The organism is Rhodoferax sp. GW822-FHT02D07 (assembly GCF_058802405.1).
In genome coordinates, this window is the sequence record NZ_JBXAOD010000002.1 from 454,081 (window position 1) to 510,032 (window position 55,952).

The following is a 55,952-nucleotide window of genomic DNA, read 5'->3' on the forward strand; positions in this document are numbered from 1 at the left end:
CATGATCTGCGTGGTGATCAGCACATCGGCCACGGGCTTGCCGCCAGGCGCCACCACCTCGGTATTGGCCTTGTTGTCCATGACCGGGCTGTAGAACGCCAGCGGCACCGCACCGGCCGCCTCAATGCGGGTGATGAGGTCGTCAATCATGCCGGTCTGCTCGGCTGCAATCGCCTGCTGATGGAAAGCCACCGCAATCACCGGCTTGCCCTTGGGCGCACCCTTCCAGCGCAGGTAGGACGCCGTATCGGCAAACACCAGTGAAGGGGCCTTGGGGTGGTAGATGGCGGTGGCCGGGAACACCTGGGGCGCAGCGATGTCTTTCCAGGGCTTCTTGGCAAAGTGCGCGGCAACGGTGGCAAAGAAACCTGCGCTGTTGGTGCGTCCACCGTTCACGTAATAGGCGTGCAGGCGCTTGGCCAGATCGTCGGCCAGATTCGTCCAGCGCGGGTTGCTGGTATGCAGCCACAGCACCGGTGTCTTGACTTGCGCCAGCGCGGGCAACGCGTCATTCACTTTGGCAGCGATAGCCTCTTGGATGTGGTCACGCGGCGCGTCGAACAACACCATGTCATAGCCCGCCCACAGGCGCGCATCGACCACGCCCATCTTCTCGATGAACTTGGCCTCGACCTTCACCCCATAGGGGGCAGCTGCATCGGAGAGCACCTTGAACTTACCTGGCGTGATGGGGCTGCCGGTGACAAACAAGAGCGAAGTCGCCAAGGCAGTCGACGGCAGCAGCAGGGTCGCTAGGCACAGCAGCGCACCAGAACACAGCAGGCGCCAGCGCCGCCAATAGGTCGCATCCATCATTCCATCACCTCAATAAAAAACCGGGAACACCGCGAGGCGTCCCCGGGAAACGGTGCCCTCACCGTTAAAAGCTGTGGGTTACGCTGATCTTGAAGTTGCGACCGGGTTGGGTGTAGGCATCAACGGTGTTGCTGGTTGCCGCCAGGTCACGCACATCCGCCCACTCCACATACTTCTTGTCAAACACGTTGTAAAGGCCTGCCGTCAAGCGGGTGGCCTTGCTGAAGCTGTACCAGCCGGACACATCCATCACGCCGTAGCCGCCAGGCGTCACCTTGGTGGCATCGGGGTTGCGGTCCTTGCGATCCACCAAAGTCCACTGCGTTGCCAGGCCCCATTGGGCGCCGCGGTCGTAGCTCATGCCCAGAATGAGTTTGTCCGGGTCAATGGTGGCCAGCGGCGTGGTCACACCACTGCTTTCCGAATCACCTTCTGCGTGGGCATAAGCAGCTGACACTTGCCAACCCTTCGCAAATTCCCAGTTGGTGCGTGCCTCAAACCCTTTGATCACGACCTTGCTCAAATTGATGGACTGGTACACGTCAAGCGTAGGAGCCGGGTTGTCCTGTACCTTCACATTGCTTGCAATAAAGTCCTTGTAGTTGCCCTGGAACACAGCAACGCTGTAAGTGTTCCTGGTATCGGCGATACGGCCGCGCAAGCCCAGCTCGATGGTGTCGCTGCTTTCAGATTTCAGGTTGGGGTTCCCGATGGAGGTGTACGGGTCGGCCGCCGTCGTATTGGTCACGCCACCATTGACTTGACTGGGCTTGGGCGCACGGAAGCCATGGGCATAGTTTGCAAACACCTGCGCCATGGGCGCCAGCTTCCAGATCACGCCCAGACGGGGGGACACAGCAGAGTCACTTAGCTCGGAAGGCACTGCCGTGTTGTTCACACGGTAGAGCGCGTCAGGCTTGGGCGTGAGCTTGAAACTGTCGTAACGGACGCCCGGGGTGACGCTGAAAGCACCCAGCGTGATTTCATCCTGCAGATAGGCACCGGTCACACGGTAGTCCGTGTCGGGGAAGCTCTTGTTCGGTACAAAAGCAGTCCCGGAACTGTTGTAGCCCTCTTTCAGCGAGGTCACGTCGGTCAGCGACGTGTCCAGGCCATACACAAGACGGTGCGCGACCCGTTTGCCCAGATTGCTTTCCATTTGCAGGTTGGCGCCCAATGTGTTCTCACCATAGCCGGTGTCGCGGGTGCGCACCAGCGGGGCTGTCGAGCGCGCCTCATAGCCGTATTGCTGGTTCTGCGATTTCTGGGCATAAACGCCGACGTTCAACAGGTCAAACCACAGCCCTGACGGGGCATAGCGGTAATCCAGTTTGGCCATGTCACGGGCGATGTTCTCCTTGACATTGACAGCGGTCAGCGTCGCCACCGTAAAAGGGTCGCCAAAGAAACTCTTGACATCCGTATCGTTCTTGCGGCGCAGCGATTCGGCAGTCAGCTTGATCTGGTGCGCTGCACTGGGGCTCAGCACCAACTTGGCCAAGACGTAGTCGGCCTGGTTGTCAGAGGGGTTGGGCGTTGTGCGATTCAGATTGGCCACGTCGTTGGTGCCCATATTGCTGGTCTGATGGCCGCGACGCAGACTGGCCAAGACCAAACCTTGAACGCCATCACCCTTGAAGGCAAAACTGGGCGACAACTGGAAGGAGTTGTCCACCGAGGCATACGCCGTCTTGAGGTTGAACTGCTGGGCTTTGCCCAAGGACAGCAAGTCTTCAGGTTCCTTGGTCACAAAACTGACCGCGCCCGCCAAACCGTCTGAACCGTACTGGCTGCTGGCGCCTCCGCGCAGCAATTCCACCCGCTTGTAGCCTTCAGGTTCAATCGTGTCGCCTCGTCCTGCGGCATACGGGCCGCTGGCGTAGGTGGAAGGGAGGCTCACGCCATCCACCTGCAAGCGCACCTGATCTCCTTCAAGGCCGCGGATGTTCACGCCTTCATTGCCAGCGCGACCGGTCGCATAAAACACGCCCGATGACCGATTCGGCTGGGAGCGGACGGACACACCCACTTCGCTGCGCAGCAGGTCTTCAAGGTCGGTCGGATTTTCCAGCGCAATGGTGTCCGCACTGATCACGGTCATCGTTGCAGGAACATCATCGAGTTCCTGCTCCACGCGGCTGGCGCTGACAACCACTTCCTTGAGCGTGGCAACGGGGATTGTGGCTGCCGGGGGCACTGCAGGTGCGGTTTGCGCGACAGCAGCCACACTGCCAAAAGCCAAGCCCAGACACAAGGAGAGCCGCGTTAATGAAAAGTGATCATGGGCCGGTACGTGCGCCATACAAAACCTTTTGAGAAAAATTTGTTTTCACATTGGCTGGCTTGGCACGTGCAAAGGGCGTCCAGTCGGACGCCCCCTCGTTGGCTTGGCTTGCTACTCGAAGCAATTATTCTACATAAGAATTATTCGCATTTACAGTTCGTAACAGTAGTTTTTTTGGAGTTTTCACATCAACGCTGCATCTCTGCTGCCCCAGCCTCCACAGTTGGCTTGGGCAAGGCAATCTGCGCCAGCCCGCGCTCCAGGGATGACGCACTGGGGTTCTCCACGAATACGCAGCGTTTGCCGGTGCGCTTGCAAAAATCTTTTACGCGCCAATAAGCGTTATGGCTGATGCAGCCGGTCTGGCAAATCACCAAGTCGGCAGCCGCCAGGTTGGCATCCAGCACCGAGGCGTTGTCCTCCACCCCACCATCGTGGTGTGCGAACTTGCCACCAACCCGCTCCACCACATCGCGGTAGTTGGCAATGTTGCCGCTGCGTCCACCCACGCATAGCACCACCTTTTGGTGCAGTTGCATGACCACTGGCGCAACATCCATCGCGCCCTCGCCCTCCGCCATCACAACAGGACGCTCGGTGCCAGCGCGCTCTGCAGCCGCACGTTCGGCAACGGCCAGGCGGCGACGCAGATCGGCATTCTGGGCTTCCAGTTCCTGCTGGCGCTGGCCCATCTGGTCCACGCGCTTTTGCAGACGCTGGCGTTCTTCCAGCTGCGGAATGGAGGCCTGCAAGGATTCAATGTCCTGCGCCATGAAGGCGATACGGCTGTCCTTGGCAATCGCATCCGCGCGCGCTTGCACCAGCTCGCCCTGTAGGCGTTCGATGTCGGCCGTCTTCTGCGCCATCACACGCGTGATGCGCTCCTGCACCTTGCCCAACTCGCGCCCCAGTACCGCGTTCTCTTCGGCCAGCGCATTGAAGCGCGCAATCTCCAGCCGCACGCCGGCGCCAGCCTGGTGCTGGAACATGTGCAGGTCCTTGCACATGGCTTCCTGCAAAGGGGCATCGCAACGTGGGTGCGACAGGGCGGCCCAGAAGGCACCCGCTACATCGCCTGCTTTGAGGTACTTGATCCACAACTCGGCCACGGCCAACGCACTCTTGGCCCCGCGGAAGGTCTGGATCTCCCGCACATAGCGCGTGTCCAGCTCGGCTTGCATGAGCTCGGAAAGCTTGCAGCGGCGCGCTGCCTCGGACACGGCGCCGGCGTGCACTTCGTAGTCATTGGCTACGGCGCTGCCGCCCAGCGCCTTATTCACCAGACGACGCAAGGTGTCGATAGGCAGGCTGACGCCTACCAGGGGGCAATGGCAGTGCGGCGCTAGGTCCCACAACCGGCGACGGCGTGAGCCGGTGGCGGCAGGTACAGCATGTTCACGATGGCACTGAATCTCGGGAGCGGGTGAATTTCCAGGCATGGTCTGGCCTCCAAATGCTATCTTTTCAATAGCTGCTTGCGCAGTATCCGTAGGGGCTATGGGCACTTTTTATCCTCAAACCAAAATGTCATCCTGGCCAGTGGCCAGGGTTTGCTGGGCTTCCAGGCGGGTACGCCAGGCCAACGCAGGCTTGGCGCGACTGCGGCGTTGCGGCTTGCCCTCGGTGGCCGTCACTTCAGGTTCGCAACACGCGCACCAGGCGCGATAGCGGCTGCCGCCTGCGTGGCGGGGGCTTCCGTCCTTGGCATCAACCAGCGCCTGCACCGAAGAACTCATTGCACCGCCTCAGGGCTGGCATGCCAGAGACTGCGCTCGGTCGAAGGCAGTTGCGCAAGCGCAGCGCCCTGCCCCTGGTTCTGCCACCGCTGGCGCAAGGCCCACAGCAGGTTCTTGAAGCCGGGCGACAGCATGGGGTCTTAGGCCAGCGCGGTCAGGTTGGAAACGATCTTGCCAGCCATGGCATCGCGATGCGCGCCGCAACAGGCCTGCACATGGCCAGTCATGAGCGCCATCGTGCCGGCCAGCAAGGCCTCAGCACAAGGCATGGTGTACTCCTCGTTGGGGTGGACTAGCGGGCTGCTTTGCATGAACTCTCCTTGGACTGATCCGTGCACTGACTTCATTTCGAATGACTTCAGTATATGCGAATCATTCTCATTTGCAATTTTTTTATGGTTCCTATTTGGGGGTTATTGATTCGTTCGAATCGAAGCACGTGGGGATAATCGTTCCGTTCATTCATACAAATACACGGAGTTCCCCATGAAAGGCGACGCACAAGTCATTGGCCACCTACAGGCCCAACTCAAGAACGAACTCACCGCGATCAACCAGTACTTTCTGCACTACCGCATGTACAAGCACTGGGGCCTGGAGAAGCTGGCCAAGAAGGAGTACTCCGAGTCGATCGGCGAGATGAAGCACGCTGACATGCTGATGGACCGCATCTTCATGCTCGACGGTCTGCCCAACCTGCAAGACATGGCCAAGATCCTCGTGGGTGAAAACGTGCCCGAAGCGCTGGAATGCGACCTCAAGGCCGAAGTGGGTGCCCAGGCCACCATCAAGGCTGGCATCGCCCACTGCGAGTCCGTGCGCGACTACGTCTCGCGCGACCTGCTGCAAAAAATCCTGGATGACACCGAAGAGCACATTGACTTCCTGGAGACCCAGATCGACCTGATCGACAAAGTAGGTCTGCAAAACTACCTGCAGAGTCAGATGGGTGAAATCTCCTGAGCGATCAGGCAGCGCCAATATCTGCGCCAAGTCAACTTGGCGCTTTTTTTGCCCATTAAATGCGAACGATTTGCATTAAGATGTTGAGTGACGCGCCTTTTCTCTTTTCACTCTTCGCCCAACGAAAGACATCCATGCAAAAACGCCAATTTCTCCAGTCCACCCTGGCCGCAGCCATGGCCCTCAGCGGCTTCGCGGCGCACGCCCAGGCGGTGGATGCCAAGGCTGTGGTGCTGAACTACGCCAACCTCGTGCACGCCAACTACAGCGATGTGCTGGCCACGGCACAGACACTGCAAAAGGCGATCACCGCCTTTACCGCAGCACCGTCCGCCCAAGGCCTGGAAGATACGAAGAAGGCTTGGCTGGCCGCACGCGAGTTCTATGGCCAAACCGAAGTCTTCCGCTTCTACAGCGGCCCCATCGACGACGACAAGGGCCCCGAAGGCCGCCTCAACGCCTGGCCACTGGACGAGTCCTATATCGACAGCGTGGTGGGCAAGCCCAATGCCGGCATCGTCAACAACCTCAAGGTCAAGATCAACAAGGCCAATCTGGCCAAGCTCAACGAGCGCGGTGGCGAAGAAAACATCGCTGCTGGCTGGCACGCGATCGAATTCCTGCTGTGGGGCCAGGACCTGAGCGAAACCCTGCCCGGCCAGCGACCGTTTGAAGACTATGTGGATGGCAAGGCGCCCAACGCCGACCGCCGCCGCGCCTACCTGATCACCGTGACCGAGCTGCTGATCGACGACCTCAGCTTCCTGGTCAAGGCCTGGACGCCCTCTGCCAAAAACTACCGCGCCAAGTTCGAGCAAGGCGGCATCCAGTCCGTGCGCAAGATCATCGTGGGCATGGGCTCGCTCTCGCGCGGTGAACTGGCCGGCGAGCGCCTGGAAGTGGCGATGAACACCCAGGACAAGGAAGATGAGCACTCCTGCTTTTCCGACAACACGCACCGCGATGTGGTCGCCAATGCCCAGGGCATCGAAAACGTCTGGCTGGGCAGCTACAAGCGCCTGGACGGCAGCACGCTGCAAGGCGCATCCCTCAAGGACCTGGTGGCCGCCAAGAACGCCGCACTGTCCGACAAGGTGAGCAAGCAGATCGCCCAGAGCGTGGCCGCAGCCAACGCCATCCAGGCCCCGTTTGACCGCGAAATCGTGGGCGACAAGAACGCTCCCGGCCGCATCCGCGTGCAGAAGACGATCGACAGCCTGGTGCAGCAATCCAAGGACATCACCGAAGCGGCGGCCGCTTTGGGCATCACCAAGCTGGCCCAGGCCAAGTGATGCTGCGCCCCCGTCAAAAAATCGGCCTGATGCTGACGGCGGCGGGAGCATTGGCAGCCTTGCTGTGGCCCCTGTGGGGCCACAGCAGCTCGGACCTGACCGGCGCGGTACAGGGCGAGCTCACTGCGGGCGAGGCCACGGCCTTCGCCACTGGCCGCAATGCCTTCTCCATGCCCCTGCCCACGCTCAGCGACGACGAGCAAGCCCGCTTCGCCGTAGGCAATTCCTTCTTCCGCCGCAACTGGGTGGAAGCCCCCGCCTCCACCACGGCCCGCGATGGTCTGGGCCCGCACTTTATTGCCCGCTCTTGCGGTGGCTGCCATGTGCAGGACGGCCGCGGTGCCCCGCCCGATTTCCGCAAGGGCCTGAGCGAGCCACCCGTGGCCCTGCTCATGCGCCTTTCCATCCCCGGCGTCGGCGCCCACGGCGGTGTGGTGCCCGACCCGGTCTATGGCGACCAGCTCAACAACGCAGCCATCCAGGGCGTGACGCCCGAAGGCCAAGTGCGCATCCGCTATGAGACCCTGCGCGGCAGCTTCGCCGATGGCACCCGCTACACCCTGCGCAAGCCGGTCTACAGCCTGACCCAGCTGGCCTACGGCCCGCTCGCTCCCGGCATCATGATGAGCCCGCGCATTGCACCCCAGATGGCCGGCGTGGGCCTGCTCGAAGCGATTCCCGAATCCGAGATCCTGGCCAATGCCGCCGTGCAGTCAGCCAACGCCGGCCCCATCAAGGGCCAGCCTAACCATGTCTGGGACGACTTTGCCCAGGCCATGCGCGTAGGCCGCTTTGGCTGGAAGGCCAACCAGGCCAGCTTGGCCAGCCAGACGGCCGGCGCCTTCCTCGGCGACATCGGCATCACCTCCACCCAGCACCCCGACGAAGCCTGCACCCCCACGCAGAAAGACTGCCTGGCCGCCCCCCGCGGTGCGCAGGGCAAGGCGCCCGAGATCGACGACCGCACACTGTCTGACGTGATCTTCTACCAGGCCACACTGGCACCGGCAGCGCGGCGCAATGTGGGCGACGCCCAAGTGTTGCGTGGCCAAGCCCTGTTCGCCCAGGCCCAGTGCAGCGCCTGCCACCGCCCCAGCTACACCACGGGCGAAGCGCCCTTCCCCCGTCTGTCCAGCACCAAGGTGCAGGGCCTGAAGATCTGGCCCTACACCGACCTGCTGCTGCATGACATGGGCCCGGACCTGGCCGATGGCCGCCCAGACTTTGCCGCCAATGGCCGGCAGTGGAAGACCCCGCCGCTGTGGGGCGTGGGCCTGATCCACGACGTCAACGGCCACCGCCGGCTGCTGCATGACGGGCGGGCCAACGGCGTGCTCGAAGCCATCCTCTGGCATGGCGGCGAAGCGCAGGGCGCCAAACAGCACGTGCTGCAACTGAATGCCCGCGACCGCCAGGCACTGGTGGCCTTTGTGGAGTCCCTGTGAAACGACGCGCCCTTCTCGCCTGCATGCCGTTTGGCACGCTAGCCCTCGTGGATATTGCGCAAGCAGCTCCTAAAAAAGTAGCATCTGCACCGACGTTTGACAGCTTTGCCGGCACCTCCGCCAGCACCGGCCCCTTTCTCTCGGCGCGGCAGCGGGTGCTGGCGCTGCTACAGGATCACTACATTCTGGTGGCTGAGGCGCTACAGCAAAGTGCCACAGCCTTGCGCGCTTCGCTCGCCAATCCGCTGGCGAACTGGCAAGCCCAGCAGCCGCTGTGGGTGCAGACCATGTTGCACTGGGAGCGTCTGGCCGCCGTGGCGGTTGGCCCGCTGCTCGAACGCCGCGCCGCGCGCTCCATTGACTTCTGGCCCACGCGCCCGGCGCAGATCCAGCGCCAACTCGATGCCAATGCGGCCACACCCCTGACGCCGGAGCAGATCGAATCCGTGGGCAGCGCCGCCCGCGGCCTGCCTGCGCTGGAATGGATGTTCTGGCGCCTGCCGGCCACACCGGCCCACCAGCACTACGCCCGCCTGCTCGCGCAGCAGGTGCTGAACGAATGCACGGTCCTGCTAGACGGTTACCGTGCTATGGCCGCAGCCCCGCGCAGCGAGGAAGAAGCCAGCACCCTCTATGGCGAGTGGTATGGCCAGGCCGTGGGCGGGCTGGACCAGTTGCGCATCAAGAAAATGGTGCCCGATACGCGGGGCAAGGAAGTCTCCCTGTGGGTACGCGGCGTCAGCGGGCAAACCACCGCCGCCTGGCAGGCCCAGCTCCAGGGCGCACAGGCTTTTCTGGTCGGATCAGCCGCCGCGCAGGCCGCCCGCCCTGACTGGCCGGTGGCCGGCAGCCTGCAAGGCCTGCTGCTGGGCAACGACACGCCCCAGCCCAGCCGCCAACTGCAGCGCCTGACTTTGGCCACCCTGCGCAGCGGCGCACGCGCGCGGCCCGACAACGCGGCATCGCTCAATACAGCGCGGCAGGCGCTGGGCCAGCTCTCGCAATTCCTGGGCGGACTGGCCGACACCGTGCTGCACATCAGCATGGGCTTTACCGACGCCGACGGTGACTGAATCCCGCATCACGCGACGCAGCCTGCTGGCCCAGGCCGCCCTGCTGGGCCTGGGCGCTGGGGTTTTGGACAGCCATGCCGCACCAGTCGCCCAGCCCCGTGTGCTGACTGCCTGGATGCGCGGGGAACAATCCTGGGCCGGCGTGTGGACACCGGGCCAGGCGCCGCGCGGCATCGCCCTGCCCGCACGTGCGCACCAGCTACTGCTGGTCCCCGGCAGCAAGGTGGCTCCGCAACAGGCGCTGGTGTTGGCGCGCCGCCCCGGCGAATATTTGATGCGCATGGATGTACAACGCGGCAAAGCGCTGCAATGGCACACCATGGAAGAAGACCGCTATCTGGGTGGCCACGCCGCACTGTCCGCGAGCGGCAAGACCTTCTTCACCACCGAAACCGATGGCGGGACCGGCCAGGGCCTGATCGCCGAACGCGATCTGCAGAGCCTGGAAAAGCTGCGCGAATTCGCCAGTGGTGGCATCGGCCCACACGCCTTGTTGCTGGAACCCGGAGGCACGCTGCTGGTCGCCAATGGCGGCATTCTGAACCTACCCGAGACCGGCCGGCGGAAGCTCAACATTGGCCGCATGGACTCCAATCTGGCAAGGATCGATACCGCCACAGGGGCGGTGCTGGCGCAGTTTCGCCTGGAAGACAGCTACCTCAGCCTGCGCCACCTAGCCTTGGCCCCCGATGGCACCCTGGGCATCGCCCTACAGGCGGAACACCCCCAAATGCCGGAACGCCAGCGCGCACCTGCGCTGGCCATCTTGCAAGGCGATCAGCTGCGCACGGTGGACTGGGCCGCAGGCCAAGTGCCAACTGATTGGGATGGCTATGCCGGCGACATTTGCTGGAGTGGCCAGCGCTTCTGTGCCAGCGCCCCACACGCGGGCTGGCTGGCCTCCTGGTCCACCCAAGGCGACGCCCAGCAGACCCAGGCCTTGCCCGGTGCTGGCGCCCTGGCCGCAGCGGGCGAGCGCTGGCTGGTGGGGGGCGAGACCGACGCCCTGCTCTACGGCAACCCAGCCGCCCCGCCGCAGCGCTTCCGCCTACCACGGGGCTGGGACAACCACGCCAGCCTGCTATCGTTTGCATAGCTGCTTGCGCAATTTTTGCGAGGGCTAGAGCCTTATTTTCCCATCAACGCAAGGGCAGTGGTGGAGGCGGAGAAGGTGGTTTCTGGACAGGAAACAGCTTGTACTCCTGCAAGGTCTCCCGCCGTATCTGCTCCAGCACGCCCTCTGCCTTCATGCGCTTGAGGGTCGCGTCGATATGGGGCACCAGCGCTGCGTGCTTGCGCTGCAGGTAGAAATACAGCGGAATCGGCTCGCCCAGATTGAATAGCCGTGTCAGCGGTGGCAGGCCGGGCAGTTCCGGGCTACTCGCATCGGACAGCACGGCCATATCAATGCCGCAATGCAAGTCATTGCGACCCAGTTGCAACAGGTTCAGGGCATTGATGGTGGTGGTGACGTCCGATATCCGTTGCGCTGGAATCCACGGTTGCAGCATGCGCTCGCACTCCACCACTCCCCGCGGAAAATTCACCGTGAGCCCGGACTCGGCAAGTTGCTCCACGCGCTGCAGGCCAGGCCGTGGCTGCAACGACCAGATCGCAAACGTGATCTGCATGATGGGCTCTTCCACCCGCACCAAGCCAGGCTGGCTGTCCCCAAAGGCCAGAGGACGCCCCACATCCCCGTCAATGCGCTCGGAACTCAGCTCCACAGCCAGCCGGGCTGACGGAATCAGCTTCAGTTCCACCGTGCTTCCCATGCGCCGGAACAGCTCCTGGTAGGTACGCCGCAAAAGATGCCCCGCATAGCTGCCATCCGGGCGTGATGTTCCCAGCACGAGCGCCGTGCTCGCCGGGGATTGGGCGTGAACCGGGCAAACCAGCGCACAGGCGCCCAGCAGCAGCGCCATGCCCAGCCAGCCACCGATTCCGCAGCTCCATGGTTGGGGGGCGGTCTGGGGCATTTTGTTCTCAACGACTGTGCGCAGTATCGCCTTTTGGTTGCACGGGTTTTACCCACTTGGAAAAAAACGACATATTTCTTTACCAGAGAATACAAATAAGAGGAGTTCTCATTTAGAATCAAACTCAGCAAAATTAGTTGGAATTAACTCGCCATGATTGTTTGCGTATGCCGCCGCGTGTCTGAGAAAGACATCACCCAGCACGCCCTGGAAGGTAAAGGGTTTGACGACATCCAGTTCGAACTGGGTGTAGCCATGCAATGCGGCAGTTGCGAAGAGTGCGCGCGCGAGGTCATCGACCAATGCCACGCCCAGTCCGCCATGGCACGCCAGGGATGGACCCCCATCACCGTATCCCTGACCCGTTAAGCACCCTGCTTTTTTTGTGCGCGAACAAGAACGCTTCTTGTTCACTATTTAACCCTGACCGCAGCAAGCCACATCAGATTCCGCCTGGGCGGAGCCATGACATAGCCAGCCAGCAACAACCCAAGCCTCCGCTATGCCACAACGCTCCCCCGCCTCCCCCCAAGTCCCGTTGGCCGCCCCCCTGCTCCCCCTGCTCCCCCTGGGCGCCATGCTGCTCGCCGGCTCCTTCAGCGCACAGGCCCAACAGGCCAACGACGCCGAAGTGAAGACCCTCAAACCCGTCACCATCACTGAAAAAGCCGAAGAAGCCGAAGGCAAGGACTCCGTCCGCGCCACCAGCACACGCATTGGCAAAGGGAATCAGGAACTTCGTGATATCCCCCAATCCATCACCGTAGTCACTGAAAAGCTGATTGACGACCGCAATCTGGACACCCTGAAGGAAGTTCTGCACAACACCGCTGGTGTGACTTTCTTGGCTGCAGAAGGTGGCGAAGAAGACATCCGACTACGCGGTTTTTCTTTGGCCCAGACTGGCGACATCTTCGTCGACGGTATGCGTGACCCGGCCTTCTACGATCGTGATACGTTCAACAGCGACCGTATAGAGCTGTTGCGTGGCTCCGCGTCCATGTTGTTTGGCCGTGGCTCCACCGGTGGTGCTGTCAATCAGACGAGCAAGCAAGCGCGTGCCATTGACGACAACGAAGTCAGCACAACCCTGGGTAGCTACAACTACCGTCGCGTAACGGGTGATTTCAACATCAAGACAGGTGAAGACGCAGGCCTGCGCATCAATGCCATGGCCACCAAGGCTGATAATAATGGCGGAGGCACCAAAATCGACAAACGCGGCTTGGCCGCAAACTACCGTTTTGGTATCGGTACAGCCGACGAGTTCTCGCTGTCGGCTTACACACTGAAGAACGACAACGGCATCAACTACGGTGTTCGCTGGATCAAACCGACCTCTACAGCAGCCACATCCACTAGTGGTCTGAACGAGGCCATTGCGCCGCAAAACTACTACGGCATGGCTAGCGATTACAACAAGGGTACTGCTGAGTATATTACCGCCAGTCACACCCATCGCTTCCAAGACGACAGTGAACTCAAAACCTCCGTACGACGTGGTTTGTACACCCGCGACCAACGCGCCACGCTTTGGAACTACGCGACAGGAACTGGCATCAACAACTTCTCTGACTCGACGGTTCTTACTCGAGCCGCGCAGAACAAGATCCAGAATCTGGATAGCGTGTATCTCCAAAGTGACTACGCCAAGAAGTTCTCGGCATTGGGTGTGAAGCATGAAGTTTTTGCCGGCGTGGATTTCGGCCAGGAGAACAAGAATGTGTTTTCTGCAGTAGGTGGCCCCACCCGGCCATCAACGACCGTTGGAAATCCGAACGATGGCGCTTGGATCGATGAAGGCGCACGCGCTGTCAGGCGCTCTAGCGGGTTCCAAGCAGACAATCTGGGACTCTATGGCATGGACTTGGTTCAGGTGGCAGAACATTGGAAGGTTTTGGGTGGTCTACGCTTTGACCGCATGCGCGGTACGTACGCCACATATAACACCAGTAGCGGGCGTATGACGAACGCCTTCGATCAACTGATTGCCAACTGGAGCCAACGCGTGGGCGCGTTGTACCAGCCCAGTGAACTAAGTTCCTTCCACTTCTCTTGGGGCACTTCGTTTAACACCTCCGGCGACACATACTCGTATACGGCAACCAGCAGTCAAGTCGCTCCTGAACAGAGCCGCAACGTGGAGTTCGGTGCCAAACTGGACTCTGCGGACAAGCGCTATACGACCCGCTTTGCGATCTTCCAATCGACCAAGTTCAACGAACGAAACACGGATCCCGACAATGCCAACGCAGTCCCCGTGCTGTCTGGCAAGCGTCACTCCACAGGCCTTGAAGTCGATGCATCCGGAATGCTGACCTCAAAATGGGAAATCTATGGCTCCTACATGTGGATGCCTGATGCCATGATTGACGACGCAGCGCCCTGCCCAGCTACCGGAACTTGCACACAAAATGCTGCGGGTGACCGAGTTGGCGAGCGTCCGTCCCTGACACCCATTCACAGTGGCACCGTGTGGACGACCTACCAGTTCTCTCCCGAACTGCGTTTGGGCACCGGTATCAACTTCCGTGGCGAACAAACACCCAACCGCAACCCCGGTTTCTATGCCCCTGGCTACGCGACCCTGGATTTGATGGGGGAGTACAAGTTCAACGAAAAGGCAATTCTGAAGGTCAATGTCACCAATGCATTGAACAAGCTCTATGCCGATGGCCTCTACACCGCCTTCTACACGCCCGGCCCTGGCCGCAACATCCAAGCAACCCTGAACGTCAAGTTCTAACCCCAGCCCGCCACCATGCTCCTCCAACTCCCCCACTTCCTGACCCCCGAAGAGGTGTCCCACGCACAGACCTTGCTGGCTGATGCACCGTGGACGGACGGGCGCAAGGGCACGGGGGAGCTGGCGCGGCAGGTGAAGAACAACGAACAGTTGGACCATGATTGCGACGCAGCGCGCGCCATCCGCGCGATCGTGCTGCGGGCGCTGGATCGCAACACCACCCTCTTCTCGGCGGCCTTGCCCAAGAAGGTGTTTCCGCCGCGCCTGAACCGCTACGGTGGTGACAGCAATTTCTATGGCGACCATATTGATGGCGCCGTGCGCTACATGCCCGGCACTGGTGAGCGCCTGCGTACCGACGTGTCCTGCACCGTCTTTCTCGCCAACCCGGAAGACTATGACGGCGGGGAACTCTGCATTGCCGACACCTATGGCGAGCAGAGCGTCAAGCTGCCCGCAGGCCATGCTGTGCTCTACCCGGGTACCAGCCTGCACCAGGTCAAACCCGTCACGCGCGGCTACCGCGTCGCCTGCTTCTTCTGGGTCGAAAGTCTGGTGCGCAGCGACGAGCAGCGACGCATGCTGTACGAACTGGACATGAACCTGCTGGCACTGCGCCAGCAGCATGGTGACAACGCCCACACCACCGCCCTGACCGGGGTGTACCACAACATGTTGCGCATGTGGGCCGACACCTGATTCAGTATGCTGATTTGCCTTGTTCAAGAACTATGTCAAGCCCTGCCCTATCCCGCCCCAGCCCCCTGCCGACCATGAACCGAAACACCACCATTGTGATCAGCGTGATTGCATTCCACGTGGCCGTTCTCTGGGCCATGCAAATGGGGCTCTTGCGTCGCGTGGTTGAAGCCGTGGTTCCTGCGGAAATACTGGTCGAAATCATGGCGCCACCGGCCCCACCTAAACCGGAGCCCAAACCTCAACCACAGCCAAAGGTGCAAATCAAAACACCAACGCCCCAGCCGACGCCGCCAGCTCCAACACCGGTAGCAGCCCCCCAACCTGCGCCCACGCCTCTGGCTTTGGCGCCCTCTGCAGTAGCACCGCCACCGACCTCGGCAGCCCCTACCGCGAGCACACAAAACAGCGAAACCTCAACATCGACAAAAAACACAAGTGAGAAAGTCGCGAGTTCCACTCCGGCCACCAAGGTGGTAGATCGTTCTTGCCTTGAAGCCAACTACGTATACAACCCCAAACCGCCCTACCCGAAGCTGAGCAACAAACTGCGGGAAACCGGCACGGTGACATTGCGGGTTTCCGTTGGGGTCGATGGCCTACCTCAAAAGATCGATTTGCAACAAAGCAGTGGATTTGACCGTTTGGATACTGCTGCGCTTGAGGGCGTGAGAAGTTGGCGCTTTACCCCATGCCATATCGACGGAAAGCCGACTCCAAGCGCCTTCCTTATCCCCTTACCCTTTACTTTGAACTGAAACAATTTTCTGGAGCATCAAATGGAATCGCAACTCGGACTCATCACCCTCTGGACCCAAGGCGATTGGGTCACCAAAGCTGTGGCAATCTTGCTGCTGGGCATGTCCCTCGCCTCCTGGATCGTGATCCTCATCAAGGCCTTGGACATCTTCAAATACAAGTCCCTCGCACAACGCACCGAAACCTTCTGGCACAGCGAAGACTTCAGCGCCGGCATGAAGGCGCTGGGTGCCCAGGCCGGCAACCCCTTCGTCGAGCTGGCCCAGGCCGGCCAGGAAGCCACCGCCCACCACCGCAACACCCAAACCCAGCTGCACGACGCCCTGGACATCAGCGACTGGATCAGCCGCTCCCTGCGCAACAGCATTGACGACAGTACCGCCCGCTTCCAAAGCGGTCTGGCCATCCTGGCGTCTGTTGGCTCCACCGCTCCCTTTGTCGGCCTGTTCGGCACCGTCTGGGGCATCTACCACGCGCTGATGGGCATTGGTGCTGCGGGCTCCGCCACCATCGACAAGGTGGCCGGCCCCATCGGCGAAGCGCTGATCATGACCGCGCTGGGTCTGGCCGTGGCCATCCCCGCCGTGCTGGGCTACAACGCCCTGGTGCGCGGCAACAAGTCCATCCTGACCAAGCTCAACCGCTTTGCGCATGACCTGCACGCCTACTTCGTGACCGGTGCCCGCGTGGGCAACCGTCAGGCAGACGGCAAGGTCGTTGCCATGAAGAAGGCTTAAGGAAATCCTATGGCATTCGGCATGCAAGACGGAGCCTCGGACGATTCCGAGGTGATGAACGAAATCAACATGACGCCCCTGGTGGACGTGATGCTGGTGCTGCTCATCATTTTCATCATCACCGTGCCGGTGATGAAGCACGCAGTGAACGTGGAGTTGCCCACGGCCACCGCCCAGCCGCAAAACACCAAGCCGGAAACCATCCAGCTCAGCGTGGATGCCCAAGGCGCCTACTTCCTGAACCAGAACCCTGTGGCCGCTGAAGCGCTGCCCGGCGTGCTGCAGGCAGAAGCAGCCAAGGAACCCCAGCCCGAGCTGCACATCCGCGGTGACAAGGCCGCGCGCTACGAGTTCGTGGCCCAGGCCATGGGCGCCGCGCAAGTGGCGGGCCTGCGCAAAATTGGTTTCATCACTGAACCCAACAAACCCTGAGGAGCACCGTGATGCTGCTGACCCTGACAACCCGCTTCGCCTGCTCCGCAGAGCGCTGCTTTGACGAGGTACAGACACCACGACTGCTCATGCACATTGCCAAGCCCATGGTGTATTTCACGCCCATCAATCCGCCCCATCTGCCACAGCGCTGGGAGGAGCGTGACTACCAGGTCGCCATGCACCTGCTGGGATTCTTCCCGCTAGGCCGGCAAATGGTGCGTATCTCGGGCCAGGACCACTCGGCACGGGACGGCCGCTTCTCCGTGGAGCTGCGCGACAACGGCTCGGGAACGATGATGTCCCGCTGGGACCATCGCATCTTCATCCGTAGCGCGGAACACGGTTGCGACTACACCGACCAGGTCGACATCCGTGCCGGCCTGCTCACGCCCTTTGTGTGGCTGTTTGCGCTGGGCTTTTATGCACACCGCCAACGCCGCTGGCGGCAACTGGTGCAAAGGAACTTCTCCTATGCCTAGTTCGCAAGCTCTTGGCAACCAGGGATCCCCGCCGCCTCCACCGAGCCCCACCCCGCGGGCACCCGTGTTGGCGGCAGAGCAGGAAGTTCTGCAATCCAGCACCCTGTTGGGCCCGCGCCAGGCCATCGAGATCGAGCACAACGGGCAGCGCTACCGACTGCAAAGCACCAAGTCTGGCAAGCTCATTCTTACCAAATAGACATAAAAATAGCCACCAGCCCACATCAACAGAGCGCTGGCAGCTATTATTTTGAGAGCAAATTACAGGCCGATGGCGGCAATCCCGGCCTTGGCAATCTGTGCGTCTTCGCTGGATTTGACGCCGCTCACACCGACGGCACCGAGACATTGGCCATCTTTGATGATCGGTACGCCACCTTCGAGCATGCCCTGCAGATCCGGCGCGCTCAGGAAGGACACGCGACCGCCATTGATCATGTCCTCATACAGCTTGCTCTCGCGGCGGCCCAGGGCGGCCGTGCGTGCCTTGGCGGGCGCGATATGGGCGGAGATGGGCGCAGCACCATCCAGACGCTGGTAGGACAGCAGATGACCGCCATCGTCCACGATGGCGATGCTCACCGCCCAGTTGTTTTTGAGGGCTTCGGCCTCTGCGGCAGCGGCAATGGCTTTCACATCGGCGAATTCAAGTACGGATTTGGTCTTCATAAGGGGCCTTGCAGTTCAAAAAAAAGGAGGGAAACAGGGAATAAGGACAAACCCCAAGCATACCGTTTGCCGGTGCCGCATTGGGCGCCCGTTGCGCAGAACAGCCCTGCCCAAAACCCGGCCAATCGCAGGGCAAAACGCAGTGCGACGCTTGTTTTTCCCTAGAATGACCACACCTGCACTCCATGCAGAGAGAAGGAGCATGACTATGAACGACAACGTAACCACCATGGGCCACGCGCTGGGCTATGGCGCATCTGCCGCACAGCGAAACAAAGTGCTGCGCAACACCTACTGGCTGCTCTCACTGAGCCTGATTCCCACTGTGCTGGGCGCTTGGGTTGGTGTGGCTACCGGTATCACCCAATCCTTTGGTGTGATCGGATCACTGCTGTCTCTTGCTATTCTCATCGGCTTCATCTTCGCCATCGAGAAAACCAAGAACTCCGCTGCCGGCGTGCCCGTGCTGCTGGGCTTCACCTTCGTCATGGGCCTCGTGCTATCGCGCCTGATCGGCCATGTGCTGGGCTACAGCAACGGTGCCCAACTGGTGTTTACCGCCTTTGCCGGCACCGCGGGCGTGTTCCTGGCCATGGCCAGCCTCGCCACCGTCATCAAGCGTGACCTGTCCGGCATGGGCAAGTGGCTGTTTGTGGGTGTCATCGTGCTGTTTGTGGGCGGCCTCATCAACATGTTCGTCGGCTCCACCGCCGGCATGATGGCCTTGTCCATGGCTTCCATCGGCATCTTCAGCGCCTACATGCTGTATGACGTCAAGCAAATCATCGACGGCGGCGAAACCAACTACATCAGCGCCACCCTGGCCCTGTACCTGGACATCGTGAACGTGTTCCAGAGCCTGCTGGCCCTGCTGGGCATCTTTGGCGGAGAACGCGACTAAGCGCCCCCCAACCCCACGCGAAAAAGGCCCTTCGGGGCCTTTTTTATTGCCTGGGTCTCAATTGGGCGCAGAATGGGCCGATAGATGACCTAGACCACGTGTTGTATCCATGACTCTGCGCCCCCTCATCTACATCGCCTTCCCACTGCTATTGGCTGGCTGCGACATGCAGCAGATTCAAGCTTTGCTGGCGGACCCGCGCGTAGCCCAGCGCGAGGCCGATGCCAAGGCTATTGGCAGCGCCTGCCGTCACGGGCTGCGCAGCATTGAGGACTGCTACGCCCTCAACGAAAAAGCCTCCAAATCCGCCGTGTTTGCCGGCTGGAAGGAAATGGACCAGTACATGCGGGACAACAAGATCGAGGGCATCGCCCCCACGGGCATCAAGCCCCCGGCGCCCGCCCCCACCGAGGAAATGATCACCGAGGGTAAAGAGGCGGACTCCAAGGACGGCAAGTCCAAAACCAAGACCGCCAAGGCTGGCGGCGACAAGTCCAGCGCGCACTGAGCGCGCCAGCTACGCCGGGGCGCCGTCAGTGGCCCCGCGTGTTTTCAATCCTGCAGTTCAAACACCGCAATGCTCTCCACGTGCGCCGTGTGGGGAAACATGTTGACCACGCCCCCCTTGGTGCAGCGGTAGCCCGCTTCCTGCACCAACACACCCGCATCGCGGGCCAGCGTGGCGGGGTTGCAGCTCACGTAGACGATGCGCTTGGGTGGTGTCCAGCCCTTGCGCAGCTCGGGCTGCTGGTGCAGGGCCGCGAGGGCCTGCACCAGGGAAAACGCGCCTTCGCGCGGTGGGTCCACCAACCATTTGTCAGCAGCACCGTCACCAATCAATAGCTCGGGCGTCATCTCGAAGAGGTTACGCGCTACAAACTTGGTAGCTGCCAGCGCAGGTTTGACGGGGGCCAGAGCCGTACTTTGCTCTGAACTGGCCGCCATGTTGAGCTTCAGGTTTTCGCGCGAGCGCGCCACCAGCGCCTCGGCACCTTCCACGCCCAGCACCTCGCGCGCCTGCGTGGCCAGGGGCAGCGTGAAGTTGCCGAGGCCACAGAACCAGTCGATCACGCGCTCCGTCTTCTGCACCGCCAGCAGGCCCAGCGCGCGCGACACCAGCACGCGGTTGATGTGCGGGTTCACCTGGGTGAAATCGGTGGGCCGGAAGGGCATGGTGATGCCAAAGTCGGGCAGTTGGTAGGACAGTTGGCCCGTGGTGTGGCCCGGCAGCTCGTCCAAGCGGTGGATGGTGTCCGGCCCCTTGGGCTGCAGCCACCATTGCAGGCCGGGGTTGGCCGCCGCGAATTGGCGCAGGCGGGCCAGATCGCCTTCGGACAATGGCTCCAGATGGCGCAGCACCATGGCGATGACTTCGCCCGCCCCACCATTGGCACCCGCCGTGGGCGCCATGTCGCCCATGGCCAGCTCGATCTGGGCCAAGGTCTCCACCGCGTCCATGGACTCGATGAGGCGGCGCAAGGGCACCAGCATCGCGCTCACGTGGGGCGCCAGCACATGGCATTCCTTCATGTCGGCCACATAGCGGCTCTTGCGCTCATGGAAGCCGATCAGCACCTGGCCCTTCTTGCGTACATGGCGCACGGACAGGCGGGCGCGATAGCGGTAACCCCAAGCCGGGCCCTCGATGGGGCGCAGCAGGTTGTCGGGCTTGACCTTGCCAATGTGCCAAAGGTTGTCCTCCAGCACGCGCTGTTTCACCGCCACCTGGGCGCTCACATGCAGATGCTGCATCTTGCAGCCGCCACAAGACCCTTCATGCAAGCCAAAGTGCGGACAGGCGGGGCGCACGCGCTGGGACGACTCGCGGTGAATGTCGGTCAGCGTGCCCTTCTCGAAGCTGCTTTTGCTGCGGTGGATTTGGGCGCTCACCACCTCAAAAGGCAGCGCACCGTCAATGAACACGACTTTGCCATCGGGCCGATGGGCTACGCCCTGGGCCTCCAGGTCCAGGGATTTGACGCGCAACCAGCCCTCAGGCAGTGCAGGTTCGGCAGAAACGGGGGGCGTGGATACCGGGTCGGTATCGGGAGGGGAAATCGCATCACTCATCCCCCGATTGTCTCAGGTCAGGGACGGGCAACTATTCGCCGGGCAGCCCCAAAGAATCTGGGGCCACAAACTCACATCAGGAATTCACGCTTGATGCCGCGCCGTGCCAGGTAGCGCTTGAGCTTGAACAGCGCCTCGTTCTGCACCTGGCGCACGCGCTCCCGCGTCAGCCCAAGCCGGCTGCTCAGCACATCCAGCGTCTCGGGTTCGCGGTCGTGCAGGCCAAAGCGCCCTTCCAGAATCTCGCGCTCGCGTGCCGAGAGGGTGGATATCCACTCCTCCAGCAGCGCATCCACCTCATTCGCATGGGCCTGGGCCTGGGGGTCAATCGCCAGCTCATCGACCAGGCTGTCGCCCAGCGAATGTTCTTCACCACCAATATCGAGCGACGCATCCAGCGAACGTGGCGCCTCAGCCATGGCCAGCAGGTCGGCCACATCGGGTGCCTCCCGGCCTAGTAGCGCGGCAATGTCCTCCACCCGGATGCCATCCGGACGCCGCACCATCAGCGCAGCATCGTTTTCCAGCGCGCGGCGCGCGCGCAGCACCTGCTGCACCTCGCGCACCACATTCACCGGCAGGCGCACCGCCCGCCCCTGGTACATCAGCGCCCGGTCCACGGACTGGCGAATCCACCAGGTAGCGTAGGTGGAAAAACGGAAACCCCGCTCCGGCTCGAACTTGTCGATGGCGTGCATGAGGCCCAGATTGCCCTCCTCGATCAGGTCGGACATGGGCACGCCCCGGCCGTGGTAGCCCTTGGCAATGCTCACCACCAAGCGCAGGTTGTGCTCAATCATGCTTTGGCGGGCCGCAAAGTCCCCCGCGCGGGCCCGGGTGGCTACCGCAAACTCTTCTTCCGGGGTGAACAGGGTGGTGCGGCGCACGCCGCGCAGGTAGAGCGCCAGGGCGTCAGCGGCTTCTTCGCCGGCAACCGACATTGCAGCCTCGGCAGCCGCGTGGTCGGGGCTCAGGTTTGCTATGGTTTCAGGAGCTTCCCGCGCAATTCCCATGCGCTCCACAGGCAAATCGATGCCCCACTCTCCCCCCGCGCGATTCGGACGGGCGGGTGCGTCATCCGGTGTTGGGGGGGGAGGCTTTTTCATGGCATGGCTACCTGGCGGGAAGGTACTTGACCGGGTCGACCGGCTTGCCTTGGCGGCGTACCTCGAAGTGCAGCTTCACGCGGTCGGCGTCGCTATTGCCCATCTCGGCAATCTTCTGGCCCTTCTTCACCGTCTGGTCTTCCTTGACCAGCAGGGTCTGGTTGTGGGCGTAGGCCGTGAGGTAGGTGTTGTTGTGCTTGAGGATGATGAGGTTGCCATAGCCGCGCAGACCTGCACCGGCATAGACCACCTTGCCCTCGCCCGCGGCCAGCACCGGATCACCCGCAGCGCCGCCAATGTCCACGCCCTTGTTCTTCACTTCGTCAAAGCCTGCCAGCACCGGGCCATGGCCGGGCCAGATCCAGGCGATTTCGTCTTCACCGGCGGCCGCTGCTGCAGGCGCGGGCGTAGCGGCCGGTGCCGGAGCGCTGGCAGCCGAAGCCGCCGCGGGTGCAGACGCCGCCTTAGCGGGGGCTGAGGACGATGCGGAAGACGAGGCCGCACCTGCCGCCGGCAAGGCAGTGGTGGTGGCCGATGCACTGGACACCGGCTTGGCAACGGCGACGGTATCGGCAACAGGCGGCACCACGCGCAGCACCTGGCCGACTTCGATCTTGTCCGGGTTCTCCAGCGCATTCCAGCGCGCGATGTCCTTGTGGCTCTGGCCCGTTTCCAGGCCGATACGCATCAGCGTGTCACCAGGCTTGACGGTGTAGTAGCCCGCCTTACCGGCGTTTTCGAAGCCGGGCGGCTGCTTCACGGCCTGTGTACGCGGGTCTGTCACAGCGGCCGCGGGCTTGCTGGCGGAGGAGCCGCGGTCTTCCACCGGGGCACGGTTGAGCGTTTGGGAGCTGCAGGCAGACAAAACCACCACAGCCACACAGGCCCCAACCAACGCAAGACGACGCACACCATTCATAAATTTCTTTCCCTTTAGGCAACGCCTGATTTTAGGGGGACAAAATGCACTGCTTCCAACAGGGTCTGGCGCACGCCTTGGGCGGTCTTGTCCAGCACAAGCAAAGCCTGGGTACCTCCCCTGGTTACCACTGGGGCCACCAGACGTCCGCCTACGGCCAGTTGGTCCACCCAGGCCTGGGGAACCGCCTCGCCGCCCGCAGCCGCAATGATGCCCGCATAGGGCGCCCCCTTGGCATAACCCGCCATGCCATCCCCGAACAGCAAATGCACATTGGGCAGGCGCAGATGGCGCAGGTTCTCGCGCGCCTTGTCGTGCAGGCCGCGCAGGCGCTCAATGCTGTACACCTCATCAGCCACCACGCTGAGCACTGCCGCTTGGTAGCCACAACCGGTGCCGATTTCCAGCACCCGCCCCATCCGGCCGCTGGTGCCGTTGCGCAGCAGTTCGATCATGCGGGACACCACACCGGGCTTGGAGATCGTCTGGCCCAGCCCAATGGGCAGGCTGGTGTCCTCATAGGCCTGGTTCACCAGGGCACTGTCTACAAAGCGGTGGCGCTCGATACTGCCCATGGCCGCCAGCACCAGCGCATCGCTCACACCCTGCCCCGCCAGCTTCTGCACCATGCGCTGGCGCACCGCCTGCGAGTCCATGCCCACGCCCTGGGGCACAGGCACAGCGGGCGAAACCGTCCTGGACCGCGCAGCCGGTTGGCTGACCGTGGAAGCACCCGCCTTCCCCACTGCTTTGGGCGTGGGAGCCGCCGGCACCACCACCGCACCATGCGGGTTGGGACGTGTCTTGGCCAGCGTGCTGTCCAGTCGCGCGGGAAAGGAGGGGCGTTGCTTCATGCGGCCACCGGCGTTGCGTGCGGAGCCAGCAGCGCAGCGGTCTGCGCCCAGTAGCCCAGATTGTCGTGGTCGGTCAGATCCACCTGCAGCGGCGTCATGGACACATGGCCCTGCGCGGTTGCGTGGAAGTCGGTGCCCTCGGCATCGTCCTTCACCGGGCCGGCTGCGCCTATCCAGTACATGGTTTCGCCACGCGGGCTTTGCTGCTGGATGACCTTTTCGGCCGCATGGCGCCGGCCCAGGCGGCACAGCTTCACGTTGCCAATCTCGGCCAACGGACGGTTGGGGATGTTGACGTTGAGCAGCCAGGGCTGGGGCGTGATGAGCTGCTGCTGGTGCATGGACAGCACCAGTTCACGCGCCTTCTGCGCCGCGCTGGCAAGGTGTACCCAGTCTTTCTCGACCTGGGAGAAGGCAATGGCCGGAATGCCGAAGAGAAAACCTTCCATGGCCGCACCCACGGTGCCTGAATAAATCGTGTCGTCGCCCATATTGGCGCCGTTGTTGATGCCCGAAACCACCAGATCGGGCCGGTAGTCCAGCAGGCCGCTGAGCGCGATGTGGACACAGTCCGCCGGGGTACCGTTCACATAGCGAAAACCATTGGCCGCGCGGTGCACATACAGCGGGGAATGCAGGGTCAGCGCATTGGATTTGGCGCTGTTGTTTTGCTCCGGCGCGATCACCTCCACCTGGGCAATGTCCTTGAGGGCTTCATAGAGCGCCACGATGCCTGGGGCCTGGTAGCCGTCGTCGTTGGAAATCAGAATTTTCATAGCGGTACAGAGTGTGCTGGCATTGTAGGTGGGGGGTGTGAAACCTCGTCGCACGAGAGACATTTTTCGTCACCCTCGCCACCTATGATGCCCCTCTATTTCCTGGAGACACCCCATGCACGCTTGGCTTTGCGAAAACCCCACCGGCATCGATTCCCTGCAGTGGCAGGAACTGCCCACCCCGCAACCCAAGGCCGGTGAAGTGCTGCTGGAAATCAAGGCCGCCAGCCTGAACTTCCCCGACATTCTCATCGTCCAAAACAAGTACCAGATGAAGCCACCGCTGCCCTTTGTGCCCGGCTCGGAATACGCCGGTGTGGTGCAGGCTGTGGGCGAAGGCGTGACCCATCTGCAGGTCGGCCAACATGTTGCATGCCTCAGTGGCACCGGCGGCTTCGCTACACATACCATAGCACCTGCCGCACTGTGCATGACGCTTCCTGCCGGTTTTTCTTTTGTGGATGCGGCAGCCTTCATCATGATCTACGCCACCTCGCACCACGCACTGGTGGACCGGGCCCAGCTCAAGGCCGGTGAAACCGTGCTGGTGCTGGGCGCGGCGGGTGGCGTGGGTACCTCGGCCATCCAGATTGCCAAAGCCATGGGCGCACGCGTGATTGCCGCGGCCTCCACCCAGGAGAAATGCGACCTGTGCACCTCGATTGGTGCCGACGCCACCATCAACTATCAGCAGGAAAACCTGCGCGATGCGATCAAGGCCCTGACTGATGGAAAAGGCCCGGATGTGATCTACGACCCGGTCGGCGGGGACTTTGCCGAGCCCGCCTTCCGCTCCATCGCCTGGCGTGGCCGCTACTTGGTGGTCGGCTTCGCCTCCGGCCCTATTCCCGCCCTGCCCTTCAATCTCGCCCTGCTCAAGGGCGCCAGCATTGTGGGCGTGTTCTGGGGCGACTTCGCCAAGAAGGAACCCAAGGCCAACGCCGCCATGATGGGCACGTTGGCCCAGTGGTACGGTCAGGGCAAGATCAAGCCCGTGATCGACCGCACCATGCCCATGGCCGACCTCAAGGCCGCCTACGCCCACATGGGCTCACGCGGCGTAAAGGGCAAGCTGGTGATGGTGAACTGAGGCCGCGCACCAAAGTTCAGACGAAAAAAAGCCCGCTTGCAGCGGGCTTTTTCATATTTTGGGGTGGCTGATGGGGCTCGAACCCACGACAACAGGAATCACAATCCTGGACTCTACCAACTGAGCTACAGCCACCGTAGAAACATGATTATAACCTGATAAACCGGCTCTTATTGGACTTCAGGCGGAATAGAGCTAGTTGGCGCAGGAACCTTGATCTGCACCTTGAAACGCTCCTTCAGGGCCGCGTAGTAGGCCAGGCTCTCGGCGTTGGCCGTCCACTGGGCATACTGGTTGCGCTCCTGCTTGCTAACCGTATCCGCAACAGGGGTACGCGGCAGCACTTTGCTGACCTTCACGATGGCATAGCCTTGGCGTCCCAGGTCCACGCCCACCAGGGCGGGCAGTTGGGCCGGGTCAGCACGCAGTGCCGCATCCAGCAGGGCTCCCTGCACCGGCTGGTTGGGCTCGCGCGAAACTGTCACGGTTGCGGGGAAGCTGGCCGAAGCCGGAGCGGCCTTCCAGGCATCCAGCTTGGCCATGCCTTCTTTCTTGGCAAGTTCCTGGGCACGGCTGGCAACCAGTTGCTCACGCACTTGGGCGCGCACCTGGGCCAGGGGCAAGGCCGCTGCGGGGCTGTAAGACACGATACGGGCTGCGCTGAGCTGGTTGGGGGCGGTTTCCACGGCCTCGGTATTGCGCTTCTTCTCCAGCGAATCGGGGCTGAAGATCGCAGCCAACAGCTTGGGGCTGGCCAAGACACCCTTGGCATCGGCTGCAGGTTCGCGCTGCACGTTGGTGGCTTGCTTCACTTCCAACTTCAGTCGCTCGGCCACCGATTTGAGGCTGTCCGATTGCTCATACACACCGTTGGTAAAAGACTCTGCCACTTCAGCAAACTTGCGTTGGGCCAGTTGCGCACGGAGTTCCGTTTCCAGGCCCGCGCGGGCTTCTTCAAACTTGGGTTCCTTGGCAGCCTTGATATCCGTGAGCTTGATGATGTGGTAGCCGAAGTCGGACTCCACCAAATCGCTGATGTCGCCTTTCTTCAGGGCAAATGCAGCGTCCTCGAAAGGCTTGACCATGGCACCATGGCCAAAGAAATCCAAGTCACCGCCACGGGGCGCAGAACCGGGATCCTGGGAGTTCTTCTTGGCCAAGTCGGCAAAACCATTGGGGTTCTTGCGGGCCTGTTCCAGCAGGGCCTGGGCTTTTTCCTTGGCCTTCGCACGGTCAGCGGGCGCCATGTCCTTGGGCGCATTGATGAGGATGTGGCTGGCGCGGCGTTCTTCCTTGGAAGTAAAGCGGCTGGCATTTTCCTTAAAGTAGGTCTTGAGGTCGTCCTCATTGACGGTCACCGTCTTCTTCACCGCATCCAGGTCCAGAACCACATATTCCACAGTGGCCGATTCGGGCGACTGGAACTGGGCCAGATGGGTCTGGTAGTAGGCCTCGACATCAGCATCCGGAGGATTGACCTTGGCGCTAAAGTCGCCGGGACTGAAACGTGCGATCTGCACTTCACGACGTTCAAAGAAGGCATTCAGCGCCATGTCGGCCAAGGCGTTTGACGCAAAGGCGGTGGAGGTTACGCCGGTCTCGAGCAGACGCTCGCTGAGTTGCTTGCGGATGTTCAGGTCCAAGCCAGCAGGTGTCAGGCCCTGGCTGGCGGCCAGCGTGGCGTACTTCTGCACGTCCAGCGTTCCTCCGGGGGTGCGCAAGGGAGCGAAATCCGGGCTTTCCTGGAAGAGGCGGCGGAAACGCTCATCCGAGGTTTCCAGATGCAATTCCTTTACGCCTACGGCCAGCACACGCTCGCGCACCAAGCGCTCCAGTGTCGCGTAGCGGGCTTCCGGAGAGTCCAGCAGCTTGGCATCCAGGTTGGGCATGGAAGCGCGCAGACGATCGACCTCGTTCTTGTGCGCGAAGTCCCACTCTTCCTGGGTGATCTTGGCACTGCCGACCTGGGCCACAGTGGCACCGCGGCCGGCGAAGCCCTTGTAGCCATCGATGCCCACGAGCACAAAGGCTGCAATGACCAGCAAGAACAAAGGCGCCGCGATGAACTTGGTGTTGCGGCGGACAAATTCAAACATGCGCTAACTCTCCATGTAAACAACAAAAAAGGCGAACATGGTGTTCGCCTTTGCTGGGTGGTGGGTGGTGACGGGCTCGAACCGCCGACATTCTGCGTGTAAGGCAGACGCTCTACCAACTGAGCTAACCACCCGAACCGAAACCGGTGTTTAGTTCAGGGCATCTTTCAATGCTTTGCCTGGACGGAACTTGGGCACCTTGGCAGCCTTGATTTTAATCGCAGCGCCGGTACGGGGGTTACGACCGGTGCGGGCAGCACGTTTGCCCACGGCGAAAGTACCAAAACCCACGAGGGACACGGTACCGCCTTTTTTGAGGGTGGTCTTCACGGCACCGATGGTGGATTCCAGAGCGCGGGTTGCAGCGGCCTTGGAGATGTCGGCGTGTTTTGCAATGTGCTCGATCAGTTCAGTTTTGTTCACAAAGACCCCTTGTACGGAAGCAAATTAATGGAATGTCTCTTCAAATTTGGTATTGCCGCCTTGCCTTGATACGGCGTGCATGGCGCACGCAACGCAGACTCAAAACAATTCGGCGGTAGCAGTGAAAGCTGCTGCTTTGCATTAAAGCCACGGGCTAATTCCGTGTCAATATGCCCTGCAACAATGCGACAGCGCGGAGGCGAATTCTAGACGGATTTCTTTCCAAATCCGGACGGTCTGCCGAAGTTTTTTCGACAGCTTTCGCATACCCAAATGCAACAAAGTGTTGGCCCCATACGGTGCGCACCGCTTCGGGGCACATGGCTGACGGGGAGCTTACTTGGTCCGTGCGCGGATTTCAGGCAAGGCTTTTTGCAGGTAGTACACCATGGACCAGACCGTGAGCACGGCCGCAGCCCAGATCAGCCACACGCCCCACACGTGCGTATCAATCAGTCCGAACAGATTGCCGTTGTAGAGCAGAAAAGGGATCGCCACCATCTGCACCACGGTCTTGATCTTGCCGATCATGTGCACCGCCACACTGCGCGAGGCACCAATCTGCGCCATCCATTCGCGCAAGGCCGAGATCGCGATCTCGCGGCCAATAATGATCAGCGCCACGAATACATCCGCGCGCTGCAAATGCACCAGCACCAGCACGCAGGCGCAGACCAGGAACTTGTCGGCCACCGGGTCGAGGAAGGCGCCAAAGGACGAGGTCTGGTTGAGCTTGCGGGCCAGATAACCGTCCAGCCAGTCGGTCAGCGCAAACAGAATGAACATGACGGTCGCCACCAGGTTGCGCTCATGCGCCGTCGCCATGGACTCCGGCAGATAGAAGACGCCCAGGATGAGGGGGATCGCGAAAATTCGCGCCCAGGTCATGATGGTGGGGATGGTGGTAAACATGACGGAATTGTGGCACGGCTAATGAAGCGCCCGGTAGATTTCCTCCGCCAATTCTCGGGAGATGCCATCGACCATGGCGATGTCCTGCGCACTGGCCAGCGCCACACCGCGCACACCACCAAAGCGCTGCAGCAACTTGGCGCGGCGCTTGGGGCCTACGCCCGGAATCTCTTCCAGCTTGCCGCCGCCCGTGCGCACCTTGGCACGCGCAGCGCGCATGCCGGTGATGGCAAAGCGGTGGGCCTCGTCGCGGATCTGCGCCACCAGCATCAGCGCGGCCGAGTCGGCGCCCAGGTAGACCTTCTCGCGGCCATCGGCAAACACCAGCTCTTCCAGCCCCACCTTGCGGCCTTCGCCTTTCTCCACACCCACGATGAGCGAGAGATCCAACCCCAAGCTCTCAAACACTTCGCGCGCCATGGCTACCTGGCCCTTGCCGCCGTCCACCAGCACCAGATCTGGCAGGCGCGCGCTGCCGCTCAGCGTGGTGCCTTGGCGCTGGGCTTCGCGCTGCGCTTCTGCCAGTTTGCTGTAGCGGCGCGTAAGCACCTGGCGCATGGCGGCGTAGTCGTCGCCACCGGTGATGCCATCGATATTGAAACGGCGGTACTCGTTGTTCTGCATCTTGTGGTGGTGAAACACCACGCAAGACGCCTGCGTCGCCTCGCCCGCCGTATGCGAGATGTCAAAGCATTCCACGCGCAGGTCGTCCAGGTCATCCAGCGCCAAGTCCAGCGCATCGGCCAGCGCCCGCGTGCGTGCCTGTTGCGAGCCTTCTTCTGCCAGCAGGCGTGCCAGCTGCAGGCCTGCATTGGTCTGCGCCATGTCCAGCCAGGCACGGCGTTGTTCGCGCGGCTGGTGCACCGCCGTGACCTTCACGCCCGTCTGCTCCGAGAGGGCCTGCAGCAGGCCCTTGCTGACGGGCTCGCTAACGACCAGCGCACCGGGCATGGGCACATCGATGTAGTGCTGAGCCAAAAAGGCTTCGAGCACCTGGGCTTCAACCGAAGGCCGTGCCTCACCCTCCTCGGCCGCCCCCATGGCGGTTGCGTCTTCCACATGCACCGGGAAATAGGGCCGATCGCCCAGATGCCGGCCTCCGCGCACCATGGCCAAGTTCACGCAAGCGCGACCGCCCTGCACCTTGACAGCGAGGATGTCCACGTCGCGGTCGGAGACGTTGTCGACCGACTGCTGGTGCAACACATTGGAGAGCGCCGCTACCTGGTTGCGCAGCTCGGCGGCCTGCTCGAACTCCAGCTTCTCGGCATGCGCCATCATGCGAGCCTCCAGGCCGCGCATGACCTCCTGCGCCTCTCCGCGCAAGAAGCGTTCGGCATTGGCCACGTCCTGCGCATAGTCAGCCGGATTGATATGGCCCACACATGGCGCCGAGCAGCGCTTGATCTGGTACAGGAGGCAGGGCCTGGTGCGATTGCTGAACACCGGGTCTTCGCAGGTACGCAGGCGGAACACTTTTTGCATCAGCAGGATGGCTTCTTTCACGGCCCAGGCACTGGGATATGGGCCGAAGTAGCGATGCTTCTTTTCCACAGCCCCGCGGTAATAGGAGACGCGCGCGAATTCCACCGGCTGCGGCGGCCGGGACTTGGCATCGGGCTCGGCAGGTGCCAGGTTTTTGGGCACGGGCGGTGTGCCCGTCATCTTCAAATAAGGGTAGCTCTTGTCGTCCCGAAACAGGATGTTGTATTTCGGGTTCAGCGTCTTGATGAGATTGTTTTCCAGCAGCAGGGCTTCGGCCTCGGAGCGCACCACCGTGGTCTCCATGCGGACGATCTTGCTGACCATGTGGCCGATGCGCGTGCCACCGTGGTCTTTCTGGAAGTAGCTGCTGACCCGGCGTTTGAGGTTGATCGCCTTGCCTACATAGAGCAGTTGCTCATCCGCATCAAAGTAACGGTAGACGCCCGGCAGCGCTGGCAGCGCAGCCACTTCGCGCAGCAGCGCTTCGGAATGAACTTCGGGGGACGGAGCGTCGGACATGGGACGCTATTGTGCTTGCTTGCCGGGCCGCCGAGAGCGTCGCGCGTGGACAATAGCCCCCATGCGCTGGGATATTTTCTGCAAGGTCATCGACAACTTTGGCGACATCGGGGTGTGCTGGCGTCTCAGCGCCGACCTGGCCCGCCGTGGCCACACCGTACGGCTCTGGGTGGACGACAGCAGCGCCCTGCAATGGATGGCACCGGGCGCCATGGAGGGCCAATGGCCCGGCGTAGAGGTACGCCACTGGACCGATGCGCAAGACCTGGCCGTGCTGCGGCAATTGACGCCAGCCGATGTGTGGGTGGAAGGGTTCGGCTGCGAGATTGCTCCTGAATTCATAGCTGCTCGCGCACATAGTACAGGGGCTAGAGGTCAAAATGACCCTCAAGTGCCAATCTGGATCAATCTGGAGTACCTGTCAGCCGAGGCCTATGTCGAGCGCTGCCACGCCCTGCCCTCGCCGGTCATGCATGGGCCCGCGCAGGGTTGGACCAAACATTTCTACTACCCGGGTTTCACCGCGCAAACTGGCGGTCTGCTGCGCGAGGCTGACTACCTGGCCCGCCAAGCCGCATTTGGCGACACGACACGCAGCCAATGGCTGGCGCAGCACGGCATCCACTGGCAAGGCGAGCGGCTGGTGTCCCTCTTCTGCTACGAGCCGGCAGCCCTGCCGGCGCTGCTGCGCGGGCTGGCAAATGCCCCCCTCCCCACCCGCCTGCTGCTGACGCCCGGCCGCGCCCGCCAGGCGGTGCAGCAGGCCTGGGCCGCCCTGGGCTGGGCTGCGGACGCAGACAGCCAGGGGCAGTTGCGCTGCCACGTACTGCCGGCCCTGACCCAAGCCCAGTTTGACGAACTGCTCTGGAACTGCGACCTGAACTGCGTGCGCGGGGAAGACTCGCTGGTACGCGCCATCTGGTCTGGCAAGCCCTGGCTGTGGCACATCTACCCGCAGGACGACGGCGCCCACGCCGACAAACTCGACGCCCTGCTCGACCGCATGCAGGCACCGGCCTCGCTGTGCGCGGCGCACCATGCCTGGAATGGCTTGCCCGTGGCGGCCGTGGCAGACCTGGACTGGGGCGATCTTCCCCTGGCGGAGTGGACCGCCTGCGCGACCCGGCTGCGCAGCGGCCTGCTGCAAGGGGACGACCTGGGCACGCAGCTGATCGATTTCGTGCAGAAAAAACGATAAAATGCAAGGCTTTGCTGAATTTGCCGCCTGAACCGCATAGGTTCAAGGGGGGCAAATCATGCCCCGCCGCAGACAGCGGCCTACAGTCGCAGCTCGCGACATACGTTCTCGCAATCCTATGAAAATCGCTCAAGAAATCCGCGCCGGTAACGTGATCATGCACGGCAAGGACCCCATGGTCGTCCTGAAAACCGAATACGCCCGCGGTGGCCGCAATGCCGCCACCGTGCGCATGAAGCTCAAAAGCCTGATCGCCAACTTCGGCACCGAAGTCGTGTTCAAGGCCGACGACAAGATGGACCAGATCATTCTGGACAAGAAGGATTGCACCTACTCCTACTTTGCCGACCCCCTGTACGTCTGGATGGACGCTGACTACAACCAGTACGAAGTCGAAGCCGAAAACATGGGGGACGCACTGAACTACCTGGAAGACGGCATGGCCGCCGAAGTGGTGTTCTACGAAGGCAAGGCCATCTCCGTGGAACTGCCCACGGGCGTGGTGCGCGAAATCACCTGGACCGAACCCGCCGTCAAGGGCGATACCTCCGGCAAGGTGCTCAAGCCCGCCAAGATCGCGACCGGCTTCGAAATCGGCGTGCCAATCTTCGTGGCCCAGGGCGACAAGGTCGAAATCGACACCCGCACTGGCGAATACCGCAAGCGCGTCTAAGCCTTCTGCTATCTCCGAAAAAAGGGCTCCTTCTGGAGCCTTTTTTATTGGGCCTCGCGCTGCTGAAATGGAGTGACAATGCGCCCATGGAAAACACGCAAAACCTCAACGAGTCCCGCATTGCCAACGCCTGGGCTGACCTGCAGGCCCACTCCGACCGCGGTAATCCGCTGGACACCGACGCCTACCGCCTGGCCTTCGCCGACCCCGAGTTCCTGCTGCGCCGCGAGACGCGCGGCATCCGCTTCCAGCTGGAAATGCTTAAGCCCGACCTGGACCAAAGCGCTCAGGGCGTGGAGAACACCGTGGTAGTGTTTGGCAGCGCGCGCTTCCCCTCCCCCGAAGATGCCAATGCCGCGTTGAAAGCCGCCAAGCTCAGTGGCAGTGCGCAGCAGCTCGCCTTGGCCCAGCGCCATGTGCGCAACGCCACGCACTACGACAACGCCCGCCTGTTTGCCCGCCTCGTGGCCGGCTACAGCGCCCGCAAACCGCTCAAGGACCGCATCTTCATCTGCACCGGCGGCGGCCCCGGCATCATGGAAGCAGCCAACCGTGGCGCATTCGAAATGGGCGTGCCCACCCTGGGGCTCAACATCACGCTGCCACATGAGCAAAAGGCCAACCCTTACGTCACGCCCTCGCTATCCTTCAAGTTCCACTACTTTGCGGCACGCAAGATGCACTTCATGATGCGCGCCAAGGCACTCGTAGCGTTTCCTGGTGGCTTTGGCACACTGGATGAACTGTTCGAAGTCATCACGCTGGTGCAGACCAAAAAGGCCAAGCCGGTGCCTATCGTCCTGTTTGGCACCGATTACTGGAAGCGCCTGATGAACTTCGACGTACTGGTGGAAGAAGGCGCCATCTCGCCAGAAGACCTGTCGCTGTTCACCTACACCGACGATCCGCAAGTCGCCTGGGACACCATCCGCACCTTCTACAACTTGCCGAACTAGGCCCCCACGCTCCGCCGCTGCGCGGGTCGCTGCCCCCCAAGGGGGCTAATTTGCCTTGGGGCGGCCCGGCGGCAAATTGCCCTCCACCCCGGTCGCCCCTGTGCGCTGCGGCTATTGCCTTAAGGGCGTAACCGCCAGGCGGCCTGGGCGCCCAGGCCGACCATGGCGCCCATGGTCCAGAACACGACGGACACGCCCACCACCACACCGGCTGTGCCAAACAGCATGGGCATGCAGACGCTGGAGAGGTTGAGCGTCATGAGGCGCAGCGCGATCGCCTGGCCATGCAGTGCATGCGGCGTGATCTGGTGCAGGGTGCTCATGATCATGGGCTGTACCGTGCCCAACGTGATGCCCAACAGCACCGAGCACAGGCCCATGGACCAGGGCCCTGGCATGAAGGGATAGAGCGAAAACAGCAGCGCTGTGGCCACCATGGAGCCGGTCACCACCGCCCACTCGCGCAAATGGGCTGCCAGCAGCGGCATGAGAACGCGCACCGATGCGGCCGCCACCGCAAAGGCCCCCAGGATGGTGCCGATGACCGAGGCACTGAAGCCCCGTTCATGGCCCAGCACTGGCACCACAAAGGTATGCACATCCCAGCAGCCTGACAGCAACCAGTTCACTAGCAACAGACGGCGCATCAGCGGGTCGCGCAGCAGCGGCCAGACACTGGGCGCTGCGTGCCCATGGGCGGCGCGGGGGTCGGGGGCTTCGCTGGCGTGGCGCACGCACAGCCAGCTCAGCGCCGGCACCAACGCCGCAAAGGCAAACGCCACCACATAGCCGCGGTCATCCCCTGCACTACCGCCAAACCAGGGGCCGGCAAAGTCAATCAGCAAACCCGCGCACACCGGCCCCAGAAAGTTGGAAACCGCCGGGCCAATGGACAACCAGCTGAACACCCGGCGCAGTTCCTGCGCACCGTGGGCCGCACGGCCCACATGGCGTTGCAGGGCAATGGACGCGGCGCCTGTGGCTCCGCCCATGAGCAAGGCACTGAGGCACAGCACCTCGAAGCGCGGGAACAGCGCAGCCAGCGCCCCTCCCACCATGGACGCCACCACGCTGCGTGCCACCAGCGGACGCATGCCATGCCGGTCCGCATAGCGCCCGGACGGCAAGGCCAGGAACACTTGGCTCAACGAGAACAGCGCAAGCAGAAAACCTACAGCCAGCGGGCCATAGCCCTGCTGCAAGGCCCACAGCGGGGCGGCCATGCGCATGCCCGCCATGCTAGCGTGCAGGCAGACCTGCCCCATCACGAGCCGCAGCAGCCCCCAGATCGGCAAGGGGGCTTGCCCAGTGCCTGGGTCTGCAGGAGAGTCACTCATGCCGCGCCGCCGTCTGCGTCACGGTCAAAGTCGCGGTCAGCGGGGATCAACGCCTGGGCTTGAGTGTCGGGCAGCGCATCCACCTTCTTGAGCGCACGGCCCATGGCACGGCTGCGCACTTCGGCGCTGTCCAAGGTCTTCAGTACGGTCTCAGTCTGCGATTTGACCTTGGCGAGCACGTCGCCAAACTTGCCGAACTCCGTCTTGACGGCGCCCAGCACCTGCCACACCTCGCTGGAGCGCTTCTCCAGCGCCAGCGTGCGAAAGCCCATTTGCAGCGAGCTCAGCATGGCCAGCAGCGTGGTGGGGCCGGCCAGCGTGATGCGGTGGTCGCGCTGCAGGCTTTCCATCAGGCCCGGGCGGCGCAGCACCTCGGCATACAGGCCCTCGGTGGGCAAAAACAGGATGGCGAAGTCGGTCGTGTACGGCGGCTCCACGTACTTCTCAGAGATGGACTTGGCTTCCAGCCGGATGCGCATTTCCAGCGCCTTGCCCGCCACCTCGGCGGCCAGCACATCGGCGCGGCCCTGGGCATCCAGCAGGCGCTCGTAGTCTTCGTTGGGGAACTTCGCGTCTATGGGCAGCCACAGCGGTGCGCCATCGTCCGACTTGCCGGGCAGCTTGATGGCGAAGTCCACCACGTTCTTGCTGCCGGGGCGTGTAGCCACCTGGGTGGCGTACTGGTCGGGCACAAACACCTGCTCCAACAGGCTGGCGAGTTGGGCTTCGCCAAACATGCCACGCGTTTTCACATTGGTCAGCAGGTGCTTGAGGTCGCCCACGCCCTGGGCCAGCGTCTGCATTTCGCCCAGGCCCTTGTGCACCTGCTCCAGGCGCTCGGCCACCTGCTTGAAACTCTCGCCCAGACGGGCCTGCAGCGTGGTTTGCAGTTTCTCGTCCACCGTGGCACGCATCTCGTCGAGCTTGGCGGCGTTGGTGGTCTGCAGCTGGGCCAGTTGTTTCTCCAGCGTCTCACGCACTTCACTCATGCGCCGGGCGTTGGATTCGCTCAGGCCGGAGAGCTGGTTGGTCAGCGTGTCCGACAGGGTCTTCTGCAACAGGGTCAGTTGCTGGCCGAAGGCGTCGATCTGGATGTTCTGCGTGCGCGTAGCTTCGGCGCCCTGCTCCACAAAGGCTCTCTGGAAAGTAGCCAGGTTCTGCGCCAGCTCCTGGCGGCCGTCACGGGCGGACTCAGTCACCTCACGGCGCAGCTCGCGCTCCAGCCGCTCGCTGCTGGTCTTCACCAGCGCCAGCAACTCCTGGCGCTGGGCCTCCTGCAACGCACTGGGTGGTGGCGCTACGGGCCGGCGCACCAGCAGCACCAGAACCACCAGCTGCACCAGTGCCAACGCCAGAACCATACCATCAAACCATTGCATTGCCAGCCCTATTCCATTTCAAAAAAAACACACTCTAGCCCCCGTAGAATCTGCGCGAGAAGCTCCTGAAACCATAGCAAACTAGCCTCCGCGCAGCATCGGCTCTACCAGTGTGAAGGCCTGCTGAATGGCCGGCACCAGCGCCAGCGCTTCTTCCGTCTTGCCCTGGCGCGCCTGGGTCTCCAGGTCTTGGCATAGGGCACCCAACTGCATAGCGCCTACGGTATGCGCGGACGACTTGAGCCGGTGCCCCACGGAAGCCAGTCCCTTCAAGTCCTGTGCGTCGCGCAGCATGCCCAATTCGGTCATCTGGGCGGTGGTGGTAGTGACAAAGCGGTCCAACAAGCGGCGATGCATGGTCGGGTCGTCGCCCACCATGCGGCTCAGGGCCTGGCTATCCCATGCCTGCGGAAGCTGCGATGCCGGGTTGCGCGGCAACCACTTGGCCAGCATGGCGCCCAGCTCGCTCAGGCGCAGCGGCTTGGTCAGGTAGTCGTCCATGCCGCGCTCCAGACAGTGCTGCAGCTCGCCGTCCATGGCGTTGGCCGTCACCGCCACGATGGGCATATGGTCCTGCGGTCCCTCGGCCTGGCGGATGGCGTCGGTCAGGGCAAAGCCATCCATGTGCGGCATGTGGCAATCAGTCAACATCAGGCCGTAGCGCCCCGCATGCCACATGCGCAGCGCGGTGGCACCGTCCGGCGCCGCTTCGGCCGCGTAGCCCAGGATGCGCAGCTGCTCCTGAATCACCTCGCGGTTGGTCTCGTTGTCTTCCACCAGCAGGATCAGGCGGCCCGCCTCGCGCGCGGCGTCAACCGAAGGCGCAATCGGCGCCGGTGGCAAGGCCTCGTCGGCGCCAGGCACCACGGCCGGTAGCGTCAGGCGTCCACACGCCAGCGCGATGCCGCGCAGCAACTCGTGCAGCAGCAGCGGGCGCGCGCCCACAGTCACGGAGCGGCCCGGCAGGCTGCTCTGGTTCTGGCGCACCAGGCGCACCACGCCACGCCCCGGATGGGCCTGCGCCCAGCTGTCCACCGACTCGTCCCAGGCGGCATCCACATCCAGCAGCAACACCGCCTGCCCACGCACCACATCCATCCAGGGCGCGGCCTGGTCCAGCGTATGCACGCTCTGCACCAGGGAGCCCACGGCGCGCAGGTGGCCGGGCAGATTCTGGGCGCAGTCGTTGTCGTCGGTGACCAGCAGCACCTGGGTGCCATCCAGCCGTATGGGGGGCACCACGTCGCCCCCCACGGTGGCCACCTGCAGTGGCAGCAACACATTGAAGATGGAACCCTCGCCCAGCGTGCTGTGCACCAGGATGCGGCCGTGCATCATCTCCACCAGCCGGCGGCTGATGGTCAGACCCAGACCGGTACCACCAAACTGGCGCGCCGTACTCACGTCCGCCTGGGTAAAGGCCTCGAACAGGCGCTCCACCAGCTCGGGCGCCATGCCGATGCCGTTGTCCATGACGCTGAACTCCAGCATGGGCACGCCCTGCATCTGCTGTGCGGCGCGCACATAGAGGCGCACATTGCCACGCCGCCCGGTGCGGCCGGGCGTGAACTTGAGCGCGTTGCCCACCAGGTTGTAGAGCACCTGGCGCAGGCGGGTCGGGTCCACCCAGACCCACGCCGGCAGGTCGGGATCGACCAGCACAGAGAGGTCAATGTCCTTGCCCGCCGAGATGGTGACCATGAGCTGGGCCACGCCTTCGACCAGTTCACGCAGGTGGGTAGGCATGGCCTCCACCTCCAGCTTGTCCGCCTCGATCTTGGAGAAGTCCAGGATGTCGTTGAGGATTTGCAGCAGCGCGATCGAGGAATCATGGATGGTGCCCACCATGCGGCGCTGCTCGCGCGTGAGTTCGGTGGCACGCAGCAGGTCCACCATGCCCACCACGCCATTCATGGGCGTGCGGATCTCGTGGCTCATATTGGCCAGGAACTGCGACTTGGCCTGGCTGGCCGCCAGCGCCGACTGCTCGGCCTGGCGGCGCTGGGTGATGTCGGTGCTGACGGTGATGTACTCGCGCGGCGTGCCATCGGTGTGCATGAAGGCGGCGATGGTGGTGTCCAGCCAGAACAGCGTGCCGTCCTTGGCGCGGTTGGACAGCTCGGAGCGCCACACCTTGCCCTGCGACACGGTGCCCAGCAGATCGGCGTAGAAGCGCTCGTCATGCTGGCCCGAATCCATCATGCGGTAGCTTTTGCCCAGGAATTCATGCGGCGCGTAGCCGCTAATCTCCACAAAGCGCTGGTTCCCGTAGGTCAGGTGGCCACCCAGGTCCATGATGGTCACGATGGCATGCTGGTCGATCACATAGCGCTGGCGCTCCAGCTCGGACAGGGCCTTGAGCACGCGCGCATTGCTGGCCTCGCGCTCGTCGAGCAGCATCTTCTGCGCTGCGTTGATGCGCTGCGAGGCGTCCAGCAGGTGACGCTTGATGAGCACCGCCATGCGGTAGGCGACGATGAAACCGGTGGTAAGGATGGCCCACTGCGCCACAGGCACCGTGGGCGCCACCGGCGTCAAATGTCCCGTGACCTGGGCCCAGGTAATGCCCGCACTGGCGGCCACCGAGAGCAGCAACAGGACCAGGCCGGCCTGTTCGCCGAGGATGACCACGCAGTAGATGAGCGGAATGCCGGCCAGGGAGGCCTGGGCGATGCTGACCGAGCCAAAACGCACCATGCTGGAAAACACGCCGGCAAACAGCAGGAGCAGCACCACAGCCGAGCTGGACCGTACCCAGCCGCGGATGAGAAACACCTGCACCAACGCCGCCAGGAAAACCAGCAAGGTCATGTTGACCAGGTTGCCCCCATCGGTGAACAGGCCCAGTGCGTAGGCCGCCACGATGACCAGGCCGCAAATAACAAAGATGCTGGCGTTGAAGCCGCGCGCCACGGCGGCCAGGCCATCGCTGCCGTCCGCCAGGGGGAAACCGCCCGGGGCCTGTTGTGGGGCCGCAGTCTGCGGCCACCACTTCATGGCTGCGCAGCCACGGAGCGTGGCGTATTGATGGGGGTGCGCACCGTGCCGCGGACCAGGAAGTCGACGAGGTTGTCCGCCGCCAGTTGCGCCATGGCGCGGCGCGTGCGCAGCGTGGCGCTGGCGATATGCGGGGTGAGCACAACATTGGGCACCGTCAGCAGGTCCGGATGCACCGTGGGCTCACCCTCAAACACGTCCAACCCCGCAGCCGCAATGCGCCGCTCGCGCAGGGCCACGGCCAGCGCGGCATCGTCCACAACTCCGCCGCGGGCAATATTGACCAGGGTGGCAGTGGGCTGCATCTTGGCCAACTCCGCCGCGCCAATGGTGTGGTGTGAGGCCGCGGAGTACGGCACCACCAGCACCACGTGGTCAGCGGTACGCAGCAGCGTGTCCTTGTCCACATAGCGGGCGCCACACGTGGCTTCGGTGGCCGCGTCGAGCTGGCTGCGGTTGTGGTAAATCACTTGCATGCCAAAGCCCAGCGCGCCGCGCCGCGCAATGGCCTGGCCAATGCGTCCCATGCCAATGATGCCCAGCGTGGCGCCATGGATGTCAGAGCCACAAAACATGTCGTAACTCCAGCGCTTCCAGAGACCGGCACGCAGGTAATGCTCGCTCTCCGTCACGCGTCGGGCGGTAGCCATGAGCAAGGCGAAGCCAAAGTCGGCAGTGGTCTCGGTCAGCACGTCGGGGGCATTGGTGCCCTGCACGCCGGCTGCCGTCATCGCGTCCACATCAAAGTTGTTGAAGCCCACAGCCATGTTGGCGCAGATGCGCAGCTGCGGACAGGCCGCCAGCAGCTCCTTGCTGATGCGCACGCTGCCCGTGGTCAGCGCACCGTCCTTGCCTTGCAGACGCCGGACCAGCTCTTCCGGGCTCCAGTCGATGTCAGCCTGGTTGTCCTCCACCTCAAAGTGCTGGCGCAGGGACTCCAGCACCTCCGGAAAAATCGCGCGTGCGACAAGAATGCGTGGCTTGGCGGACATGGACAGACGGCTCCCTGGATAGGCGCTGGACAGCGGGTGGAATCAGGCGGTGGGCGTGATCTCGAAGACTTGGCGCAGGTAGGCCAGGTACTTTTCGTCATCGCACATGTTTTTGGAAGGAGTATCCGACAACTTGGCCACCGGCTGGCCATTGCATCGCACCATCTTCACCACAATTTGCAGGGGCTCGTAGCCCAGGTCGTTGGTCAGGTTGGTGCCAATGCCGAATGCCAGTTGGCAGCGCCCGCGGAATTGCTGGTACAGCTCGATGGTGCGGGGCACAGTCAGGCCATCGCTGAAGATCAGCGTCTTGGTGACCGGGCTCACCCGGTTGCGCGCGTAATGCTCCAGCATGCGTTCGCCCCAGGTGAAGGGGTCCCCGCTGTCGTGGCGGGCACCGTCAAAGAGCTTGCAGAAGAACATGTCGAAATCGCGCAAGAAGGCGTTCATGCCGTAGACATCGCTCAGCGCAATGCCCAGGTCGCCGCGGTACTCGCGCGCCCAGGATTCGAAGGCGAAGATCTGGCTGTCGCGCAGGCGCGGCCCCAGCGCCTGCGAAGCCTGCAGGTATTCGTGCGCCATGGTGCCCAGCGGCAACAGGCCCATGCGCATGGCCTGCAGCACATTGCTGGTGCCTGCCAACTGCCCGGGGGCGCCCGCCTGGCCGGGGCGCTGCACGGTGCCCAGCTGTGCGGCCAGCACCTGCAGCACCTCTTCATGCCAGGCGCGCGAGAAACGCCGACGCGTGCCGTAGTCGGCAATCTTGAGATCGCCCAGCCCCTCTGCGCGCAGCTGTCCGATCTTGGTCGCCAAGCGCTTGCGGCCCTCCTCCTGATCGGGCAGCGGCTGGGTGTTGCGGAAATACACCTCGTTGACAATGGCCAGCACCGGAATCTCGAACAGGATGGTGTGCAGCCAGGGGCCCTCGATCGTGATGTCCAACTCACCCGTGGGCAGCGGCGTGACGGTGATGTTTTTCTCGTTGAGCTTGAACAGGCCCAGGAAGTCCACGAAATCGCTCTTGATGAAGCGCAGGGACCGCAGATAGGCCAGCTCATCCTCCTGGAAGCGCAGCCCGCACAGGGAACGGATTTCCTCCCGGATCTCCGTCGCATGGGCCGCGAGGTCCACCCCGGGGTTGCGGCACTTGAAGCGGTACTCCACATGCGCCCCCGGAAACTGGTGCAAGACCACCTGCATCATGGTGAACTTGTACAGGTCGGTATCCAGCAGGCTGTCGATGATCATGGTGGGACAGGAGGTGCCTCAGGGGACACCGTAATTTGCTATGTTTTCAATAGCTGCTTGCGCACATTTCGTGCGGGCTACAGCCCTGTTTTATATGAATTCCGGTTCAATCCAGCCAGTGCGTGAACTCCGCCACCGGCACGCGCGGCGTATGAAAGCCATTCACCGGTGCCCCGGTATCGGCATAGCCCAAGGACATGCCGCAGACCAGCATCTCGCCCTCCCCCGCGCCGATGTGCGGCAGGATGATGCTGGCAAAGCCGTTCCAGGCTGCCTGCGGGCAGGTGTGCAAACCACGGCCGCGCGCCGCCACCATGATGCTCTGCAGGAAAGCGCCGTAGTCCACCAGCGAGCCACGCCCCATGATCTTGTCCACGGTGAACATCAGCCCCACCGGTGCATCGAAGAACCGGAAATTGCGCTGGTGCTGGGCGTGCATCTTGTCCTTGTCCGCCTTGCCGATACCCAGCAAGCCGTATAGGCCCCAGCCGTTTTCGCGGCGCCGGTCGATATAAGGGCTGACCCACTGGCCGGGGTAGTAGTCGTACTCTTCCCGGTACTCCGCCGCCAGCGCCGGGTTGGCGCGGATGGCATCGTGCGCGGTGCACACCTTGTCCACCAGCGTGGAGCGGCTGGCGCCCTGCAACACATACACCTTCCAGGGCTGGCAGTTGGTGCCGCTGGGCGCGCGGCTGGCCACCTGCAGGATCGCTTCGATATCGGCACGGGCCACGGGCTGGGCGGTGAAAGCCCGCACCGACATACGCGAAGCAATGGCCTCGTCCACCACGGAAGCTGTCATAGAAGCGTCTCCAGTACTTGTTTGAGTGCAGCAGGCAGGGGCACCGGCTTGCGGGTCATCTGGTCCACATAGACGTGGATGAAGTGGCCTTTGGCCGCGGTCAGTTCGCCTTCGCCAAAGATGCCCACCTCGTAGCGCACGCTGGACGTCCCCAGCTTCGCCACGCGAATCCCGGCCTGTACCGCCTGCGGGAAGGCCAACGAAGCAAAGTAGTTGCACTGCGTCTCCACCACCAAGCCAATCGTGGCGCCCTGGTGGATATCGAGCACGCCCTGCTCGATCAGGTAGGCATTCACCGCCGTGTCAAACCAGCTGTAGTAGACGACGTTGTTCACGTGACCATAAACATCGTTGTCGGACCAGCGGGTGGAAATGGGGCGAAACACCCGGTACGCGCTGCGCAGCTCCGCCTGAGGCTTGGTAGTGGGGATGGACTCCATCCGGCCATTTTGCCAGTGCCCGAAGGGCTGGCACGGTGCGGTGACAAAACAGTGACGCCACAGCATGCGCTAGGTAAATGTGTCTAATTTGCTGCAATGCAACAAAAAATGCTTGTGTTGCAGCGCAGCATGCGTACAATTCACACCATGCTGCACTGCAACATGAACAGAGCCTAGGAGCCAGGTTACGGAGCAGATGGGATTGAAACCTTAACTATTGGAGATTGAATATGCTGACCGTTGAACAAGTGATCGCTTCCCACAAAGCCAACATCGAAACCCTGTTTGGCCTGACCAACAAAGCCTTCGAAGGCGTGGAAAAGATCGTTGAACTGAACCTGACCGCTTCCAAGGCTGCCCTGTCCGAAGCTGCTGGCCACACCCAGTCCCTGCTGAGCGTGAAAGACGCCCAAGAACTGTTGGCCCTGCAATCCAGTCTGCTGCAACCCCTGGCCGAAAAGACCGCTGCCTATAGCCGTCACCTGTACGACATCGCCGCTGGTGCCAGCGCTGAGCTGAGCAAGACCGTCGAAGGCCAAGCTGCTGACGCTCAGAAGAAGTTTGCCGGTCTGGTCGACAGCGCTGCCAAGAACGCCCCCGCCGGCTCCGAAGCCGCCGTGGCCATCCTGAAGAGCTCTGTGGCTGCCGCCAACAACGCCTTGGAATCCGTGCAAAAGGCCGTGAAGCAAGCGACCGAAGTGGCCGAAGCCAACTTCAACGCCGTGGCCGCCACAGCGACCAACGCCACCAAGGCTGCTGCCAAAAAGCGTTAATCCCAGGTCGGGCGCCAAGTTTTTTGAAAAATTTGGCCCCATTCCCTAGCTACCAAGGGAAAACCCTGAGATAATTGAATTTCGGAAACAAATGTTTCCACCGGTTGTCTCCTCGGGTCCTTTCGAAACCTTCAGGTTCAGGGATCCCTTCAAGGCCTCGTTGCAAAACGAGGCCTTTTTTTTGGCCTTGCGGAATCAGCGCAAGCGCGCAGCCAATGCGGCTTTCAGCTCAGGAATCGCCCGCAACATGGCTTGGCGGCCCGCCTCGATAGAGCGCTTGCGCGCGCTGAAATCTGAACTCGCAACGCCCTGCAATCCCGGTCGGATCACGATATCGGCGTCGCGCAACTCAAAATTGTTGATGCTCTTGCCCATGATGGCAAAAGTCTGCAAGAGGATTTCCAGCGTACCGCCGGTCAGACTGCCCTCCGGCGGGCTGGAAATGTCCACGGCAATGATGAAGTCAGCGCCCATTTTGCGCGCAGCACCAACTGGTACAGGAGATACCAGCCCTCCGTCCACATACTCACGCCCGGAAATCTTCACAGGTTGGAAGACAGCAGGCACCGCGCTGGACGCGCGCACCGCAGTTCCGGTGTCACCCCGCTGAAAAACCACATCCTTGCCCGTGTTGAGGTCGGTGGCAACGATACCCAGCGGCAGCGGCATGTCCTCAATCAAGCGGGAGCCCACCTGGGTGTTGACATAGCGTGCCAAGGCTTCACCCCGCAGCATGCCGCGACTGAAAATGGGCAGGGTCCAGTCCGCGATCGCAGCTTCCTCCATGGTCTCTGCCACACGCTGCAACTGGGCGCCGGTCTTGCCACTGGCATAGATGGCCGCCACCAGACTCCCCGCCGATGTTCCTGTGACCAGCATGGGGCGGATGCCGTTTTCCTCCAGCACCTGAATCACTCCCACATGGGCAAAGCCGCGAGCGGCTCCGCCGCCCAGGGCCAGACCGATCTTGGGCGGTGGCTTGGCCACGACCAAGGGCGGAACAGGTGGCGGCGCGGTGGGCGTCAGATCCACAACCGGCTTGTCTGCCACGGGTGCCGTTGCACACCCGGTCAACACCACCACAGCACCCAGCACCAGCGACCAGCGCAAGGCATTTCCCCACTCCCGAATCCCCATCAAAGCCCCTTCAAATAAGAATGATTCTCAACGAAAAACTACCATGTCGCCGGTTCAATCACCTCAAAGCGACACACCATGAAACTTTCCCGCATCAGTCTGGCCGCATTGCTGGCCATCGGTACCACCGCTGTCTCGGCGCAAGACCAGACGCTGAACATCTACTCGGCCCGTCACTACCAGACGGATGAAGCCCTGTACGCCAACTTCACCAAGGCCACGGGCATCAAGCTCAACCGCGTGGATGCGGATGACGCGGGCATCATCGCCCGCCTGAAGGCGGAAGGCAGCGCGTCACCGGCCGACATTATCTTGCTTGTGGACGCCAGCCGGCTGTGGCGCGGTGAAACTGATGGCCTGTTCCTGCCCGTCAAATCGCAAGCGCTGGAAGACGCGATCCCTGCACAGCTGCGCGGCAAGGCCGACGCCAATGGCGGTACGTCCTGGTTTGGCTTCTCCACCCGTGCCCGCGTGATCGTGTATGACAAGGCCACGGTGAAGAAGGAAGACGTGGACACCTACGAGGAACTGGGCGACCCCAAGAACAAGGGCAAACTCTGCATCCGCTCCGGCTCGCACCCCTACAACCTGTCCCTCTTCGGCGCAGTCACCGAGCACATCGGCGCACCTGCTGCAGAACAGTGGCTCAAGGGCATGGTCGACAACATGGCGCGCGCGCCCAAGGGCGGCGACACCGATCAGATCAAGGCCGTCGCCAGTGGCGAATGCGGCATCGCGGTCACCAACAGCTACTACCTGGCTCGCCTGATGCGCTCTGAAGCTCCGGCAGACAAGGCCGTCATGGAGCGCGTGGGCGTGGTCTTCCCCAACCAGTCTTCCTGGGGCACGCACATGAACATCGCCGGTGGCGCCGTAGCCAAAAACTCCAAGAATGCGGCCAACGCCACCAAGTTCCTGGAATACTTGGCCAACCCCTCGGCCCAGGAGCACTTTGCCAATGGCAACAACGAATGGCCCACTGCCAAAGGCGTGAAGTCCAGCAACCCCGCTCTGCAAGCCATGGGCGGAGCTTCGTTCAAGAGCGAGACCATCCCGATCAGCACCGTGGGTGCCAATCAGGTGAAAGTGCAGCAGATGCTGGACCGTGTGGGCTTCAAGTAAACCCTCGCACATCACAACAAAAAGGGGCGCTTGAAGCGCCCCTTTTTTCTTGCCCGTATCGGCCCAGACTTAACCGGCCGTGGCCTCTTCCGACTTGGACTTGCCTTCTTTCTTGGGCAGAGGCTGGATGTCCAGCGTGACTTCGGTCTTGTCGGCCACGCTATCGTCTAGGTCCACGGTCAGGCGGCCACCGTCCGTGAGACGGCCAAACAGCAGCTCATCGGCCAGCGCACGGCGAATCGTGTCCTGGATCAGGCGCTGCATGGGACGTGCACCCATGAGAGGATCAAAGCCCTTCTTGCCCAGGTGCTTGCGCAGCTTGTCGGTGAAGGTGACTTCCACTTTCTTCTCGGCAAGCTGTGTCTCCAGCTGCAGCAGGAACTTATCGACCACGCGCAGGATGACCTGTTCGTCGAGTGCCTTGAAGCCCACCATGGCATCGAGCCGGTTGCGGAACTCGGGTGTAAACAGGCGCTTGATGTCGGCCATCTCGTCGCCCGCCTCACGCGGGTTGGTAAAGCCAATAGTGGCTTTGTTCATGGTTTCCGCGCCCGCGTTGGTCGTCATGATGATGATGACGTTGCGGAAGTCGGCCTTGCGTCCGTTGTTGTCAGTCAGCGAGCCATGGTCCATGACCTGCAGCAGCACATTGAAAATGTCCGGGTGGGCCTTTTCAATTTCGTCGAGCAGCAGCACGGCGTGCGGCTTCTTGGTGATGGCCTCGGTCAGCAGGCCTCCCTGGTCAAAGCCCACATAGCCCGGAGGCGCGCCGATGAGGCGGCTTACGGCATGGCGCTCCATGTATTCGCTCATATCAAAGCGGATCAGGTCAATGCCCATGATGTAGGCCAGTTGCTTGGCGGCTTCGGTCTTGCCCACGCCCGTGGGGCCACTGAACAGGAAGGAGCCGATCGGCTTGTCGCCCTTGCCGAGGCCCGAGCGCGCCATCTTGACGGCAGAGGCGAGCACGTCCAGCGCCTTGTCCTGGCCGAACACCACGCTCTTGAGGTCGCGCTCCAGCGTCTTGAGCTTGCTGCGGTCGTCATTGGAGACATTGGCGGGGGGGATGCGCGCAATCTTGGCGACGATTTCCTCCACCTCTGTCTTGCTGATGGTCTTCTTGCGCTTGCTCGGCGAAAGAATGCGCTGGGCAGCACCCGCCTCGTCGATCACGTCGATCGCCTTGTCGGGCAGATGGCGGTCGTTGATGTACTTGGCGCTGAGCTCAGCCGCAGCCTGCAGTGCCGCCACGGCGTACTTGACGTTGTGGTGCTCTTCAAAGCGCGACTTCAGACCTTTGAGGATTTCCACAGTCTGGTCGACGGTGGGCTCCACCACGTCCACCTTCTGGAAGCGACGCGACAGCGCTGCATCTTTCTCGAAGATGCCGCGGTATTCGGTGAAGGTGGTCGCGCCGATGCACTTGAGCTGGCCCGAGCTGAGGCTGGGCTTGAGCAGGTTGGAGGCATCCAGCGTGCCGCCCGATGCGGCACCCGCACCGATGAGGGTGTGGATTTCGTCGATGAACAGCACCGCATTGGGCTTGTCCTTGAGTGCCTTTAGCACGCCCTTGAGGCGCTGCTCGAAATCGCCACGGTATTTGGTACCGGCCAGCAGCGCCCCCATGTCGAGCGAATAAACGACCGACTCGGCGAGGATTTCAGGCACGTCGTTTTGCGAGATGCGCCAAGCCAGGCCCTCGGCAATGGCAGTCTTGCCCACGCCGGCCTCTCCCACCAATAGCGGGTTGTTCTTGCGGCGGCGGCACAGGATCTGGATCACGCGCTCGACCTCGTACTCGCGGCCGATCAGGGGATCGATCTTGCCGTCCTTGGCCATCTGGTTGAGGTTCTGGGTGTACTGCTCCAGCGGCGAGGCCTTCTCGTTCTTCTCGGAACTGCCCTCTTCCGCTTCTGCAGGATTTTCGTTCGACTTGGCGGCCTCGGGCGGATCGCTCTTCTTGATGCCGTGGGCGATGAAGTTGACCACGTCCAGGCGTGTCACACCCTGTTGGTGCAGGTAGTAGACAGCATGCGAATCTTTTTCACCAAAGATGGCGACCAACACATTGGCGCCCGTGACTTCTTTCTTGCCACTGCCCGTGCTCTGCACATGCATGATGGCGCGCTGGATCACGCGCTGGAAGCCCAGCGTGGGTTGCGTGTCGACCTCGTCGGTGCCGGCCACCTGGGGCGTGTTGTCCTTGATGAAATTGCTCAGCGATTTGCGCAGGTCGTCGATATTGGCGGCGCAGGCGCGCAGCACCTCGGCGGCGCTGGGGTTGTCAAGCAAAGCGAGCAACAAGTGCTCTACCGTGATGAACTCATGTCGCTGCTGGCGCGCTTCGACAAAGGCCATGTGCAGGCTGACTTCCAATTCTTGGGCAATCATATGAATTCCTTTTTGCCTTGCTGTGTTGAATAACTGTAATGCGTTTTGAATCGCCCAAAACCCTGGCGCCGCAAATACCCTACAAATCCACCGGTTCGCTCACGCATTGCAAGGGATGGCCCGCTTTGTGCGCCGCCTCCATCACCTGATCCACCTTGGTCGCCGCAATGTCCTTTGAATACACACCGCAGACACCACGTCCATCAAGGTGAATCTTGAGCATGATCTGTGTGGCGGCCTCCAGATCCTTGCCAAAAAATTCCTGTATCACCACCACCACAAACTCCATGGGTGTGTAGTCGTCATTGAGCATCACGACCTGGTACATCGACGGTGGCTTGACGCGCTGCGTCAGACGCTCCATCACGACGGAGCCATCGCCGTCACCCGTAGCGGGCGGCGCGATGATGGGTGGGATAGGTTTGTTGGTGGCCATGCCTGGGATTTTATCGGGCGCCTGCTGGCGTGCACGCGACTGATTGAAGAGGAGTTGGGTGCGGAATCCGGGGTTTCAAGCCGATCCAGAAAAAAACCGCTGCCAGGCAGGGCCCGACAGCGGTTTTGGAGGTGACAACAGTATGCGGCGTTTACATATTGTCAATCATGACTTGGCCAAAGCCCGAGCAACTGACCTGCTGGGCGCCTTCCATGAGGCGCGCAAAGTCGTAGGTCACCTTCTTGCTGGCAATGGATTTTTCGATGGAGCGCAGGATGAGGTCAGCCGCCTCTTTCCAGCCCATATGGCGCAGCATCATCTCGGCGGAGAGAATTTCCGAGCCGGGGTTCACGTAGTCCTTGCCCGCATACTTGGGCGCCGTCCCGTGTGTGGCCTCAAACATGGCCACGGTGTCCGACAGATTGGCTCCAGGCGCAATGCCGATGCCGCCGACCTGGGCTGCAAGTGCGTCGGAGATGTAATCGCCATTGAGGTTCAGCGTGGCCACTACGCTGTACTCCACCGGGCGCAGCAGAATTTGCTGGAGGAAGGCGTCGGCGATGACGTCCTTGATGATGATGTCGCGCCCCGTCGTGGGGTTGCGGAAACGGCACCAGGGGCCGCCATCAATCGGCTGGGCACCGAATTCTTTCTGCGCCAGCGCATAACCCCAATCACGGAAGCTGCCCTCAGTGAACTTCATGATATTGCCCTTGTGCACCAAGGTCACATTGGGCTTGTCATTGTCGATGGCGTACTGAATGGCCTTGCGGACCAAGCGCTCCGTGCCTTCGCGCGAGACCGGCTTGACGCCCAGACCCGAGGTGTTGGGGAAGCGGATCTTCTTCACACCAAATTCGTCCTGCAGAAATTGGATGAGCCGCTTGGCCTTGTCCGATTCGGCTTCGAATTCGATGCCAGCGTAGATGTCTTCCGAGTTTTCGCGGAAGATCACCATATTCGTCTTCTCGGGCTCCTTGAGGGGGCTGGGCACGCCCTTGAAATACTGGATGGGGCGCAAGCACACATAAAGGTCGAGCTCCTGGCGCAGCGCCACGTTGAGCGAGCGGATTCCGCCGCCCACGGGCGTGGTCAGCGGCCCCTTGATGGAGACCAGGTACTCGCGCACCACGTCCAGCGTTTCCTGAGGCAACCAGACATCCGGGCCGTAAACCTTGGTGGACTTCTCGCCCGCGTAAATCTCCATCCAATAGATCTTGCGCTGCCCGCCATAGGCCTTGGCCACAGCAGCGTCCACCACCTTGAGCATCACGGGTGTGATGTCCACGCCCGTGCCATCGCCCTCGATATAGGGAATGATGGGCTGGTCCGGCACCTGCAGGGTCTGGTCGGCGTTGACGGTGATCTTCTGGCCTTGGGCAGGCACTTTGATGTGCTGGTACATGGAAACGGAACTCCGAATGCGGTGCAGCGTAACTGCGGGATGTCTGAAGAATTCTAGTTGTAAATCCAAAGCGGTCCGATCGTGCATGGCGCACAATGCAAGGCCTGTATACGGCCCCACTTCCACTCACCGCTCTCCATGAACACCCTGCTTCGCCATCTTCTCCCGCTGTGCTTGGCCCTGTCTGGCCAGGCCTTCGCCCAGGAAGCGCCCCAGATGAATCTGCCGCGCGTCAAGCTCTCTGCCGGCATGCACCTCATCGACGCTCAGGTCGCCCAGACGCCGGACCAGCGCAGCACCGGCCTCATGTACCGCAAGGACTTGCCCCAGTACGAGGGCATGCTGTTTGTCTTCGAGCAGCCCTCGGGCCTGTGCTTCTGGATGAAGAATACGCTGGTGCCACTCACGGCCGCCTTTGTGGCCGACGACGGCACCATCGTCAACCTGGCTGACATGAAGCCCCAAACCACCGACTCTCACTGCGCAGCCAAGCCGGTGCGCTACGTGCTCGAGATGAACCAAGGCTGGTTTGCCAAGCGCGGCTTCAAGGCCGGCAGCAAGCTGGCAGGCACGCCATTCGTAGCCCACTAAGCAGGCGCCCCACCAGAAAAAAGGCCCGGAACTCCGGGCCTTTTTTTATGCCTTGACGGCACTCAGGGCCGCGTTGAGCGTGGCGCTGGGGCGCATCACGGCATCAAGCTTGGCCACATCGGGCAGGTAGTAGCCACCAATGTCAGCGGGTTTGCCTTGCACCGCAGCCAGTTCGGCCACGATGGTCTGCTCTTGGTCAGCCAACTGCTTGGCGAAGGGCGCGAACTTCGCAGCCAGAGCGGCATCCTCGGTCTGGGCGGCCAGCGCCTGGGCCCAGTACAGCGCCAGATAGAACTGGCTGCCACGGTTGTCGAGCTGGCCTGTCTTGGGCGAGGGATTCTTGTTGTTGTCCAGCAGCTTGCCGGTGGCAGCGTCCAGCGTCTTGGCCAGGATCTTGGCCTTCTCGTTGCCGGTCTTGATGCCCAGATCTTCCAAGGACACAGCCAGCGCCAGGAACTCGCCCAACGAATCCCAACGCAGGTGATTTTCTTCCACCAGTTGCTGCACATGCTTGGGCGCGGAGCCGCCGGCACCGGTTTCGTACATGCCGCCACCCGCCATCAAGGGCACGATGGAGAGCATCTTGGCCGAGGTGCCCAGTTCCATGATGGGGAACAGGTCGGTCAGATAGTCGCGCAGGATGTTGCCGGTGGCGCTGATGGTGTCCAAGCCACGGATCACACGCTCCAGCGTGTAGCGCATCGCACGCACCTGGCTCATGATCTGGATGTCCAGGCCGGTGGTGTCGTGCTCGTGCAGGTACATCTTGACCTTGGTAATCAGCTGCGCTTCATGCGGGCGGTAGGAGTCGAGCCAGAACACCACGGGCATGCCGGAGTTGCGGGCACGGTTAACAGCCAGCTTCACCCAATCGCGGATGGCTGCGTCCTTGACCTGGCACATGCGCCAGATGTCGCCCGCTTCCACATTCTGGCTCAGCAGTACTTCGCCAGTGGCCAGATCGGTGATGTTGGCAACGCCGTCTTCAGTGATCTCAAAGGTCTTGTCATGCGAGCCGTACTCTTCAGCCTGCTGGGCCATCAGGCCCACGTTGGGCACGGTGCCCATGGTCTTGGGATCGAACGCGCCGTGCCACTTGCAGAAATTGATGATTTCTTGGTAGATGCGGGCGAAGGTCGATTCGGGCATCACGGCCTTCACGTCCTTGAGGCGGCCATTGGCGTCCCACATCTTGCCGCCGTTGCGGATCATGGCGGGCATCGAGGCGTCCACGATGATGTCGTTGGGCGAGTGGAAGTTGGTGATGCCCTTGGCGGAATCGACCATGGCCAGCTCGGGGCGGTGCTCGTGGCAGGCGTGCAGGTCGCGCTTGATTTCGTCTTGCTTGGACTGGGGCAGCGTGGCGATCTTGCCGTACAGGTCGGCCATGCCGTTGTTCACGTTCACGCCCAGTTCCTTGAACAGGGCGCCGTGTTTTTCAAAGGCGTCCTTGTAGAAGATCTTGACGCAGTGGCCGAACACGATGGGGTGCGAGACCTTCATCATGGTGGCCTTGACATGCAGCGAGAACATCACGCCCGTCTTGCGCGCGTCTTCGATTTCTTTCTCATAGAACTCAAGTAAGGCCTTCTTGCTCATGAACATGCTGTCGATGATTTCGCGATCCAGCAGAGAAACCTTGGGCTTGAGCAGGATGGTCTTGCCGCTCTTGGTGATCAACTCCATCTTCACATCACGGGCGCGGTCCAGGGTCAGGGACTTTTCGCCGTGATAGAAGTCGCCATGGTGCATGTGTGACACGTGCGACTGCGACGCTTGGCTCCATTCGGCCATGCTGTGGGGGTTCTTGCGGGCGTATTCCTTGACGGCCTTGGGTGCGCGACGATCCGAATTGCCTTCGCGCAGGACGGGGTTGACCGCACTACCAGTGCACTTGGCATAACGGGCACGGATGGATTTTTCTTCCTCCGTCTGGGGAGACTCGGGATAGTCAGGCAGTGCGTAGCCCTTGCCTTGCAATTCCTTGATACAGGCTTGCAGCTGACCTACCGATGCGCTGATATTGGGCAGCTTGATGATGTTGGCATCCGCTTGCAGCGTCTTCTTGCCCAGCTCGGCCAAGGTGTTGGGAACGCGTTGTTCCTCCTTGAGGAACTCGGGGAACTCGCCCAGGACGCGGGCCGCGACGGAAATGTCGGACTCCGCCACATCAATGCCGGCAGGTGCGGTAAACGCGCGGATCAGGGGCAGGAAGGAGGCGGTGGCCAGGCGGGGCGCCTCATCCGTCAGGGTGTAGATGATGGTGGGTTGCTGCGTACTCATCTCAGGTCTCCAAAAAAATCCTAGTTGGCGCCGCAGGTCTTCACGCCTGCGGACTTTGTTCGCCGATAGTGCGCCATTGTGCTTTCAGTGCTCTGACCAAAATCCGTTTTTTTGCAACGCATTCTCATAATGCGAAAATTCACCTTGTTCTGGTGAAAAATTTTTCAGCCCGCCCATGCTGCAGGCATAAAAAAAGCCGACGGCATGCCGTCGGCTTTTTGGAGAGTGCGATGCTGCCGCTTCGCTCAGGCGAAGTTTTGCGCAGCGAAGTCCCAGTTGGCCAGCTTGTCCAGGAAGGTCTCGACAAACTTGGGGCGCAGGTTGCGGTAGTCGATGTAATAGGCGTGTTCCCACACATCCACGGTCAGCAGGGCCTTGTCGGCAGTGGTGAGGGGGGTGCCGGCGGCGCCCGTGTTGACGATGTCTACGGAGCCGTCGGCCTTCTTCACCAGCCAGGTCCAGCCCGAACCGAAGTTGCCCACGGCGGACTTCACAAAGGCTTCCTTGAAGGCGGCAAAGCTGCCCCACTTGGCGTTGATGGCGTCGGCCAGCGCGCCGGTGGGTTCACCGCCCCCGTTGGGCTTCATGCTGTTCCAGAAGAAGGTGTGGTTCCAGATCTGGGCGGCGTTGTTGTAGATGCCACCGCTGGACTTCTTGATGATTTCTTCCAGCGTCAGGCTCTCGAACTCGGTGCCCTTTTGCAGGTTGTTCAGGTTCACCACATAGGCGTTGTGGTGCTTGCCATGGTGGAACTCCAAGGTTTCTTTGGAGTAGGCGGGGGCCAATGCATCGATCGCGTACGGCAGGGCGGGCAAGGTATGTTCCATGGAGTCCTCTGGGTTGGTTAGCAAGAAAAGGCGATTGTAGAAACTAATTGGCGGGCGTCTGGTCTACAAGGACATCAACCGCACCGTCAGCAAGGGTTGCACGCAAGCGCTGGCCCTGCTGCAGATACGCAGCCTGCGTGACGGCCTGTCCGGACGCATCGGTCAGCCAGGCATAGCCCCGGCGCAAAACCAGGCGGGGATCGAGCAGCTCCAGCCGCAAACCGGCCTGGTCCACGCGCGTCTGCTGGGCCTGCAACGCGCGCTGCAGGCTGGGCCGCAGGCGCTCCTGCTGGCGCTGTACAGCGGCCTGCTTCCATTGCACGCCGCTGAGCACGGCGTGCTGCATGCGATGCTGCAAACCGGTCAGACCCGCCATGCGCTGCGCCACCAGGGATGAGGGCCGGCCCAGACGCGCGCTCACACTGTCGAGGCGCTGCGACTGCCGGTCCAGCACGCGACCCAGCATCGTTTGCAAGCGCTCCTGCTGGCTCTCCACCAGATCCAGCAACTGCTCGGTCGCCGGGCTCACCATCTCGGCTGCCGCCGTCGGGGTAGGGGCACGCACATCGGCCACAAAATCTGCAATCGTGAAATCCGTCTCGTGCCCCACCCCGCTGAGCACAGGCACCGGGCTGGCGACGATGGTGCGCGCCAAGTGCTCGTCATTGAAGGCCCAGAGGTCCTCCATGGAGCCCCCACCACGCACCAGCAGGATGGCATCCAGGCCCTGGGCATGGTGGTAGTCATAGAGGGAATCGAGCGCCTGCACCAGTTGGGCTGCAGCGCCCTCCCCCTGCACCAATGATGGCGCCAGCACCACCTCCAGGTGCGGCGCTCGCCGGCGCAACGCTGTCACCACATCGTGCAGGGCCGCGGCGCCCAGCGAGGTGACCAGGCCGATGCGGCGCGGCACGGCGGGCAAGGGGCGCTTGCGCGCAGCATCGAACAAGCCCTCGGCTTCGAGCTGAGCCTTGAGCCGCATGAACTGCTCGAACAGATTGCCCTGGCCCTGGCGCGTCATGCTCTCCACGATGAGCTGCAGGTCGCCACGCGGGCCGTAGATATCCAGACGCCCGGTCAACTCGACCAGCTCGCCCTCACGAGGTGCGAAGTCCAGTAGCGACGCCGCGCGCTTGAACATGGCGCAGCGCAGCTGGGCCTGGGCGTCCTTGAGTGTGAAGTAGCAATGGCCGCTGCTGGCCCGCGTGAAGCTGGCCAACTCGCCGCTCACGCGTACCGGGTTGAAGCGCGCGTCCAGCGTATCGGCCAGCGCGCGGCATAGGGCCGAAACGGGCCATACCCGCCGCGCGGGCAACTCGCTGTCAAACGCTGGCACGCGCCATGCTCCGGTCGGCGCCAGCGCACCAAGCGGCGTAGCAAGTCATTGAATGGATTGGGTTTTTCACTGCTGTATTTGTCATCAAACTGTTGGCACCCGCATGCTGTCGTGCTGGCAGCATGCCGGGGCGGCACTTGCCCACACAGTTATCCACAATTTCTGTGCAGAGTGGGCTTGGCGGGGTACGCCATAATCGGCCAGCTTTTTATCTGCGTGGGGTATCACTCTTGTTTTCCATCATACAAGCCGCGGGCTGGCCCATCTGGCCATTGATTGCCTGCTCCATCCTGGCATTGGCCATCGTGATCGAACGTTTCATCAGCCTCAAGGCCAGCAAGGTGGCGCCTCCCCGTCTGCTTGAAG

At 62.1% G+C, this 55,952-nt stretch carries 54 protein-coding genes and 2 tRNA genes (2 of these 56 only partly in view); 23 read left to right on the forward strand and 33 right to left on the reverse strand.

Annotated features, from left to right (window positions below; genetic code table 11):
- The 6 genes from cobN to AC1RNN_RS06780 form a co-directional block, all read right to left on the reverse strand.
- Positions 1-813, reverse strand: the start of a protein-coding gene (gene cobN / locus AC1RNN_RS06755) for a cobaltochelatase subunit CobN (protein ID WP_493087555.1). Its footprint begins 3,246 nt before the window's first position; only the first 813 of its 4,059 coding nucleotides appear in the window; the start codon lies at positions 811-813; the stop codon falls past the left edge of the window.
- A gap of 67 nt (positions 814-880) precedes the next feature.
- A complete protein-coding gene (locus AC1RNN_RS06760) occupies positions 881-3,118 on the reverse strand; it encodes a TonB-dependent hemoglobin/transferrin/lactoferrin family receptor (protein ID WP_493087553.1) in 2,238 nt (745 codons plus the stop codon).
- A 170-nt stretch (positions 3,119-3,288) separates the two neighbouring features.
- The gene (locus AC1RNN_RS06765; RefSeq protein WP_493087551.1) at positions 3,289-4,539 is read right to left on the reverse strand and encodes a DUF2325 domain-containing protein; all 1,251 of its coding nucleotides are present in this window, start codon (positions 4,537-4,539) and stop codon (positions 3,289-3,291) included.
- 75 nt (positions 4,540-4,614) lie between these two features.
- Positions 4,615-4,836, reverse strand: coding sequence for a hypothetical protein (locus AC1RNN_RS06770; RefSeq protein ID WP_493087550.1), 222 nt, complete (start codon positions 4,834-4,836; stop codon positions 4,615-4,617).
- Complete coding sequence (locus AC1RNN_RS06775; RefSeq protein WP_493087548.1) at positions 4,833-4,970, reverse strand: hypothetical protein; 138 nt, start codon at positions 4,968-4,970, stop codon at positions 4,833-4,835. The genes AC1RNN_RS06770 and AC1RNN_RS06775 overlap by 4 nt, the downstream gene beginning before the upstream one ends.
- Before the next feature lie 6 nt (positions 4,971-4,976).
- Positions 4,977-5,147, reverse strand: coding sequence for a hypothetical protein (locus tag AC1RNN_RS06780; protein ID WP_493087547.1), 171 nt, complete (start codon positions 5,145-5,147; stop codon positions 4,977-4,979).
- Between the two features lie 175 nt (positions 5,148-5,322).
- On the opposite strand from AC1RNN_RS06780, the gene bfr reads away from it, so the two are divergent.
- The 5 genes from bfr to AC1RNN_RS06805 all read left to right on the forward strand — a co-directional run bounded on the left by bfr (position 5,323) and on the right by AC1RNN_RS06805 (position 10,705).
- Complete coding sequence (gene bfr, locus AC1RNN_RS06785) at positions 5,323-5,799, forward strand: bacterioferritin (RefSeq protein ID WP_493087546.1); 477 nt, start codon at positions 5,323-5,325, stop codon at positions 5,797-5,799.
- Between the two features lie 134 nt (positions 5,800-5,933).
- Positions 5,934-7,091 (forward strand): imelysin family protein, encoded by a 1,158-nt coding sequence (locus AC1RNN_RS06790; protein ID WP_493087545.1) that lies wholly within the window; start codon positions 5,934-5,936, stop codon positions 7,089-7,091.
- Entirely contained in the window at positions 7,091-8,536 is a 1,446-nt protein-coding gene (locus AC1RNN_RS06795; RefSeq protein ID WP_493087543.1) for a di-heme oxidoreductase family protein, read from the forward strand. The genes AC1RNN_RS06790 and AC1RNN_RS06795 overlap by 1 nt, the downstream gene beginning before the upstream one ends.
- The gene (locus AC1RNN_RS06800; RefSeq protein ID WP_493087542.1) at positions 8,533-9,609 is read left to right on the forward strand and encodes an imelysin family protein; all 1,077 of its coding nucleotides are present in this window, start codon (positions 8,533-8,535) and stop codon (positions 9,607-9,609) included. The genes AC1RNN_RS06795 and AC1RNN_RS06800 overlap by 4 nt, the downstream gene beginning before the upstream one ends.
- Positions 9,602-10,705 (forward strand): DUF1513 domain-containing protein, encoded by a 1,104-nt coding sequence (locus AC1RNN_RS06805; protein ID WP_493087540.1) that lies wholly within the window; start codon positions 9,602-9,604, stop codon positions 10,703-10,705. Before AC1RNN_RS06800 ends, AC1RNN_RS06805 begins: the two co-directional genes overlap by 8 nt.
- Before the next feature lie 43 nt (positions 10,706-10,748).
- Here AC1RNN_RS06805 and AC1RNN_RS06810 read toward each other — a convergent pair whose 3' ends face one another.
- The gene (locus AC1RNN_RS06810; RefSeq protein ID WP_493087538.1) at positions 10,749-11,588 is read right to left on the reverse strand and encodes a substrate-binding periplasmic protein; all 840 of its coding nucleotides are present in this window, start codon (positions 11,586-11,588) and stop codon (positions 10,749-10,751) included.
- 153 nt (positions 11,589-11,741) lie between these two features.
- Between AC1RNN_RS06810 and AC1RNN_RS06815 the strand changes: the two genes are divergently transcribed.
- The 8 genes from AC1RNN_RS06815 (at position 11,742) to hemP (ending at position 17,642) form a co-directional block, all read left to right on the forward strand.
- Positions 11,742-11,957 carry a (2Fe-2S)-binding protein gene (locus AC1RNN_RS06815; RefSeq protein WP_493087536.1) on the forward strand — a complete coding sequence of 72 codons (216 nt, stop codon included), beginning with the start codon at positions 11,742-11,744 and terminating at the stop codon, positions 11,955-11,957.
- Between the two features lie 208 nt (positions 11,958-12,165).
- Positions 12,166-14,334 (forward strand): TonB-dependent receptor, encoded by a 2,169-nt coding sequence (locus AC1RNN_RS06820; protein WP_493137351.1) that lies wholly within the window; start codon positions 12,166-12,168, stop codon positions 14,332-14,334.
- Between the two features lie 15 nt (positions 14,335-14,349).
- Positions 14,350-15,033: a Fe2+-dependent dioxygenase gene (locus AC1RNN_RS06825; protein WP_493087533.1), complete on the forward strand. Its 684-nt coding sequence runs from the start codon at positions 14,350-14,352 to the stop codon at positions 15,031-15,033.
- Between the two features lie 74 nt (positions 15,034-15,107).
- Positions 15,108-15,791: an energy transducer TonB gene (locus tag AC1RNN_RS06830; protein WP_493087532.1), complete on the forward strand. Its 684-nt coding sequence runs from the start codon at positions 15,108-15,110 to the stop codon at positions 15,789-15,791.
- A 21-nt stretch (positions 15,792-15,812) separates the two neighbouring features.
- On the forward strand, positions 15,813-16,529 hold the full coding sequence (locus AC1RNN_RS06835) for a MotA/TolQ/ExbB proton channel family protein (RefSeq protein ID WP_493087531.1): 717 nt from the start codon (positions 15,813-15,815) through the stop codon (positions 16,527-16,529).
- A gap of 9 nt (positions 16,530-16,538) precedes the next feature.
- Positions 16,539-16,961: an ExbD/TolR family protein gene (locus AC1RNN_RS06840; protein WP_493087529.1), complete on the forward strand. Its 423-nt coding sequence runs from the start codon at positions 16,539-16,541 to the stop codon at positions 16,959-16,961.
- Between the two features lie 11 nt (positions 16,962-16,972).
- Complete coding sequence (locus AC1RNN_RS06845) at positions 16,973-17,443, forward strand: hypothetical protein (RefSeq protein WP_493087528.1); 471 nt, start codon at positions 16,973-16,975, stop codon at positions 17,441-17,443.
- 64 nt (positions 17,444-17,507) lie between these two features.
- On the forward strand, positions 17,508-17,642 hold the full coding sequence (hemP, locus tag AC1RNN_RS06850) for a hemin uptake protein HemP (protein WP_493087526.1): 135 nt from the start codon (positions 17,508-17,510) through the stop codon (positions 17,640-17,642).
- A gap of 62 nt (positions 17,643-17,704) precedes the next feature.
- On the opposite strand, the gene AC1RNN_RS06855 is transcribed toward hemP, so the two are convergent.
- Positions 17,705-18,112 carry a GlcG/HbpS family heme-binding protein gene (locus tag AC1RNN_RS06855; RefSeq protein ID WP_493087524.1) on the reverse strand — a complete coding sequence of 136 codons (408 nt, stop codon included), beginning with the start codon at positions 18,110-18,112 and terminating at the stop codon, positions 17,705-17,707.
- Positions 18,113-18,320: 208 nt separating this feature from the next.
- Here AC1RNN_RS06855 and AC1RNN_RS06860 point away from each other — a divergent pair, with 208 nt between their 5' ends.
- Together AC1RNN_RS06860 and AC1RNN_RS06865 are read left to right on the forward strand one after the other, a co-directional pair.
- Positions 18,321-19,013 carry a Bax inhibitor-1/YccA family protein gene (locus AC1RNN_RS06860; protein ID WP_493087522.1) on the forward strand — a complete coding sequence of 231 codons (693 nt, stop codon included), beginning with the start codon at positions 18,321-18,323 and terminating at the stop codon, positions 19,011-19,013.
- 109 nt (positions 19,014-19,122) lie between these two features.
- Positions 19,123-19,521 (forward strand): hypothetical protein, encoded by a 399-nt coding sequence (locus tag AC1RNN_RS06865; protein WP_493087520.1) that lies wholly within the window; start codon positions 19,123-19,125, stop codon positions 19,519-19,521.
- Positions 19,522-19,565: 44 nt separating this feature from the next.
- Here the strand turns inward: AC1RNN_RS06865 and rlmD are convergent, their stop codons facing one another.
- The 5 genes from rlmD to surE form a co-directional block, all read right to left on the reverse strand.
- Positions 19,566-21,083, reverse strand: coding sequence for a 23S rRNA (uracil(1939)-C(5))-methyltransferase RlmD (gene rlmD / locus AC1RNN_RS06870; RefSeq protein ID WP_493087518.1), 1,518 nt, complete (start codon positions 21,081-21,083; stop codon positions 19,566-19,568).
- Positions 21,084-21,154: 71 nt separating this feature from the next.
- The gene (locus AC1RNN_RS06875) at positions 21,155-22,189 is read right to left on the reverse strand and encodes a sigma-70 family RNA polymerase sigma factor (RefSeq protein WP_493087517.1); all 1,035 of its coding nucleotides are present in this window, start codon (positions 22,187-22,189) and stop codon (positions 21,155-21,157) included.
- Positions 22,190-22,196: 7 nt separating this feature from the next.
- A complete protein-coding gene (locus AC1RNN_RS06880) occupies positions 22,197-23,108 on the reverse strand; it encodes a peptidoglycan DD-metalloendopeptidase family protein (RefSeq protein ID WP_493087516.1) in 912 nt (303 codons plus the stop codon).
- 14 nt (positions 23,109-23,122) lie between these two features.
- Positions 23,123-23,962: a protein-L-isoaspartate(D-aspartate) O-methyltransferase gene (locus AC1RNN_RS06885; protein ID WP_493087515.1), complete on the reverse strand. Its 840-nt coding sequence runs from the start codon at positions 23,960-23,962 to the stop codon at positions 23,123-23,125.
- Positions 23,959-24,738 carry a 5'/3'-nucleotidase SurE gene (gene surE / locus AC1RNN_RS06890; protein WP_493087514.1) on the reverse strand — a complete coding sequence of 260 codons (780 nt, stop codon included), beginning with the start codon at positions 24,736-24,738 and terminating at the stop codon, positions 23,959-23,961. Before surE ends, AC1RNN_RS06885 begins: the two co-directional genes overlap by 4 nt.
- Positions 24,739-24,853: 115 nt before the next feature.
- Between surE and AC1RNN_RS06895 the strand changes: the two genes are divergently transcribed.
- Positions 24,854-25,828, forward strand: coding sequence for an NADPH:quinone oxidoreductase family protein (locus AC1RNN_RS06895; protein ID WP_493087513.1), 975 nt, complete (start codon positions 24,854-24,856; stop codon positions 25,826-25,828).
- Positions 25,829-25,887: 59 nt separating this feature from the next.
- Here the strand turns inward: AC1RNN_RS06895 and AC1RNN_RS06900 are convergent.
- From AC1RNN_RS06900 to uvrC, 6 genes are all read right to left on the reverse strand, one after another.
- A tRNA-His gene (locus tag AC1RNN_RS06900) sits at positions 25,888-25,963 on the reverse strand.
- 35 nt (positions 25,964-25,998) lie between these two features.
- Positions 25,999-27,924 (reverse strand): peptidylprolyl isomerase, encoded by a 1,926-nt coding sequence (locus AC1RNN_RS06905; protein ID WP_493087512.1) that lies wholly within the window; start codon positions 27,922-27,924, stop codon positions 25,999-26,001.
- Positions 27,925-27,982: 58 nt separating this feature from the next.
- Positions 27,983-28,058: transfer RNA gene (locus AC1RNN_RS06910), tRNA-Val, on the reverse strand.
- Positions 28,059-28,074: 16 nt separating this feature from the next.
- Positions 28,075-28,347, reverse strand: coding sequence for an HU family DNA-binding protein (locus tag AC1RNN_RS06915; RefSeq protein ID WP_066709320.1), 273 nt, complete (start codon positions 28,345-28,347; stop codon positions 28,075-28,077).
- A 336-nt stretch (positions 28,348-28,683) separates the two neighbouring features.
- Complete coding sequence (gene pgsA / locus AC1RNN_RS06920; RefSeq protein ID WP_493087511.1) at positions 28,684-29,259, reverse strand: CDP-diacylglycerol--glycerol-3-phosphate 3-phosphatidyltransferase; 576 nt, start codon at positions 29,257-29,259, stop codon at positions 28,684-28,686.
- A gap of 18 nt (positions 29,260-29,277) precedes the next feature.
- Positions 29,278-31,263: an excinuclease ABC subunit UvrC gene (uvrC, locus tag AC1RNN_RS06925; protein WP_493087510.1), complete on the reverse strand. Its 1,986-nt coding sequence runs from the start codon at positions 31,261-31,263 to the stop codon at positions 29,278-29,280.
- Between the two features lie 61 nt (positions 31,264-31,324).
- Between uvrC and earP the strand changes: the two genes are divergently transcribed.
- The 3 genes from earP to AC1RNN_RS06940 all read left to right on the forward strand — a co-directional run bounded on the left by earP (position 31,325) and on the right by AC1RNN_RS06940 (position 34,090).
- A complete protein-coding gene (gene earP, locus AC1RNN_RS06930) occupies positions 31,325-32,461 on the forward strand; it encodes an elongation factor P maturation arginine rhamnosyltransferase EarP (RefSeq protein ID WP_493087508.1) in 1,137 nt (378 codons plus the stop codon).
- 118 nt (positions 32,462-32,579) lie between these two features.
- Positions 32,580-33,134, forward strand: coding sequence for an elongation factor P (gene efp / locus AC1RNN_RS06935; protein WP_493087506.1), 555 nt, complete (start codon positions 32,580-32,582; stop codon positions 33,132-33,134).
- Between the two features lie 86 nt (positions 33,135-33,220).
- Entirely contained in the window at positions 33,221-34,090 is an 870-nt protein-coding gene (locus AC1RNN_RS06940) for an LOG family protein (protein WP_493087505.1), read from the forward strand.
- A 119-nt stretch (positions 34,091-34,209) separates the two neighbouring features.
- Here the strand turns inward: AC1RNN_RS06940 and AC1RNN_RS06945 are convergent, their stop codons facing one another.
- The 7 genes from AC1RNN_RS06945 to AC1RNN_RS06975 all read right to left on the reverse strand — a co-directional run bounded on the left by AC1RNN_RS06945 (position 34,210) and on the right by AC1RNN_RS06975 (position 43,285).
- Positions 34,210-35,427, reverse strand: coding sequence for an MFS transporter (locus AC1RNN_RS06945; protein ID WP_493087504.1), 1,218 nt, complete (start codon positions 35,425-35,427; stop codon positions 34,210-34,212).
- On the reverse strand, positions 35,424-36,806 hold the full coding sequence (locus AC1RNN_RS06950; RefSeq protein WP_493087502.1) for a DNA recombination protein RmuC: 1,383 nt from the start codon (positions 36,804-36,806) through the stop codon (positions 35,424-35,426). Before AC1RNN_RS06950 ends, AC1RNN_RS06945 begins: the two co-directional genes overlap by 4 nt.
- An 81-nt stretch (positions 36,807-36,887) precedes the next feature.
- A complete protein-coding gene (locus tag AC1RNN_RS06955) occupies positions 36,888-39,803 on the reverse strand; it encodes a hybrid sensor histidine kinase/response regulator (protein WP_493087500.1) in 2,916 nt (971 codons plus the stop codon).
- Positions 39,800-40,795 (reverse strand): 2-hydroxyacid dehydrogenase, encoded by a 996-nt coding sequence (locus tag AC1RNN_RS06960; protein WP_493087498.1) that lies wholly within the window; start codon positions 40,793-40,795, stop codon positions 39,800-39,802. The genes AC1RNN_RS06955 and AC1RNN_RS06960 overlap by 4 nt, the downstream gene beginning before the upstream one ends.
- Before the next feature lie 42 nt (positions 40,796-40,837).
- Entirely contained in the window at positions 40,838-42,043 is a 1,206-nt protein-coding gene (gene pncB, locus AC1RNN_RS06965; RefSeq protein ID WP_493087496.1) for a nicotinate phosphoribosyltransferase, read from the reverse strand.
- A 106-nt stretch (positions 42,044-42,149) separates the two neighbouring features.
- Positions 42,150-42,845, reverse strand: a complete 696-nt coding sequence (locus AC1RNN_RS06970) for a nitroreductase (protein WP_493087494.1) — start codon at positions 42,843-42,845, stop codon at positions 42,150-42,152.
- Entirely contained in the window at positions 42,842-43,285 is a 444-nt protein-coding gene (locus AC1RNN_RS06975; RefSeq protein WP_493087493.1) for an acyl-CoA thioesterase, read from the reverse strand. The genes AC1RNN_RS06970 and AC1RNN_RS06975 overlap by 4 nt, the downstream gene beginning before the upstream one ends.
- Positions 43,286-43,515: 230 nt before the next feature.
- On the opposite strand from AC1RNN_RS06975, the gene AC1RNN_RS06980 reads away from it, so the two are divergent.
- Positions 43,516-44,058 (forward strand): phasin family protein, encoded by a 543-nt coding sequence (locus tag AC1RNN_RS06980; RefSeq protein WP_493087491.1) that lies wholly within the window; start codon positions 43,516-43,518, stop codon positions 44,056-44,058.
- 195 nt (positions 44,059-44,253) lie between these two features.
- Here AC1RNN_RS06980 and AC1RNN_RS06985 read toward each other — a convergent pair whose 3' ends face one another.
- On the reverse strand, positions 44,254-45,195 hold the full coding sequence (locus tag AC1RNN_RS06985) for a patatin-like phospholipase family protein (protein WP_493087490.1): 942 nt from the start codon (positions 45,193-45,195) through the stop codon (positions 44,254-44,256).
- Positions 45,196-45,273: 78 nt separating this feature from the next.
- On the opposite strand from AC1RNN_RS06985, the gene AC1RNN_RS06990 reads away from it, so the two are divergent.
- A complete protein-coding gene (locus AC1RNN_RS06990; protein ID WP_493087489.1) occupies positions 45,274-46,317 on the forward strand; it encodes an extracellular solute-binding protein in 1,044 nt (347 codons plus the stop codon).
- A gap of 69 nt (positions 46,318-46,386) precedes the next feature.
- On the opposite strand, the gene clpA is transcribed toward AC1RNN_RS06990, so the two are convergent.
- The 3 genes from clpA to icd all read right to left on the reverse strand — a co-directional run bounded on the left by clpA (position 46,387) and on the right by icd (position 50,549).
- Entirely contained in the window at positions 46,387-48,708 is a 2,322-nt protein-coding gene (gene clpA, locus AC1RNN_RS06995; RefSeq protein WP_493087487.1) for an ATP-dependent Clp protease ATP-binding subunit ClpA, read from the reverse strand.
- A gap of 79 nt (positions 48,709-48,787) precedes the next feature.
- Positions 48,788-49,144 (reverse strand): ATP-dependent Clp protease adapter ClpS, encoded by a 357-nt coding sequence (gene clpS, locus AC1RNN_RS07000; protein ID WP_493087486.1) that lies wholly within the window; start codon positions 49,142-49,144, stop codon positions 48,788-48,790.
- A gap of 151 nt (positions 49,145-49,295) precedes the next feature.
- Positions 49,296-50,549 carry an NADP-dependent isocitrate dehydrogenase gene (gene icd, locus AC1RNN_RS07005; RefSeq protein ID WP_493087485.1) on the reverse strand — a complete coding sequence of 418 codons (1,254 nt, stop codon included), beginning with the start codon at positions 50,547-50,549 and terminating at the stop codon, positions 49,296-49,298.
- A gap of 138 nt (positions 50,550-50,687) precedes the next feature.
- On the opposite strand from icd, the gene AC1RNN_RS07010 reads away from it, so the two are divergent.
- Positions 50,688-51,140, forward strand: coding sequence for a DUF192 domain-containing protein (locus tag AC1RNN_RS07010; protein ID WP_493087483.1), 453 nt, complete (start codon positions 50,688-50,690; stop codon positions 51,138-51,140).
- A 45-nt stretch (positions 51,141-51,185) separates the two neighbouring features.
- Here the strand turns inward: AC1RNN_RS07010 and AC1RNN_RS07015 are convergent, their stop codons facing one another.
- From AC1RNN_RS07015 to xseA, 3 genes are all read right to left on the reverse strand, one after another.
- Positions 51,186-53,423, reverse strand: a complete 2,238-nt coding sequence (locus tag AC1RNN_RS07015) for an NADP-dependent isocitrate dehydrogenase (protein ID WP_493087482.1) — start codon at positions 53,421-53,423, stop codon at positions 51,186-51,188.
- 245 nt (positions 53,424-53,668) lie between these two features.
- On the reverse strand, positions 53,669-54,250 hold the full coding sequence (locus tag AC1RNN_RS07020; protein ID WP_493087480.1) for a superoxide dismutase: 582 nt from the start codon (positions 54,248-54,250) through the stop codon (positions 53,669-53,671).
- A 43-nt stretch (positions 54,251-54,293) separates the two neighbouring features.
- Positions 54,294-55,586 (reverse strand): exodeoxyribonuclease VII large subunit, encoded by a 1,293-nt coding sequence (gene xseA / locus AC1RNN_RS07025; RefSeq protein WP_493087478.1) that lies wholly within the window; start codon positions 55,584-55,586, stop codon positions 54,294-54,296.
- Positions 55,587-55,816: 230 nt separating this feature from the next.
- Between xseA and AC1RNN_RS07030 the strand changes: the two genes are divergently transcribed.
- On the forward strand, positions 55,817-55,952 hold the start of the coding sequence (locus AC1RNN_RS07030; RefSeq protein WP_493087476.1) for a MotA/TolQ/ExbB proton channel family protein. Its footprint extends 491 nt past the window's final position; 136 of the gene's 627 nt are visible here — the first part of the coding sequence; its start codon is at positions 55,817-55,819; its stop codon lies off the right edge, out of view.

Excerpts from the sequence above, each read along its gene's own strand:
- AC1RNN_RS06760 (WP_493087553.1), bottom strand. The coding sequence starts at position 3,118 with ATGGCGCACGTACCGGCCCATGATCACTTTTCATTAACGCGGCTCTCC.
- AC1RNN_RS06765 (WP_493087551.1), bottom strand. The coding sequence starts at position 4,539 with ATGCCTGGAAATTCACCCGCTCCCGAGATTCAGTGCCATCGTGAACAT.
- AC1RNN_RS06770 (WP_493087550.1), bottom strand. The coding sequence starts at position 4,836 with ATGAGTTCTTCGGTGCAGGCGCTGGTTGATGCCAAGGACGGAAGCCCC.
- AC1RNN_RS06775 (WP_493087548.1), bottom strand. The coding sequence starts at position 4,970 with ATGCTGTCGCCCGGCTTCAAGAACCTGCTGTGGGCCTTGCGCCAGCGG.
- AC1RNN_RS06780 (WP_493087547.1), bottom strand. The coding sequence starts at position 5,147 with ATGCAAAGCAGCCCGCTAGTCCACCCCAACGAGGAGTACACCATGCCT.
- bfr (WP_493087546.1), top strand. The coding sequence starts at position 5,323 with ATGAAAGGCGACGCACAAGTCATTGGCCACCTACAGGCCCAACTCAAG.
- AC1RNN_RS06790 (WP_493087545.1), top strand. The coding sequence starts at position 5,934 with ATGCAAAAACGCCAATTTCTCCAGTCCACCCTGGCCGCAGCCATGGCC.
- AC1RNN_RS06795 (WP_493087543.1), top strand. The coding sequence starts at position 7,091 with ATGCTGCGCCCCCGTCAAAAAATCGGCCTGATGCTGACGGCGGCGGGA.
- AC1RNN_RS06810 (WP_493087538.1), bottom strand. The coding sequence starts at position 11,588 with ATGCCCCAGACCGCCCCCCAACCATGGAGCTGCGGAATCGGTGGCTGG.
- AC1RNN_RS06815 (WP_493087536.1), top strand. The coding sequence starts at position 11,742 with ATGATTGTTTGCGTATGCCGCCGCGTGTCTGAGAAAGACATCACCCAG.
- AC1RNN_RS06820 (WP_493137351.1), top strand. The coding sequence starts at position 12,166 with ATGCTGCTCGCCGGCTCCTTCAGCGCACAGGCCCAACAGGCCAACGAC.
- AC1RNN_RS06825 (WP_493087533.1), top strand. The coding sequence starts at position 14,350 with ATGCTCCTCCAACTCCCCCACTTCCTGACCCCCGAAGAGGTGTCCCAC.
- AC1RNN_RS06830 (WP_493087532.1), top strand. The coding sequence starts at position 15,108 with ATGAACCGAAACACCACCATTGTGATCAGCGTGATTGCATTCCACGTG.
- AC1RNN_RS06835 (WP_493087531.1), top strand. The coding sequence starts at position 15,813 with ATGGAATCGCAACTCGGACTCATCACCCTCTGGACCCAAGGCGATTGG.
- AC1RNN_RS06840 (WP_493087529.1), top strand. The coding sequence starts at position 16,539 with ATGGCATTCGGCATGCAAGACGGAGCCTCGGACGATTCCGAGGTGATG.
- AC1RNN_RS06845 (WP_493087528.1), top strand. The coding sequence starts at position 16,973 with ATGCTGCTGACCCTGACAACCCGCTTCGCCTGCTCCGCAGAGCGCTGC.
- AC1RNN_RS06855 (WP_493087524.1), bottom strand. The coding sequence starts at position 18,112 with ATGAAGACCAAATCCGTACTTGAATTCGCCGATGTGAAAGCCATTGCC.
- AC1RNN_RS06860 (WP_493087522.1), top strand. The coding sequence starts at position 18,321 with ATGAACGACAACGTAACCACCATGGGCCACGCGCTGGGCTATGGCGCA.
- AC1RNN_RS06865 (WP_493087520.1), top strand. The coding sequence starts at position 19,123 with ATGACTCTGCGCCCCCTCATCTACATCGCCTTCCCACTGCTATTGGCT.
- rlmD (WP_493087518.1), bottom strand. The coding sequence starts at position 21,083 with ATGAGTGATGCGATTTCCCCTCCCGATACCGACCCGGTATCCACGCCC.
- AC1RNN_RS06875 (WP_493087517.1), bottom strand. The coding sequence starts at position 22,189 with ATGAAAAAGCCTCCCCCCCCAACACCGGATGACGCACCCGCCCGTCCG.
- AC1RNN_RS06880 (WP_493087516.1), bottom strand. The coding sequence starts at position 23,108 with ATGAATGGTGTGCGTCGTCTTGCGTTGGTTGGGGCCTGTGTGGCTGTG.
- AC1RNN_RS06885 (WP_493087515.1), bottom strand. The coding sequence starts at position 23,962 with ATGAAGCAACGCCCCTCCTTTCCCGCGCGACTGGACAGCACGCTGGCC.
- surE (WP_493087514.1), bottom strand. The coding sequence starts at position 24,738 with ATGAAAATTCTGATTTCCAACGACGACGGCTACCAGGCCCCAGGCATC.
- AC1RNN_RS06895 (WP_493087513.1), top strand. The coding sequence starts at position 24,854 with ATGCACGCTTGGCTTTGCGAAAACCCCACCGGCATCGATTCCCTGCAG.
- AC1RNN_RS06905 (WP_493087512.1), bottom strand. The coding sequence starts at position 27,924 with ATGTTTGAATTTGTCCGCCGCAACACCAAGTTCATCGCGGCGCCTTTG.
- pgsA (WP_493087511.1), bottom strand. The coding sequence starts at position 29,259 with ATGTTTACCACCATCCCCACCATCATGACCTGGGCGCGAATTTTCGCG.
- uvrC (WP_493087510.1), bottom strand. The coding sequence starts at position 31,263 with ATGTCCGACGCTCCGTCCCCCGAAGTTCATTCCGAAGCGCTGCTGCGC.
- earP (WP_493087508.1), top strand. The coding sequence starts at position 31,325 with ATGCGCTGGGATATTTTCTGCAAGGTCATCGACAACTTTGGCGACATC.
- efp (WP_493087506.1), top strand. The coding sequence starts at position 32,580 with ATGAAAATCGCTCAAGAAATCCGCGCCGGTAACGTGATCATGCACGGC.
- AC1RNN_RS06940 (WP_493087505.1), top strand. The coding sequence starts at position 33,221 with ATGGAAAACACGCAAAACCTCAACGAGTCCCGCATTGCCAACGCCTGG.
- AC1RNN_RS06945 (WP_493087504.1), bottom strand. The coding sequence starts at position 35,427 with ATGAGTGACTCTCCTGCAGACCCAGGCACTGGGCAAGCCCCCTTGCCG.
- AC1RNN_RS06950 (WP_493087502.1), bottom strand. The coding sequence starts at position 36,806 with ATGCAATGGTTTGATGGTATGGTTCTGGCGTTGGCACTGGTGCAGCTG.
- AC1RNN_RS06955 (WP_493087500.1), bottom strand. The coding sequence starts at position 39,803 with ATGAAGTGGTGGCCGCAGACTGCGGCCCCACAACAGGCCCCGGGCGGT.
- AC1RNN_RS06960 (WP_493087498.1), bottom strand. The coding sequence starts at position 40,795 with ATGTCCGCCAAGCCACGCATTCTTGTCGCACGCGCGATTTTTCCGGAG.
- pncB (WP_493087496.1), bottom strand. The coding sequence starts at position 42,043 with ATGATCATCGACAGCCTGCTGGATACCGACCTGTACAAGTTCACCATG.
- AC1RNN_RS06970 (WP_493087494.1), bottom strand. The coding sequence starts at position 42,845 with ATGACAGCTTCCGTGGTGGACGAGGCCATTGCTTCGCGTATGTCGGTG.
- AC1RNN_RS06975 (WP_493087493.1), bottom strand. The coding sequence starts at position 43,285 with ATGGAGTCCATCCCCACTACCAAGCCTCAGGCGGAGCTGCGCAGCGCG.
- AC1RNN_RS06980 (WP_493087491.1), top strand. The coding sequence starts at position 43,516 with ATGCTGACCGTTGAACAAGTGATCGCTTCCCACAAAGCCAACATCGAA.
- AC1RNN_RS06985 (WP_493087490.1), bottom strand. The coding sequence starts at position 45,195 with ATGGGGATTCGGGAGTGGGGAAATGCCTTGCGCTGGTCGCTGGTGCTG.
- AC1RNN_RS06990 (WP_493087489.1), top strand. The coding sequence starts at position 45,274 with ATGAAACTTTCCCGCATCAGTCTGGCCGCATTGCTGGCCATCGGTACC.
- clpA (WP_493087487.1), bottom strand. The coding sequence starts at position 48,708 with ATGATTGCCCAAGAATTGGAAGTCAGCCTGCACATGGCCTTTGTCGAA.
- clpS (WP_493087486.1), bottom strand. The coding sequence starts at position 49,144 with ATGGCCACCAACAAACCTATCCCACCCATCATCGCGCCGCCCGCTACG.
- icd (WP_493087485.1), bottom strand. The coding sequence starts at position 50,549 with ATGTACCAGCACATCAAAGTGCCTGCCCAAGGCCAGAAGATCACCGTC.
- AC1RNN_RS07010 (WP_493087483.1), top strand. The coding sequence starts at position 50,688 with ATGAACACCCTGCTTCGCCATCTTCTCCCGCTGTGCTTGGCCCTGTCT.
- AC1RNN_RS07015 (WP_493087482.1), bottom strand. The coding sequence starts at position 53,423 with ATGAGTACGCAGCAACCCACCATCATCTACACCCTGACGGATGAGGCG.
- AC1RNN_RS07020 (WP_493087480.1), bottom strand. The coding sequence starts at position 54,250 with ATGGAACATACCTTGCCCGCCCTGCCGTACGCGATCGATGCATTGGCC.